Source organism: Pseudomonas sp. SM4, assembly GCF_051913165.1.
GTDB lineage: Bacteria > Pseudomonadota > Gammaproteobacteria > Pseudomonadales > Pseudomonadaceae > Aquipseudomonas.
In genome coordinates, this window is sequence record NZ_JBODOE010000002.1 from 494069 (window position 1) to 549758 (window position 55690).

Here is a 55690-nt window from a genome sequence, read left to right on the forward strand (position 1 = left end):
AAACAGTTGCACGCCCAACTCGTCTTCGAGTCGACGAATCTGATGACTGATGGCGGTTTGCGTGACGTTCAACTCTTCAGCGGCTTTGGTAAAACTCATATGGCGGGCGGCGCATTCAAAAGCTCGCAAACCATTCAAAGAAGGCAGTCCGGCGACCATGGAGAAATCCGCACTCATGAGATTTTGTCATACGCTAGCAGCATAAATGACCTTTGCGAATCCTGCGGCGGCAATAGATTCTGACGGCCTGCCCTCAACAAGGAAGCGCCATGAAACTGTATTTCGCCCCGATGACCTGCTCGTTGTCGCCGCACATTGTGCTGCGGGAACTGGGTCTGCCCTTCGAGTTGGTTCGCGTCAATAACCAAAGCAAACGCACCGCCGACGGTCGCGACTTCCGCGAGATCAACCCCAAGGGTTACGTCGCAGCCTTGCAGTTGGACAATGGCGAAGTATTGACGGAGGGCCCGGCGATTGTGCAGTTCCTCGTCGATCAAGTCCCCGGCAACACGCTGGCTCCGGCAAACGGCACCTGGGAGCGCGCACGCTTGCAGGAACATCTGAATTTCATCAGCACGGAAATTCATGGCGCCAGCGCCCCGCTGTTCAATGCGCAGATTCCGCCCACGGTCAAAACGATTTTCCAGGACAAGCTGTTCAAGCGCCTGGACTACCTCAACCGCACGCTCGCTGATCAGGATTACCTGATGGGCACCTTCGGTGTGGCTGATGCCTATCTGTTTACCGTGCTGACGTGGCTGCCGACGTTCAACATCGACATCGAACACTGGCCTGCGCTTGCTGGCTACATGCAGCGCATCGCCGCCCGGCCCAGCGTCCTTGCGGCCATGGCGGCAGAAGCGGCGACGCAGCCCGTCTGACCAATCGCTAGACCTTCTGTGCAGCCGTGGCGACTGCGTCACCCATTACGCGCAGAAACAGGATGCCGAATGGGCAAACGGGCCATGTCCGCCGGGAATCTGTAAACTGGCGCGATTCTTAGTCGCTCACACAAGGGATCACCCATGGCCAACCAAGACATCACGTTCACTCCCGATCCGGACGCGGACTCCATTTCTTCGGACGTCACCACGTTCAACGGGATCATGATGTCCACGCAGATTCCGACCCATGCCGATGGCAGCCTGGAACTGGGCGATATCACCCTGCAAAGCGAATGCACGCTGCAAGCGCTGAAGGTTGCCCTGGAGCGCGCCGGCAGTTCGATGGACCGCGTGATGCACCTGACCATCTACCTGACCGACATGGCCGACCGCGCTGCGTTCAATGAAGTGTACAAGCGCTTCTTCGCCAAACCATGGCCGGTACGCGCCGCCGTTGGCGTAGCTTCCCTGGCCGTTGAAGGCATGCGCGTAGAAGTCACCGCCATGGCCGCCAAGGCCTGACCCACCACCCCAGCCCCTGTAGGAGCTGTCGAGTGAAACGAGGCTGCGATCTCTTGATCTTGATCTGAAAAGGTCAAAAGATCGCAGCGTGCCGCAGCTCCTACAAGGGCTCGGTGCCATCGGGCAGCACGGGCGTGCCGAGCACGCGATTCGGCGCTAGAATGCGCGTCTAACCGTGACAGCCTGACTAAAAAAACTATGTCCTTGCCCAAGCATCATCTGGAATTGCTCAGCCCTGCCCGCGATGTCGCCATCGCCCGTGAGGCGATCCTGCACGGCGCCGACGCCGTGTACATCGGCGGCCCAAGCTTCGGTGCGCGCCACAACGCCTGCAACGAAGTCGGCGAAATCGCTGAACTGGTCGAATTCGCCCGCCGTTACCACGCGCGCATTTTCACCACCATCAACACCATCCTGCACGACAACGAACTGGAACCGGCCCGCAAGCTGATCCATCAGTTGTACGACGCCGGTGTCGACGCGCTGATCGTTCAGGATCTGGGCGTGATGGAGCTGGACATTCCGCCGATCGAGCTGCACGCCTCGACCCAGACCGACATCCGCACCCTTGAGCGAGCGAAGTTCCTCGATCAGGCCGGCTTCTCGCAACTGGTATTGGCCCGTGAGCTGAACCTGCAAGAAATCCGCGCAATCGCCGACGAAACCGACGCTGCCATCGAATTCTTCATCCATGGCGCCTTGTGCGTAGCCTTCTCCGGCCAGTGCAACATCTCCCATGCGCAGACCGGCCGCAGCGCCAACCGTGGCGACTGCTCGCAAGCGTGCCGCTTGCCGTACACCCTCAAAGATGAAAAGGGTGGCGTGATCGCCTACGAAAAACACCTGCTGTCGATGAAGGACAACAACCAGAGCGCCAACATCCGCGCACTGGTCGAAGCCGGCGTGCGTTCGTTCAAGATCGAAGGTCGCTACAAGGACATGGGCTATGTGAAGAACATCACCGCCTATTACCGCCAGCGCCTCGACGACGTCCTCGAAGATCGCCCGGACCTGGCCCGCGCTTCCAGCGGCCGCACCGCGCATTTCTTCCTGCCCGACCCGGAAAAGACTTTCCACCGCGGCAGCACCGATTATTTCGTTACTGATCGCAAGATCGACATCGGCGCCTTCGACTCGCCGACCTTCACCGGCCTGCCGGTGGGCACTGTCGAGAAAGTCGGCAAGCGTGACATGCAGGTCGTGACCCACGAACCGCTGTCCAACGGCGACGGCTTGAACGTGCTGGTCAAACGCGAAGTGGTCGGTTTCCGCGCCAACATCGCTGAAGCCAAAGGCGAGTTCGAAGAAGACGGCGAGAAGCGCTACCGCTATCGCGTCGAGCCGAACGAAATGCCCGAAGGCCTGTTCAAGCTGCGCCCGAATCACCCGCTCAATCGCAACCTCGACCACAACTGGCAACAGGCGCTGCAGAAGACCTCGTCCGAGCGTCGCGTCGCCCTGAGCTGGGTCGCACGTCTGCGTGAAGAACAGCTGGAAGTCACCGCCACCAGTGAAGAAGGCATCAGCGCCAGCGTCACCCTCAACGGCCCGTTCGGCGTCGCCAACAAGCCTGAGCAAGCACTGGAACAGTTGCGCGACCTGCTCGGCCAGCTCGGCACCACGCAGTACCACGCCACCGACATCAAGCTGGATGCGCCACAGGCGTTCTTCATCCCCAACTCGCAGCTCAAAGCCCTGCGCCGTGAAGTGATCGAGAACCTGACTGCAGCGCGTGTCGCCGCTCATCCGCGTGGCGGCCGTAAAGCCGAAACCAGCCCGCCGCCGGTGTACCCGGATTCGCACCTGACCTTCCTCGCCAACGTCTACAACCAGAAGGCGCGCGACTTCTACCACCGTCACGGCGTGAAGCTGATCGACGCGGCGTACGAAGCGCACGAAGAAGCGGGCGAAGTGCCGGTAATGATCACCAAGCACTGCCTGCGCTTCTCCTTCAACCTGTGCCCGAAACAGGCGAAAGGCGTGACCGGCGTGCGCACCAAAGTCGCGCCGATGCAGTTGATCCACGGCGATGAAGTGCTGACGCTGAAGTTCGATTGCAAGCCGTGCGAAATGCACATCATCGGCAAGATGAAGGGCCACATCCTCAACCTGCCGCAACCGGGCAGCGTGGTCGGCCACATCAGCCCTGAAGACCTGATGAAAACCATTCCGCGCGCACCGCACTGAGTGGATGGCGTGCGCGGTGCTTCGGCGCCGCGCACGCCCATTTCACCAAGCCTAGCCAAATCGCAGGCATAAAAAAACGCCAACTTCTTGCGAAGTTGGCGTTTTTTCGAATATGGCAGGGGCGGCTGGATTCGAACCAACGCATGGCAGGATCAAAACCTGCTGCCTTACCGCTTGGCGACGCCCCTACTGCTCTTTCCAGCTACTTCGTTAGGTTCGCTGTGAGAACGGGGCGCAATTTACCAAGGTTTATTCAGTTTGGGAAGCACGAAGTGAAATATTTTTTGTTTTAAAACAGCGACTTATTATTTTTCACTGATTCAGACGATGATCAGTGCGTTTCACCACCATGTTTCACCTTGGGTACGGGCGCCAAACGATTCATCAATCCACGCTTCGAGACAACCTGCCGCAGGCGTTCGCCAAGGCTGTGATCAACACTCACCACCTGAAGAAACAAAAAAGCAGTCAGCCGCAAAAGGCTGACTGCTTGACTATTTGAGGTGAGATTGAGGCTCGCGGGATGGTCAGAGGCGGTGTAAGAGTCTTGCAGATTTTTTGCCCGGACTGGCGTCATCGTGAGCAGGCTCACTCCTACATTTGAAATGCGTACCCTTGTAGGAGTGAGCCTGCTCGCGATGGCGCCAGTTCAGACACCCTTAAGCCCGCCGATTGCTAGAGGTGATGGCGTACTCTTGTCAAGAAACGCGCTACCAAACCCGATCACTGTTTTGCAGTGACAGGGAAACACTACAGCTCGCCTCAAGGCGCGTAAGCCGGTGGATTCTGGCGTACGCGCAGGCAACGACCGGTGTTATTTGACCAGCCGTTTTTCCTTTGAAGGGCGATAACCAAAGAACGCGCTGTAGCACTTGCTGAAATGGCTCGGCGATACGAATCCGCAAGCCACCAGCACCTCAACCTGCGACAGCTCGGTGTGCTGCAACAAACGCCGCGCCTCGGTAATCCGCAGTTCGAGGTAATAGCGCTGCGGCGTGGTGCCCAGTTGTTCCTTGAACAATCGCTCCAGTTGCCGACGCGAGCGTCCGGCGTACACCGCCAGTTGCTCCAGCTCCAACGGCTCTTCCAGATTGGCATCCATCAGCTTCACCACTTCCCGCAGCGGCGCGCTGACGCAGATGTTTTCATCCGGTTTGATCCGTCGGTAACGCGATTCTTCAAACGCCAGAATGTCTTCAATGCCCTCGACCAACGCTTTGCCGTGCAAGCTTTTGATCCAGTCCAGCGCCATGTGAAACGCCCCGGACGGACTTGATGCCGTGAGGCGGTCACGATCAATCACGTAGGGTTCGCTGCTGACGTGGGTGCTCTTGGCGATTTCAGTCAGTGCCGGGCGATGTTCCGGGTGAATGGCGCAGCGATAGCCGTCGAGCAATCCGGCGCGCCCGAGGAACCACGATCCATTCCACAACCCGGCAAGGCTGATACCGCGCTCCGCCGCCGCTTTGAGCAAATGAATGAACTCGTCACTCGCGCGCAACTCGGTGCGATAACCACCGCACACCACCAGCAGATCCAGCGCCTCAAGTGCTGACAAATCAAGCCGCGCATCGGGCCGAATCACCAGTCCCAGGTCACTGACCACTTCGCCGTCGCCCAAGCCGAACGTGCGCGAGGCAAACAACCCCGGCCGCAGCAGATTGGTCGTCACAACCGTGTCCAGCGCTTGGGTAAACGCCGGCAGCGAAAAGTGTTCAAGCAGCAGAAAACCGGTGCGGGTCAGGCGTGGGCTATCCGGGCTTTGCTCATTCAGATAGCGGAGGTTTTTCCCCTTCATGCCTCCGCTGAATTGGCGTCGTTCGATCAAGTTCGGGTCCATCGGTCATGTTGTTATGCGCCGATAGTTGGCTTGATCCGCGTCAGAGTCAATCACGCCTGTGGTTGATGGCTGGTGACGCAGTGAATCCCGCCGCCACCGGCGGCGATGGCATCGATGTTCAATTGGACGATGTCGCGGTCCGGGTACAGTTCGGACAACAGGTCGAACGCCTTTTTGTCCGCCGCTTTATCGCCAAATTCCGGGGCGATGATCGCGCCGTTGATCACGAAGTAGTTGATGTAGCCGGCAGCGAAGTCCGGGTTGTTTTTGCTGAACTTGCTTTTGCGCGGATTGAGTGGCGGCGAAATCGTGTGGATCTGCAATTTGCGCCCGTCGGCGTCGGTGGCGTTCCTGAGGATGTCCAGGTGCGCCAGCGTGACCTTGTGATCATAGGATTGAGGGTCGGTGTCGAGGTTGGCGATCACCACGCCAGGCTTGATGAAGCGTGCGTAGAAGTCGACGTGGGCGTCGGTGATGTCCTTGCCCTTGATCCCCGGCAGCCAGATGATTTTGCGCAGACCCAGGCGTTCTTTCAGTTCCGCTTCAACATCGGCCTTGCTCCAGTCGGGATTGCGGTTGCGGTTGATCCAGCTGCTCTCGGTCATGATTGCGGTGCCGTGGCCGTCGACTTCGATGCCCCCGCCCTCGCCCACCAGATCAGTGCGGATGTAAGTGGCTTGCGCGTCGTCGGCAACCAATCCGGCAATCTTCGCGTCCTTGCTGTGCTGCTGCTTGTTGCCCCAACCGTTGAAGTTGAAATCAACCGCGCCCAAACCGCCCTTGTCATCGATGACGAAATTGGCGCCGATGTCGCGCATCCAGATGTCGTCGAGTGCTGCGGTGACATAGGTGATATTGCTCGTCCCACAATAATCTTCAGCAATGCTGCGCTCGTTCTTGCGGCAGAACACCGTGACCGGCTCATACCGGGCGATGGCGCGAGCAACACGGCCGAGGGCTTGCTGAACGTCTTCGGTGAAATCTTCCCAGATCGCGTCCTGCGCGCCGAAGGCGATATAAGCGCGTTCGTGTTTGTCGCCTTCGTCAGGCATGAACCAGCGACCCTGTGCGGCCGCGAGCACCTTGCCCGGCGACAGGCCGAGGCCCATAAACGCGGCGCTCACACCGGCGGCAACCGTTACTTGTTTGATGAACTCACGACGAGTCGACATGCTGTTTATTCCTGTAAAAACATGGCCGGCGAACACGCCGGCCGTGGATCATTGGCCAGTGGCAGTCTTGAATTTGGTCCAGGTGCGCATGCGTGCGCGCATGTCGGCCTGGGGGATGTCCTTGCCCGGAATCAAACGAGCATAGGTCGCTTCGTCGAGGTAGATGTCCGGGTTGTCGCGCATGCTTACATCGACGTTCGCACGGGCCTTGACGTTGGAAGTCGGGTAACCGGTAAAGTTACTGATCGCGGCCATGTTCTGCGGACGCATGACGAAGTTGATGAACGCGTAGGCGTATTCCGGGTGTCTGGCGTCGACCGGAATGGCCATGGTGTCCATCCACACCGTGGTGCCTTCGCGAGGTACACGGTACTGAAACTTCGTGTGTTTCCCGGCGCTGTCCGAGGTGCGTTGGGCCTGGGTCATGTCGCCGCTGTAACCCAGCGACAGGCACAGGTTGCCATTGACCAGATCGGTCACCGGTTGCGACTGGAATTTGCGGATGTACGGACGCAACTTCATCAGCAACTCACTGGCCGCTGCCAGATCCTCGGCTTTGCCGCTGCGCGGATCGCGACCGAGGTAATTGAGCACCACCGCCAGTGCTTCGTCCGGCGAGTCGATCATTGAGATCCCGCAGTCGGCAAACTTCGCCGCCAGCTCGGGTTTGAACAACATGTCGAGGCTGTTCACCGGCGCATCAGCCATGCGCTTTTTGATCTGTTCTTCGTTGTAGGTCAGGCCGATGGTTCCCCAGGTGTAAGGCACCGTGGCTTTGCTGGAGTGCTCGTAGTGGCTGCGCAGTTTCTGCAAACCGGGTTCGATGTCGGCCAGTTCCGTCAGCTTCGATTGATCCAGCGGCATCAGGCTGCCGGCGCGCATCAAGCGCTCGGCAACGGTGTCACCGGGGAAGATCAGGTCGTACCCGCTGCCGCCGGAAAGCATCTTCGCTTCCAGCGTTTCGCTGCCGTCCATGACGTCGTAAATCACCTTGATCCCGGTTTCGGCGGTAAAGCGGCTCAGCGTGTCTTCGGCAAAATAATCGGCCCAGTTGTACAGCCGCAGGGTTTTGTCTTCGGCGTGCAGCGACGGCATCACGCAGATCAATGCCAGGCCCAGCGCGCCGAGCAAACACTTGTGATTGGTAGCCATATCAAACCCCTTGAGTGTTCCAGCGTGCATGAAGGTGGCGACCGTCCTGACTCAGCAGCGGCCCATACATTTCCGGACGACGGTCGCGGTAGATGCCCCAGCTCAAACGCTCTTCGCGCATGGCCGTCAGATCGACGCTTTGCAGTAAAAAGCCAGTGCTGTCGCGGTCGGCAGCGGCGAGTAACTGGCCTTTGTGATCGCTGATGAACGACGAGCCGTAGAAGCTCATTTGCAGGCTCGAATCAGTGGTCGCCGTTTCGCGACCAACGCGGTTCGACGCCACCACCGGCAGCAGATTGGCAGCGGCGTGGCCGCGCATGGTCATCTGCCAATGGTCGCGTGAATCCAGCGCCGCGCAGCCCGGTTCCGAACCGATGGCGGTCGGATACAGCAGCACCTCTGCCCCCATCAACGCCAGACAACGCGCGGTTTCCGGGAACCATTGATCCCAGCAGATGCCCACGCCGAGACGACCAAACGCGGTGTCCCAGACTTTGAAACCGGTATCGCCGGGGCTGAAATATTCCTTCTCCTGATAGCCAATGGCGTTGGGGATGTGGGTCTTGCGATACACGCCCAACAAGCGCCCGTCGGCATCGGCCACGCTCAGCGAATTGAAGTAAGCGTTGCCGGCCTTCTCGAACCAGCTCAGCGGCAACACCACGCCCAACTCGCGGGCCAGTGCAGCGAAGCGCGCCAGCACGCGGCTGTCGCGATACTCCTCGGCCAACGCCATGTGTTTATGGCTTTGTTCGATGCAGAAATATGGCGTGGCGAACAGCTCTTGCAAGAGGATCACTTGCGCGCCCTGCTGCGCCGCATCGCGGACGAGTTGCTCGGCGCGATCAAGGTTGCCGGGTAAATCCCAGGTGCACGGCATTTGGGTGGTAGCAATGGTCAGCGTTGTCATGGTTTCAACCCTTCACCGGCCAAGCTGGCTGCTGCTGGGTGATGCAATGCACACCGCCGCCGCCATGGGCCAGATGATTGATTTGCACCGGCACCACTTCGCGGCCGGGGAAGGCTTTTTCCAGCACGTTCGCCGCGACGTTGTCCGCCTTGATACCGTAAGCCGGCATGATGATCGCGCCGTTGGCGATGTAGAAATTGGTGTACGAGGCGCAGAACACTTCGGCTTCGCTGTCGACCGCGTCGGTGGCTTCGAACAGTTCGATCAGCTCGAACCGGCGTCCTTGCGCATCGGTGGCCAGCTCCAGCGCACGACGATTTTCCCGCGCCACCTCGGCGTATACCGACGACTGATCGTGCGTTGCATCCACCAGCAACACGCCGGGGCGGGCAAAGGCGCAGACACCATCGACGTGGCCGTCGGTCATGTCGCCGGTGACGTGATCCGGATCGCCCGGCAGCCAGATGGTTTTCTTCACGCCGAGCAAGCGGCTGAAAATCTCTTCCATCTCGGCTTTGTTCATGCCCGGATTACGGTTGGGATTGAGCAGCACGGATTCCGTGGTGATCAACGTGCCTTGGCCATCGACATGAATCGCCCCGCCCTCGTTGCTCAGCGGCGTACCGAAGCATTCCAGGCCGAGGTGATTGAGCGCGCGGCGCGCCAGGCTTTCGTCCAGATCGTGCGCCGACTTGCCACCCCAGGCGTTGAAGCGCCAACTCACGCCAGCCATTCCTTGCTGCGGATGGCAGACAAACGTCGGGCCAGAGTCACGGCACCAACTGTCATTTACTGCCAACGGGATCAGCTCAATGTTCGGCCCGCACAACGCTTTGGCGCTGGCAATGGCCGATGGATCGACCACCAGTTTCACTGGTTCGAAACGGGCGATGGCATTGGCGACGCGAGCGAAATCGTCCTGCACTTGCGCCAATGTCACGCGCCAACCCGATTCCCACAACGTCTTGTTGTGCGGCCAGACCATCCACGTCGCGGCATGGGTCACCCACTCTGCCGGCATCATCCAGGCGCTGTTTTTATTGTCGTTGTGCTGCATGATAAGCCTCGCTAGTTAAGCCACTGTGTTCAATACGCTTATGCTACGGGCCGTAAAATCGGCAAACAAACGATGGATTTAGCAGACAACTGATTAGCGGAGCTTATCGATATGCTTAAACACTGGCCGCCGCTCAGTTCCCTGCGCGGCTTTGAAGCAGCCGCCCGGCTGGGCAGTTTTCACAAGGCCGCGGAAGAGTTGAGCCTCACGCAATCGGCGATCAGTCAGCAGATCCGCAGCCTTGAGGCGTACCTGGAGCAGCCGCTGTTTTTTCGCAGCGGACGCAGCGTGGCGCTGACCGATGCCGGCCACGATTTGCTCAGCACCACACAAGCGATGCTGCAGCAACTGGCCGTGGGCATTCGTCGTTTGGGCCAGTATCAGAAGCCCAATCAACTGGTGCTCAACACCACACCAGCGTTTGCCCGGCATTGGTTGCTGCCGCGACTGGCGGACTTTCGCCAGCAACACCCCGAGGTTGATCTGTGGATCTACAGCACCGATGAAGTGCCGGACATGGCCACGCAGACTATCGATTTGGCGGTGCGCGACGACATCAGTTCACAGGCCGAATGCAGCTTCAAAGTGCTGCTCGCCGATCGCCTCTACCCGGCCTGTCATCCGCGTGTTATCGCACTACCGCCGTCACAGCGCACAACGTTGCATGGCGAACGGGAAATGGACTGGAGTCACTGGGCGGTCGAGGCCGGAATCGATGTCGGCCAGCAGGACCAGGGGCTGAATTTCTCCGATCCGGGGTTGCTGCTCGACGCCGCGTGTTCGGGGCTCGGCATTGCCTTGGTGAGCCAGCTGCTCAGCCGTCAGGCACGCGCTGATGGTCTGTTGCACCCCTTGGTCGAAGGCACCATTCGCGGGCCGAACTGGGCGTTGCTGACCCATCGCGACAGTGATCAGGAGCCGATGGCGCGCAGCTTCAGCGAGTGGCTGATCAATAACCTCAGCGATCAATAACCGGCGCATGCAGCGCCATCACCTCGACCACCCAGTCGATGAACACGCGCAGCTTGAGGCTGACATGGCGGTTCGGCGGATACGCGACGTACAGCGGCATCGGCTCCAGCTGCCAGTCGGCGAACAGCGGCAGCAATTCGCCCCGCGCCTCGTGCTCGCCGGACATGTACTTGGGCAACCACAGCACGCCCATGCCGGCCAGCCCCGCCGCGAGATAGGCATTGCCGTCGTCGACCGCCAACACGTGGCGGCCCTTGATGTGCAGGTTTTCGCTGGCCTTGTGCAAGGCGTACGGTAGCGGTTTGCCGGTGCGCGCCCAGAGGAAACCGACCACACGATGATGGGAATCTTCCAGTTCGCGCGGATGCTCTGGCGTGCCTGATCGAGCCAGATAAGCCGGCGCGGCGAACACGCCCAACGGCAGATCGGCGACCTTGCGCGCCCTCAACGACTGATCGAGTAATTCGCCGCCACGCACCACGCAATCGACGTTTTCATCGATGATGTCGACGATGCGGTCACTGACGCCCATGTCGATCTGGATATCCGGGTAGCGTGCGTGAAACTCGGGCAGCGCGGGGATCAGGATCAAGCGCGCCAACGGGCTCGGCACGTCCACGCGCAATCGGCCTCTGGGCAATGCCGCCGCGCCGGGCAGGCTGGTTTCGGCATCATCGAGGTCGGCCAGCAGCTTGATCACCCGCTCGTAATAAGCGGCGCCATCGGCGGTGACATTGACCTTGCGCGTGGTGCGGTTGAGCAACTTCACCCGCAACCGCGCCTCCAGTTGCTGCACCAGTTGAGTGACGGTGGTCTTGCTCATGTGCAGGGTTTCGGCAGCCTTGGTGAAACTCCCCGCCTCGACTACCCGGGCAAACGCCTGCATTGCGTCAAATCGATCCAAGGTGCGCGCCTCGATTGTTCGGGATTTACAAACAGTGAACGCCAAGCTTGCGCGTTTATCGCCCGCCTGCAAATACCTAAAGTGGCTTCATCAACTCACTGATGGAGACACTCCCATGACTCAGCGCGATGTGGTTTTCCCGCCCGCCCGGCGCACACTTTATGAGCGCAATCGCTACTCGCCAGCGATTCGCTCCAACGGTTTTCTGTTTGTCTCCGGCCAGGTCGGCAGCACCGAGGACGGCACACCAGAGCCCGATCTGCAGGATCAGGTGCGGCAGGCTTTCCACAACCTCAATGCAATCCTTGATGAGGCCGGTTGCAGCTTCGACGATGTGGTCGATGTCACCGTGTTCATCGTTGATCCGCAGTCAAAGTTCGAGACGATCTGGAATGTCGTGCTGACGGAGTTCTGGGGCGATGCGCCGCATCCGACCGTAACCGCGGTTGGCGTGACCTGGCTGTATGGTTTTGATTTCGAGATCAAGGTGATTGCCAGGCTGCCCGACGCGGCCTGATCGTCAGGTGGATTTGCAACGCAGGCCGGCGGTCTTCAGACTGTCGGCCCTTCAATCTGTCCCGACACCCGTCATGTCTGATTCATTGCTCAAACCCGCCCTGCCCGGCATCGCCCTGCGTCGCTGGCGTTTGTTGCATCGCGTCAAACAAAGCCACGCGGCGCAACTGTTCAATGTCACCCAATCGACGATTTCCCGCTGGGAGAGTGGCGTGCAGTCGATGGAGCCGGCGGCGCATTTACAGCTTGAGCAACTGCTCGCCGCTCGTCTCGACACCGCCGCCGACCAAGCCCTCGCCCGGCTGGTGTGCGACAGCGCGCGACCGGTGCATCTGGTCTGCGACCTGACTCACCGTTTGCTCGCTTGCTCCCCGGCCCGTGCCGCGCAATTTGCCAGCCCGTTGAGCCAATTGCTCGGGCAATCACTGTGGCGTTTCGTCACTGCAGAAATCGCCAGCAACGAACAGGCGCTCGACACGCTGGGTTGGCGCGAACTTCAGGCACCGCCGGCGCTGGAATTCATCACCGGCAGCAACGACTCCGACCTCGTGCCGATCCGTCAAAGCCTGTGCCGCTGGACGCGTATCCCCTTGTCTGACGGCACTGCTGCGCGGCTGGTCGAGACGCTCTGAACGCATATTTTATGCGTGGACGCTCAATCGCATCGGCTCTAGGCTTGCTGCTCGGTTCCACCACCGGGCAAATTTATGGACCTCGAAAAAATCAGCGGACGCCTTGAATTCCTGCGTGAAGCAGAAAAGCTCAAGGACGTTCTCCGAAGCGCACACACCTCAAGCGGCCGCACCGAAAGCACCGCCGAACACAGTTGGCGCCTGTGCCTGATGGCGATTGTCTTCGCCGATGAACTGGCCGGGCTCGACCTGCTAAAAGTGCTGAAGATGTGTGTGATTCACGACTTGGGCGAAGCGATCAACGGTGACATCCCCGCAGTCAACCAGGCAGCCTTTCCCGACAAGAGCGAACACGAGCGCAACGACCTCCTGCTGCTCACCCGCGCGCTCGATGACGTTCTGAGAAACGAAATTCTCGCGTTGTGGGACGACTACGAACACGCCCAGTCAGCCGAGGCCAAAGCGGTCAAGGCGCTGGACAAGCTGGAGACCCTGCTGCAACACACTCAGGGCCAGAACCCGGCGGATTTCGACTACCGCTTCAATCTGACCTACGGGCAAAAACACACCAGCGCCGAACCGATCTTCGCCGCGCTGCGAGCGCTTATCGACCACGACACCCGGGAAAAAATCAGCATGAACCTGACTGTTCGCAACGAACACAGCGACGACCTCGACACCATCAGCCAACTCACCGAGGCCGCATTCCGTAACGAAGAGCACTCAAGCCATACCGAGCAGTTCATCGTCACTGCACTGCGCAACGCAGGCCAACTGAGCGTGTCGCTGGTCGCCGTGGAAGACGGCAAGATCATCGGCCACGTGGCGATTTCACCTGTGACGATTTCCTCTGGCGCTACCGGTTGGTACGGCCTTGGCCCGATTTCGGTCTGGCCTGAGCGTCAGCACCAGGGCATCGGCTCGGCATTGATGAAAGCTGCACTGGCGCAACTGCAAAGCCTGGGCGGCGTCGGTTGTGTGGTATTGGGCAATCCCGACTATTACGGGCGCTTCGGCTTCAAGCATCAGCCTGAACTGACATTGCCAGGCGTTCCGCAGGAGTACTTCCAAACGCTGTCATTCGGGGCTGACTTTCCGACGGGTGAAGTCAAATATCACGCTGCGTTTGAAGCGACCGAATAACCTTTAGCCCGCGCTGAGCGCTGGTAAATATCCGGACACACCCATTCGTTTGCCATTTCAGAGGTCGTCTGTTTGCATGCTCACCCACATCAGTCAGCAGATCAGGGAGAGGATCGATGAACATTTTGGTGGTGGGTGCCAGTAAAGGATTGGGCAGGGCTTTGATTGAAGGCTTGGGAAACGGGGGAGACACGTTGATCGGTGTTTCCCGCACCCGCCCCGAGGGTTTGCTCAGCGATGCCGGGCGCCAGCTGCGCTGGGTGGAAGCCAACCTGATGGACCCGGTCAAAGCCGCGCACGATATCGCGCAGGCTGTTGCCGACGACGGGCTGGATACGCTGATTTACAACCTGGGGATCTGGGAGGAGTTTGCCTTCGACCCGGCGTATGAGTTTCTCGAAACCGCAGACGACGAACTGCAAGCCATCATCGGTTGCAACATCACTTCAACGATCCTGTTGATCAAACGCCTGCTCCCGCTTCTGCTGAAAAGCCCTCAACCTAGAATCATCCTCACAGGCTCAACCTCTGGGTTGCCGCAAAGCGGTCGCCCGGAAGTCGCCTTCGGCGCCTCGAAATTCGCCCTGCGCGGAATCGCTGATTCATTGCGCGAAGGCTACCGGCAACAGCGGTTGGCGGTGACTTGCCTCAATCTTGGGTATCTGAACACCGAAGACGCGCTGAGCACCCCACGAGACCTGGCACAGCAGCGTGGCGAGGGACATCTGGTTCCCGTGCACGATGTCGTCGAGGCGGTGCGCATGATCCTCAGCTTGTCGTCGGCCAGTTACGTCAAAGAACTCACCCTGCCGGCGATCCTCGATGAACGTTTTTGACGGCGCCAGGCCCATGGCGCTGGCCTTTGCGCGTGTGAGTACGTATAACCTCGCCGATTCGTCTACCCTCACGTAGCGCCCTTTTTCAGCTGTTCACCCCTTTTGATGCCTATGAAACGGAGATTTCCATGTTCAAGCGAACCCTGGCACTGACCGCCGGCCTGGCCCTGTCCTTTTCTGCGCTGGTGACTCACGCCGCCGACGTTCTGCGCGTCAGCGCGATTCCCGATGAAGCCCCGACCGAATTGCTGCGCAAGTTCGAGCCGCTGGGTGCCTATCTGGAACAGCAATTGGGCATGAAGGTGCAGTTCGTGCCCGTGGCCGATTACCCGGCCGTGGTTGAAGCGCTGGCCACCGACCGCCTGGACATGGCCTGGCTGGGCGGTTTCACCTTTGTTCAGGCGCGTCTGAAGACTGATGCCACCACCCCGGTGATCCCACTGGTGCAGCGTGAACAGGATGCGCAGTTCACCAGTAAATTCATTACCGCTGACCCGAACGTGAAAAGCCTCGCTGACCTGAAAGGCAAGACCTTCGCCTTCGGTTCGGTGTCGTCGACCTCGGGCAGCCTGATGCCGCGTTATTTCATGCTGAAAAACGACGGCATCAAGCCGGAAGCGTATTTCAGCCGCGTCGCCTACTCCGGCGCGCACGATGCGACCGTGGCCTGGGTGCAGGCCGGCAAGGTCGACGCCGGCGTACTCAACGCCAGCGTCTGGCAGAAACTGGTGGATGCCGGCAAGGTCGACACCAACAAGGTGAAAGTCTTCGCCACCACGCCGACCTACTTCGATTACAACTGGACCGTGCGTGGCACCCTTGATCCGGCGCTCGCAGCGAAGATCAAAAAAGCCTTCCTTGACCTGGACCCGGCCAACCCTGAGCAGAAGAAGATTCTGGACTTGCAGGCCGCCAGCCGTTTCATCGACACCAAGCCTGAAAACTACAAGGGCATCGAGGAAGCCGCCCGCGCCGCCGAACTGCTGAAATGACCCTGAGCCTCAAACAGGGCAGCCTGCGCCACGCCAATGGCGTCGATGCCCTGCGCGGTGTCGACGTACAGATTGGCGCCGGCGAACAGGTCGCCATCATCGGCCCGTCCGGGGCTGGCAAATCGAGTCTGCTCAACCTGCTGGCCACCGCATTGCGGCCCAGCAGCGGCGAAATCGAAGTGCTCGGCGAACGCGCCTGGCACTTGTCCGCCCGCCTACGCCAACGCCTGCGTGCGCGCATCGGTCTGGTGCATCAGGCGCCGCCGCTGCCGCCACGTCAGCGCGTGGTCACGGCGGTGCTGGCCGGCAAGCTCGGTCAGTGGAGTCTGGGTAAAAGCCTGTTGAACCTGTTGCATCCATTGGACGTGGCAGGTGCGCGCGCGGCGTTGGCGCGACTGGATCTGGGCGACAAGCTGTTTGCCCATTGCCAGCAACTGTCGGGCGGCCAGCTGCAACGCGTGGGCATTGCGCGGGTGTTGTATCAGGCGCCGGAAGTTCTGCTGGCGGACGAGCCGGTGTCGGCGATGGACCCGGTGATGGCCGGGCACACGCTGTCGATCCTTTCGCGCCACGCCCGTGAGCACAACGTCACCCTGGTGGCGAGCCTGCACGCGGTGGACCTGGCGTTGTCGCACTTCCCGCGCATCATCGGCCTGCGCGATGGGCAGATCCTCTTCGACAGCCCTTCCGCGCAAGTCAGCCATGAGATGCTCGATGCGCTGTACGCCAACGAAAAACTGCAATCGCCGACCGCAGCACCTACGCCTTTGACTGTGCAGATTCCCCGATGCTGAAAGCCGATTCACGGGACCCGGCCGCGTGGCCAAGACTGATCCTCACGTTGCTGGCGATTGCCTTGCTGTGGCCGGGCATTCAGCTCAGCGAGTTGAACCTCGGCGTCCTGCTGCCGGACAGCCAAAATGAAATGGGCCGTTTTGTTGCGCAATTCTGGCCACCGGCGCACGACGAAGCGTTTCTGCAGATACTGCTCAAAGCCACTTTGCAAACCCTGGCCATCGCCACCGCTGGCATGGCATTGGCGCTGTTGCTGGCGATACCGGCGGGCCTGCTTGCCAGTCGCGCGCTGTCGCTGTCCGCCGCGTCAAGAGGTGGCGTGCCCAGTCGGTTGGGGCGCTTGTTGCGCTGGCCGGTTCGCGGCTTGCTGATCTTTTTGCGCAGCGTGCCGGAAATCGTCTGGGCGCTGTTGTTTGTGCGCGCCGTAGGGCTGGGACCGGCGGCCGGTGTGCTGGCCATTGCCATCACTTATAGCGGCATGCTCGGCAAGGTCTACGCGGAGATTTTCGAATCCACCGACCAACGTCCGGCCCACGCGTTGTTGCAGGCTGGCAGCGGTCGGCTGGCGGCGTTTGCTTACGGCACGTTGCCCAATGTCGCGGCGGAATTGCTGTCGTACACGGTTTATCGCTGGGAATGTGCGATCCGCGCTTCGGTGGTGATGGGCTTTGTCGGCGCAGGGGGATTGGGGCAGCAGATCGACCTGTCGATCCGCATGTTCGCCGGCGGTGAAGTCGCCAGTATTCTGCTGTCGTTCCTGATTCTGGTATTAGGCGCTGACCAGCTCAGCCGTTTGCTGCGCTGGAGGCTGACATGAATCGTCTGATCAACTTGCTGCTGATCGCCACGATTGGTGCGGCGGTCATCGCTTCGTTCACCTATCTTGGGCTGGACCTCGGTGAACTCGGCAGCGCCACCAGCCTCAAGCAGATGGGCGCGTATGTGCAGCGCTTTCTCAGCCCGGACTTGAGCGCGGATTACCTCAAAGCGATCCTGCACGGTTCGATGGAAACCCTGGCCATGTCGGCCCTCGGCACATTGCTCGCGGCGGTGTTCGGCATCGTCCTTGCGCTGCCGGCTGCCGGGCGTTTTGGCTGGCCGCTGCAAAGCGCTTCGCGTCTGTTGCTCAATGGCCTGCGGGCAATTCCGGAACTGGTCTGGGCGGCGTTGATGGTGCTCGCGGCCGGCCTCGGCCCCAACGCTGGCACCCTCGCCCTCGCCCTGCACACCACCGGGGTACTTGGCCGGTTGTTCGCCGAAGCACTGGAAAACACCCCGCCGCAACCGGCTGAAGCCATTCGCTTGCAGGGCGGCAATCCGATTCTGGCTTTCTGCTACGGCACCCTGCCGAATCTCGCGCCGCAATTGCTCGCCTACATTTTGTACCGCTGGGAAAACAACATCCGCATGGCCAGCGTGCTCGGTTTTGTCGGCGCCGGTGGACTGGGACAAATGCTCTACGTGAGCCTGAGCCTGTTTCAGGAGGCGCAAGCCAGCACGGTGATTCTGGCCATGCTGGTGCTGGTGTTCGTGGTGGACTGGTTGAGTGCGTGGAGCCGCCAACGCTGGGTCAAGGCTTAGGCCGGCTCACCCACTCAGTTCAACGCAAGGTTGTGTTGCGTGACCGTGTCGACGTTGAGATGACTCAAGCGGCCCTGATCATCGAACAGCAAGTAATCGGCGCCGACACCACGTACCCGCACACCCTGCCGAGGCCATTGCAGCGTGGCAGATAGCCGCTGGCTGCCCTTGGTAATGAAGTGCCAGCGCATGGCGTGCTCGTTGAGCGGGTAACCGACCATCATCCAGTGCTCATGCAACTGAACGTCCACCCGTTCATCCAGATCGGCCCGGGCGTCACAATCAGGCAAGGGATATTCGTTACGCTCCTGCGGTCCTTCCAGCACCAGTACGGCAGCTTCGCCGTCCTGGTGCCGCACCCGCATAAACTTCACGGCCCCGGTGGCGCTGAGTACATAGCGGTCATCAAAACCCAGCGGAGGCACCGGCGAGCGGCTCGCCAGTCGCCGTTCAGGCAGTTGGTAATGCCACAACTCCACGCCCTTTTGCGGATCAGTCAGCCAGAGAAATTCTCGCGATGCGTCATCTTTCAAGTCGCTGATCTGACCAGGCAGGTCACTCACATGCCAAAGGGTTTCAAACCCGCGATCGACATCCACCACCCGCAGTTGTCGCCCGCGACCGAGGGTCCAGTTCGAGCCGTTGAATGAGCGGCCGAACACATCAAACACCTGTACGCCCAGATCCGTTGCAATGCGCGTGACCAGATCCAGCTTGCTGATGCGCCAGACCTCGTCGCGCCGGGCAACAACCAATGCCACCTGCCGCCCATGGGCCAGAACGATGTGTTGTGCAGGCATCGCGAATTGGTACAGCGTCTTGCCGTGCGCATCCACCACCACTGCCCCAGCCTCCCCCAACGCGAGCAAGTAGCGCTGATCATCCAACAGCACCGCATCGAGGATCGCCCGACTGCCCATGCTCGGCGCAGTCCATTGCAGGGGCTCGCTGCCTTTGACTTGCGTGTAGGGCGCAGGTCGCGCAGGCAAATGCTGCGGCAGATCGGCCTGCAAGAGTTTGTCCTTGCTCATGCTGACCAGTGCCTGCAATTGCACCAATGACAGGCGCCCCCGCCCGTCCATCTGGTCGGCAATGATCGCGTGGACGGTGGCACCCGCCAGCCAGGCCAGCTCGCTGGCGTGCGCCTTGTGCTGCAACAAGCTATCGGCCAGCGCCGCGCGCTCGGCGAAGCGTTGCGGGTCATCGCGCAATTGTTCGACCTGATCGGCGTAAGCCAGCAAGGTGTCGGGTAGCAGAATCGCCCGTTTCACTAGCGCGCCAACGGCGAGGCTGCCGCCGGCTTTTTCAGCATTCAACAGCCATTGCGTGGCCTGCCCGCGCTCGGCCGTCAGCGGCCAGACGGCCTCGACGGCTTGCAGCCAGAGACCCTTGCGCGCCAATGATTCGGCCCACTCCAGGCGCAGACGCGCGGCGTGCTGCGGCCATTTATCCTGGAGCATCGTCACGGTGTCGGCAAACGCGTCGTCGCGCCGCGCTACCAGCAAGGCGCGCTGCCAGTTCCCGGCCAGGCACAGCAACCGCACGATGGTCGCGGCGGGCATGTCCCAGGCCAGAGCGAGGTCAGCGGCCTGTTGCTGGCGCCCGTGTTTTTCCAGGCAGTCGAGCGCTTCCTGCTGCGCCTTGAGCAATTCGGCGAGGACAAACACCGCCTCTTCGATGCGGCCTGCACGTTCCAGCCGTTCGAAGGTCTGTCGGTAGATCTGCCGCAGGTGCGCCTCGATGTCCTGTTCGAAGACCATTGAGCGCGCCAAGCCCTGGTGTTGGCTGATCGACAGATCCTGGCGTCGCTGTGGCGTGCCGAACGACTGCTCACCGCTGTGCGGCCCACCACGCAACGGAATCGCATGGCGCAGCGCTTCTTCCAGATCACCGTTCTCGAACATCTCGAACATGCGCTGCATGTACGCGGCCTGGCGTCTGCCGTAAAGCGCAGACAGACGTGAATGTTGAGTCATGCGCGTCACCCAGCGCCGCCACAACGCTGGTTTGTGTTTCCCCGGTTGAGCACGCGCTGCGATGCCTGCGGGCGCTCGAGCACGCGTCTCGACGCCTGCGGGCGATCGGCTCGGCACGCTTTGCAGCGGCAGTGACGCCACGCGCCGCAACAGATGCCGCAGGCCCATCAGCAACAGGGTCAACGCCACCCCGCCGATCAGCGTGCCAAGCACCACGCCACTGATTTGCACGGACAGCGGCGTCTCTCGCGCAGGTGTCAAAGCATTCACAGTGCTGTGCTGGCCCTGCGTACCCATCCAGAACACGGCCACCAGCAACACCAACGTCACACTGAGCTTCAACCACGGCAAGGGCCTGGTATCCGGCGGCGTCCAGCCAGCGCTCGCGGGTGACATCCCAGCATCGGGCGAGGCCGTCGACGCCTGCTGCTGACGCGCCAGCAGTGCCTGCAACGTCTTTTGCTGCTCGGGGCTGACCGGTTTCAGGTTTTTGCCGAGTATCTCGCGCACATCGGTGGTGACCTCCATCGGTTCGAGCACCGGTGGCGGCAGCGCCTGGCGACAGTCATAGGTGTCGAGCAACGTGAGGTGACTGACATCCAGCCACTCCTCCGGCGCCAACGCCACCGCATCGCGCAGATGCAAGGCACTGACCTGGCTGCCGCGTACCAGCCACAGATCGGCGCTCGGCAGGTCGCGTATTTCCTGCGGGTCGAACAACGCTGAACTCAGCGTGTGACCCTGACGAATCAACGGCCAGCCGCGCAAGGCTTCGCAGTGCACCGCCATGGGCTGACGTAGACGCAATAGGTCTCCGTCTGCAAAACGATAGGCACTGGCGCCGGTCTGCCAGTGTTCGAGAATCAACTGTGCGCGCTCGTCCGGCGCAAAGCGCTCAGCAGAAAACCACAGCCCTTCAATGTGCTGGTGACCGGTCAAGGCCGGGCGACGGATCAATCCTGCTGCTTGTTCAAGCATCGCTGCCGTCCCTGTTTCCCGCTTGTTCATTACAAAAGACCTGCAACTGCAGCAGGCGCTGGGGCACTGCATACACCAGTAACTCGCGGCTGCTGGTCAGCGCCGCGACCAAACCGCTCAACGGGCAGAAGCTGACCTTGGCAATCACATCGCTGGTGGTGAACAGGGTTTCCTGATCGCCACCGCGGTGCAGGACGATGGCCTGTTGATTGGGGCTGAGCATCAGCAGCGCAAAGCGCTCGTCGCCCTCATACAACAAACCGATGCCTTTCCAGCCCGGGGCCAGTTCAATGCGTTGTACCTCTAGCGGTGACTCCTTGAGCAACATCACGCGCCAGCTCTCACATTGGTTTTTCAGCGTGAGCAACGCGCAGCCGCCGCAACCGTGGTGCCAGTGGTAACTGGCGGCAAACAACACTTGGCTGACGCCATCGGCAATTCCCGCCAGATGAGCAGACGAAACCTGGCCCTGCGAATTGACCGAATGGGCATACAGCCGATTATCTTCACGGCGCACGTAACCCATCGCATCGCGCCCCACCCTGGCCATGCCAATCACCCCCTCCGCCAGACGATGCGTCTGCCCGGTGCCCGGCGTGGCCGTGTCTTTCGCGTTTTTCACCACCCAAAACGCCAGATGCCCTTGGGTATCGAGCAGATACAAACGGCTGCAGCCATGTCCTTGCAGACCAATGGCCGGGAGAAAGTTGGCCGTGCCCGGCGGCAGCTTCAACTGTTCCAGGCTCGGTTTATCGACCGGTTTCAGACCGGGCATACTCCAGAACGTCAGCTGAAACTGATCGCTCAACACCGCGCCGATTGCGCGCCCGAAGAACAGCGCCGTCAGCGGTGTAGTCCCGACACGCCAGAGTTTGCAGCGCACTTCCAAGGGTTTTTTCTGGTGCTTCGCCGGCAACTTGATGACGACCAGACCAGGCTCATCAAGCATCTTCAACGCGACATGGCTGCCGGCACTCGAAATCACCGGCTGCAACGTCAGCGAAACCCGCGGCACACTGCCCTTGGCGGCCGGCGCGGCGTTGACGACTTCGCCTGCGAACTGGCCTTTAAGCAGTTGCACTGCCGGGCGTTCATCGGGCATCGGCAGCACGACTCGACGGGTGTGCGTCGACTGCAAATGCACCGACAGACTCTGGCCATCGAGGCTGCGCGCGATCTGCACGCGATGGCTGCACGTCTGGCGATCGGTGGCCGGCAAGCGTTGCCCGACCAGCCAGCACTCGCCGACCGGCATGGCCGCACTGCGCAGCCAGTCGCGCCAGGCTTGCCAGTGCTCGTCGCCGGCCGTGTGAAACGTGCGTGCGTTGAGCAGGTGTTTGAGCTGCGCCGCCGAATCGACGCCATGCAACTGCGGCGCCTGCTGCAAAATGCCCCAGCGCAGTTCGGCGCCCGCCTCGTTGGCGCGACGGGCCAGCAGGATCAGCAGCGCCAGATGCACCAGGCGTGGCGCGCCCAGCTGTAATGGCCCGGCGTCGAACAGCACGACCATCTGGCGACTGGCTTGCTGCGCGCGGTATTGCGGCGCAAGAAACAGATGTTCGCCGACCACCGCGCGGCGCAGAAACTCTTCGGGCACTTCATCGGCCAACAGCCATTCACTGCCCAGCAGCCGCTCATACGGCCCGCGCCGCTGCAAATCGCCCAGGCCATCCGGCTCAGGCACGCCGCCCTGTTGCAGACCGCGCAACGGCCCCAGCACCGGGTTGAGCCGCCCAAGCAGATCGGCGAACAGCGGCAGTTGCTCCGGGGCAAACCATTGCAGCCATTCGCGCCACGGTTGCAGGGTTTCAGGTAACTGCATCAGCGTCCCGCCCAAAAATCGTCAATGCGTTGCAAGTGCTCGGCCGTCACCGGCAATTGCCGGTCGAGGGGCACCACGGCGGGAGGGTCACGCCACAGCAACAGCGGCGCCCGCGAGAACTTCTTCGACAACGCCAGCGCCAGCAGGTCTGTCGGCACTTCGGGTTGCCAATGGGTCGGCAACCAGAGCCCCGGCGCACGTTCGTCCATCGCCGCATAGGCGACGCCATCGACCCACGGCAGATCCGCCGCCGCACCGCTCACCAGCAACACATCGCGATTGGCCGTGGCGTTCAGGCGCGACGCCTGTTCAGCGGGCATCGATAACAATCGCGCATGCAGGCGCCGCGCGACTTCACCCCAGGCCACGGCGGCCTGCGGTTCGACCGGCACCGGGCGCGGGCGCCATTGATTGGCGTTGACGCTCATGCAGCCGTCGTCAGCAAACGTGCGAGCTGGCCGCGCACGTCCTGCAACGTTGCCGGAATGGTCAGGTCGTCGAAGTTGGCGTCAATCTCACGCAGCAGGCCTTCGAGCAAGGCGCTGGCCGGTGGTTCGCTGCGCGCCAGATAATCCTCGGCAGTTTCCACCAGGCGGCTGACCCGCGACATCGGTTGCAGGGTCGCCTCCTCCACCGCACTGAACAAATGCCGGTTGCTCGACTGCGTGAACATCTCGCGCAGCACTTCGCGGCCATGCTGCTGGGCTTCCTTGGTCGGCAGCACATACAGCAGCGGCCACAGATCGGCGGCGCTGGCAGCGAGACGGCCACCGAGCAACGCGGCGGCGGCGATCAGGCGCTGGGACTTGACGATGCGGCGGTCGGACAACTGAATGCCGGCTTCGCGCAATCGGCGGATGGCCTGGGCCAGCGCTGGGCGAACCATGCTCAGATCGACGCTTTTCAGGGCCTGGCCCAAGGTGTCCAGTTGGCTCAGGCCGAGCAACTGCTGAACCGGACGCTGCTCCGATTGCCAGCCGCCGGCGAGCATCGCTTCGAGCTGATTGTCCGGCACCGATTCAACAAACAGGTGCAGCAGGAAGCGGTCACCAAATGCCGCCAGCGCTTCGTCGTCCGGCAAGCCATTGGAGGCGCCGACGCACACGCGCAGCGGACACTGAATCTGCGTGTGCCCACGACGGAAGCGCCGTTCGTTGAGCACGCCGAGCAAGGTATTGAGAATCGCCGTCGAGCCGAGGAACACTTCATCGAGGAAGACGATGTCGGCTTCTGGCAGCATGCCGCTGACGTCGGTTTCCACCGTGCCTTCGCGAAGCTTTTTCAGGTCGACCGCACCGAACAGTTCCGACGGTTCGGTAAAACGCCCCAGCAGGTATTCGAAATAGCGCCCGCCCATGGACTGCGCCACGCGCCGCACGACTGCACTTTTGGCCGTGCCTGGCGGGCCGATGACCAGAATATGCTCCTGCGCCACAGCGGCCAGAACAATCAGTTCGGCCAACTGTTCGCGCCCCACCAGACCTTCGGTGGCGACTCGGACGGCCTGACGGATTTGCGCGGCAGCGCTCTGCAATGAAGCATTCATGGGCATCTTCCCTGAAAGGTGAATTCTGATTTAGGCGGGTCGGCAGTTATCGACCGCAAGCCGGTGATCTTTAATTGCCACTACGGGCAAGTACACGAGTGGATATCTGCCAGAAGCTGATTATGCTTCAGGAAACCTTGCAGCAATGCGAGGCAGCCAGACTGTGCAAGTTTCACGCAAGAGCAATTGCGGCATTAGCCCCAAGGCCAGAGTGCGATAAGCAGTATCGGGGGACTCCGGCCTTCAACAATAAGCATGACGGAGAACACCCATGGCTACAATCGACACAGCGTCCACCGGCAGTCCACCGCGCAGCGGCGGCATCACCAAGGAGGAGCGCAAGGTCATCTTCGCCTCGTCCCTCGGTACGGTTTTCGAGTGGTACGACTTTTACCTGTATGGCTCACTGGCGGCGATCATCGCCAAGCACTTCTTTGCCGGCGTCAACGAAACCACGGCGTTTATCTTTGCCCTGCTCGCCTTCGCCGCCGGGTTTGCGGTGCGGCCGTTCGGCGCGATTGTGTTCGGCCGGCTGGGCGACATGATCGGGCGCAAGCACACCTTCCTGATCACCATCGTCATCATGGGTGTCTCGACCGCGATTGTCGGCCTGTTGCCGGGCTACGCGACCATTGGCGTCGCCGCGCCAGTCATTCTGATCACCCTGCGCCTGCTGCAAGGCCTGGCGTTAGGCGGTGAGTACGGCGGCGCGGCAACCTACGTGGCCGAACACGCACCACGCAATCGACGCGGCTTTTTCACCTCATGGATTCAAACCACTGCGACCCTGGGCCTGTTCCTCTCGCTGCTGGTGATTCTTGCCTGCCGCACGGCGCTGGGCACGGAAGCGTTTGAAGCGTGGGGCTGGCGCATTCCGTTCCTGCTGTCGATCCTGTTGCTGATCGTCTCGGTGTACATCCGCCTGCAACTGAGCGAGTCGCCGGTGTTCCAGAAAATGAAGGCCGAAGGCAAGGCATCCAAGGCGCCGCTGACTGAGTCCTTTGCCCGTTGGGACAACCTCAAAGTGGTGATCATGTCGTTGCTTGGCGGCACTGCCGGGCAAGCGGTGGTCTGGTACACCGGGCAGTTCTATGCGTTGTTCTTTCTGTTGCAGACGCTGAAAATCGACCCGCAAACCGCCAATTTGCTGATCGCCGGTTCGTTGCTGATCGGTACGCCGTTTTTCGTGATTTTCGGCAGCCTCTCCGACCGCATCGGGCGCAAGCCGATCATCATGGTCGGCTGCATACTGGCGGCGCTGACGTACTTCCCGATCTTCCATGCGCTGACTCAGTACGGCAACCCCGATGTGTTCATCGCTCAGGAAAAAAACCCGGTCAAAGTCATCGCCAATCCGGATCAGTGCTCGTTCCAGTTCGACCCGGTGGGCAAGGCCAAATTCACCAGTTCCTGTGACCTGGCGAAGACCTTGCTGGCGAAACGGGCGATCCCTTATGAGAACGTGATCGCCGAGCCGGGCACCGTTGCCCAGGTGCGCATTGGTGACAAAGTCGTCGAAAGTTTCGAGGGCAGCGCTTTGCCGGCAGCGGACTTCAAAACCCGCAACGACGCCTTCACCGCGACCCTCGGCAGCGCGCTCAAGGACGCCGGTTATCCCGAAAAAGCCGATCCGGCGAAAACCAACTATCCGATGGTGCTGCTCCTGCTGACGGTGCTGGTGATCTACGTGACCATGGTGTACGGCCCGATTGCCGCATGGCTGGTCGAACTGTTCCCGACCCGCATCCGCTACACCTCGATGTCGCTGCCGTATCACATCGGCAACGGCTGGTTTGGCGGCTTCCTGCCGACGGTGGCGTTCGCCATGGTCGCGGCCACCGGGGACATCTATTACGGCTTGTGGTACCCGATCGTGATCGCCGTGATGACCGCGGTACTCGGCACGTTCTTCCTGCCGGAAACCAAAGACCGCGACATCCTCAAAGACTGACCCATCCCCTGTAGGAGCTGCCGCAGGCTGCGATCTTTTGATCTTGTTTTTTAAAGATCAAGATCAAAAGATCGCAGCCTTCGGCAGCTCCTACAGGACTGTTGTGTGGTGGCAGAAATATCGAACGTCCGGTGAACGCGCTCCTCCAATGGTTACACCCTGGAGGTCAACGACATGAACAGCAATGACGATAAAACCTCGAATGCCCCGCCTACCGATACTTCCGGCAAACCGGTGAATGTGGTCGAGCGTGATCTTGAGGACCGCGATGACGACACCAAGGCTGTGGACGAAGTCATCACGCCGACCTCAACCCGCGTCAAAGAGCAGGACGCCGAAACGTTGCAGCGCAAGATCGATGAGATTGAACGCAAAGTGGCGGACGGTAATTAACCCGGTTGTCTGTGGTGAAGGATTTATCCCCGATGAGCTGCGCAGCAGCTCCATTTTTGCGGGCGCTTCGCACCCCGTCGGGGATGAATCCCCTCACCACAGGGTTTGTGTTCACGTGTCTGTGGTGTCGCCTTGATGATGACGGGGCGGCAGCCAGCCAGTGGAAAAACTCTAAACCGCCCACCTGCTCCCCACCAATTTCTGGTGGATGCCTAACCTGTGGTGAGGGGATTTGTGCTCACTTGTCTGTGGTGTCGCCTTGATGATGACGGGGCGGCAGCAGTCAGCATTGCAAATGCTCTAGACCACCCACCTACTCCCCACCAATTTCTGGTGGATGCCTAACCTGTGGTGAGGGGATTTATCCCCGATGAGCTGCGCAGCAGCGCTGTTTTTGCGGGCGCTTCGCACCCCGTCGGGGATGAATCCCCTCACCACAGGGTTTGTGTTCACTTGTCTATGGTGTCGCCTTGATGATGACGGGGCGGCAGCCAGCCAGTGGGAAAACTCTAAACCGCCCACCTTCTCGCCGCCAATTACTGCAGTGAATGCCTAACCTGTGGTGAGGGGATTTATCCCCGATGAGCTGCGCAGAAGCGCTGTTTTGGGGACGCTTCGCACCACATCGGGGATGAATCCCCTCACCACAGGGTTTGTGTTCACTTGTCTGTGGTGTCGCCTTGATGATGACGGGGCCTCAGCAGTCAACATTGCAAAGCTCTAGACCACCCACCTGCTCCCCACCAAATACTGGTGGATGCCTCACCACAGGGGTTTGCGTGTTCAGGAGGGATTGAGGGTTTTTGACGAAATTTTCATGTGTGCCCGCCTAAAATCGCGCACCTCGTTGGGGAGTAGCCTGTTTCCGCGCCATGCGGATGCGTTCGTATCAACATTCTCGGCAACATGCCGTGGTGCGAACACCTTTTGGTTGGTGAGACCGACGACACATCCATGCCTGAAGTCGGGCGTGTGGTTGTGTCGTTGACTCATAGCCCGACTGGAAGTAACCCCCGTGAATCCTGTTTCCCTCATATTTCTCGCCCTGGCCATGTCCACGGATGCGTTCGCCGCCGCCATCGGCAAAGGCTCGAGCCTGCACAAGCCGCGCTTGAGCGAAGCCCTGCGCACCGGCTTGATCTTCGGCGTGATCGAAGCCATCACCCCCATCATCGGCTGGCTGATCGGTCAGGCCGCGAGCCGTTGGGTAGCCGAATGGGATCACTGGATCGCCTTCACCCTGCTGGTCATCCTCGGCCTGCACATGATCTACAACGGCCTGAAGCACGAAGAAGAGCAAGAAGACAAACCCGGCTCGCACTCCTTCCTGATCCTCGCGGTCACCGCAATTGCCACCAGCATCGACGCCCTCGCCGTGGGCGTTGGCCTGGCGTTTGTCGACGTGAATATCTGGGTGGCGGCAGCAGCCATTGGCCTGGCGACCATGACCATGGTGACCCTCGGCGTGATGCTCGGCCGGGTGTTGGGCGCGGTCGTCGGCAAGCGTGCCGAAATCGTCGGCGGTGTCGTGTTGATGATCGTCGGTGCGACGATTTTGTATGAGCACCTGTCGGTCTGAGACTAACCGTGCAGCAACGCCGCCAGGGCCAACGCGTTGCCTGTCGCTGCGCCATTGGCGGTGTTGTCAAATATGCACCAGGTCGCGGCGCCATGCGTATCGGCGGCCTGCAAGGCTTGGGCGAGCCTTTGCAGATAAGCGACCTCGTAGGCACTGTGATAAAGGCGCGGTGAACCGTGCAGCCGCCAATAGCGGATGCCCTGACAGCCGGACGGTGAAGTATCACTGCTGATTCGCGAAGGATCGACCGCTGCCTGAGCGATCCGATAAGCCATCAGCAATGGTTCGGCACTCACCCACGACTCGTGACGCGGTTCCAGGACAACGGCGCCGTCGAAGCGCTGACGCAACGTCTTGAAGAATGCCTCGGTACTGGCCGCATCAAACGCCAGTGACGGCGGCAGTTGCAGCAATAGACAACCCAACCGATCACCCAAACCACTGCACTGCGACAGAAACTCATCGAGCGCATCTTCGCAGTCCAGCAAACGACGCTCATGGCTGATCTGTTTGGGGATTTTTACCGAAAAGCGAAACCCTTCCGGCACCGAGTCTGCCCAGCGCTCATAAGTGGAGCGGCGATGCGGACGATAGAACGAGCTGTTGATTTCCACGCTGTTGAACCGAGCGGCGTAGCGTTGCAGGTGCGTGCCGTCAGCCGGAAATTCCGGCCAATGCTCACGCCCCAGGCTCCACCCCGCACAACCAATGAAAATCACCCAAATACCCTCAGTATCAAATACCCCTGTAGGAGCTGCCGAAGGCTGCGATCTGTTGATCTTAAAAACAACATCAAAAGATCGCAGCCTTCGGCAGCTCCTACAGGGGGGGAGTGTTGAGTTTATTTTTTGCCGGGAAGTACCGAGCCGAGCACTTGCTTGGCGGTTTGCATCAGAATTCCCGCTTCGTCCGGATCGCCCTTGAGCAGTGTCGTGGCGAATTTCTTCGCTTGCTCAAGCTTGATGTGCGGCGGCAGCGGCGGCACGTTCGGGTCGGTCTTGAATTCGATCAGCACCGGTACGTCCGAAGCCAACGCCTGCTCCCACGCGCCGGCAACATCCTCTTCGCGATCCACGAAAATGCCTTTCAGGCCAATGGAAATGGCAAAGAGGTGATAAGGCACGTCCGGAATACTTTGCGACGCTTCGAATTTCGGATCGCCCTCCATCACCCGCTGCTCCCACGTCACCTGATTAAGGTCCTCGTTATTGAACACCGCGCAGATCCATTTCGGGCTCGCCCACTGCCGCCAGTATTTGGCGACGGTGATCAGCTCGGCCATGTTGTTCATCTGCATCGCGCCGTCGCCCACCAGCGCAATCACCGAGCGCTCCGGGTAGGCGAATTTCGCGGCGATCGCATAAGGCACAGCGGCGCCCATCGACGCCAGCCCACCGGACAACGAGCACTGCATGCCACGGCGGATTTTCAGGTCGCGGGCAAACCAGTTCGCGCACGAGCCGGAGTCGCTGGTGATGATCGCTTGCTCGGGCAAACGCGGCGACAGCTCATACACCACCCTTTGCGGGTTGACCGGGTCAGCCTTGGCCATGGCGCGTTTTTCCAGGGTTTTCTCCCAGCTGCCGCGCCAGCCTTCAACCTTCTTGCGCCACTTGTTCGAGGTTTTCTGTTCCAGCAGCGGCAACAAGGCGTTGAGGGTTTCGGCGGCGTCGCCGACCAGATTGACCTCCATCGGGTAGCGCAGGCTGAGCATGTCGGGTTGCAAATCGATCTGCACGCCGCGCGCCTGCCCTTCTTTGGGCAGAAACTCGGCATACGGGAAACCCGAACCGATCATCAGCAAGGTGTCGCATTCGGTCATCAACTTGTAGCTGGGCTCAGTGCCGAGCAGGCCAATGCTGCCGGTCACCCACGGCAAATCATCCGGCAGCGCCGCTTTACCGAGTAGCGCCTTGGCGACGCCGGCGCCGAGTTTTTCCGCCACGGCGATCACTTCATCGGTTGCCTGCAACGCGCCCGCACCGACCAGAATCGCAACCTTTTCGCCCGCGTTCAAAACGTCTGCCGCACGCTGCAAATCCGCCTCGTAAGGCAGCACTTTCGGTTTGCTATAACCGACGCCGGAATGCGCGGTGCCATGCGCACGGGCCGGCGCCTGGTATTCAAGATCCTGCAAATCATTGGGCAGGATGATTGCCGTGACACGCCGTTCGCCCACTGCCGTACGCACGGCGCGGTCGAGCAGATGGCGCACCTGCGACGGTGCCGAAGCCTGTTGCACAAACGCGCCGGCGACGTCCTTGAACATCGACACCAGATCGAGTTCCTGCTGATAGTGACTGCCCAGCGCCGTGCGTGCCTGTTGGCCGACAATCGCCAGCACCGGCATGTGGTCCATGCGCGCATCGTAGAGCCCGGTGATCAGGTGCGACGCCCCCGGACCGGACGTGGCAATGCACACGCCCAGTTCGCCGGTGAACTTGGCGTGCGCCGAAGCCATGAACGCGGCCATTTCCTCATGCCGCGCCTGAACGAATTCGATCTTTCCCTTGGCCCGGCTCAACGCCCCGAACACGCCATTGATGCCGTCGCCCGGATAACCAAAAATCCGCGTGACGCCCCATTGGCTGAGCCGTTCAACCAGAAAATCTCCCACTGTCATCGTCATCTCGATCCTCGCTTTTCACCGGTGCGTGAAGCATTCCCGGCGAAGTACCCGCCGGGAGGTGTAAGGGTCTGGACAGCCGCTTCGGCGCCGAAGTTTCGATTGATTTGCACGACATCATCGACTGCCCGAAGGCACAATGGCGCCCGACCCAGTGATCGCAAAGGACGAATGACAATGAACTTACCTGATGCATGGCGGCGCACATTTGCTGATGCTGTCATCGAACAACAAACCATCGGCGAATCGCGCGCCGACGTCTGGCGCATCAGCCCTGCCGACTCAGCGGCGCTGTTCGTGAAGTGCGAGCAAGTGATGACGTGGGGCGAACTACCCGGCGAAGTACAACGCCTGCGCTGGCTTGAAACGCTTGATCTGCCGGCACCACGGGTACTGGAAACGACCACTGAAGCCGAGCACAACTGGTTATTGATGACCGCCGTGCCAGGGCGCGATCTGGCCAGCAGCGAACAGCTCTCACCGCTACAAATCGTCACGCTCACGGCGCAAGCCTTGCGCGAATTGCACGCGGTGGCGATCGACAGCTGCCCGTTCGATCACTGCCTCGACAAGAAAATCCCACTGGCCCGCGAGCACGTCCGGGCAGGCCTGATCGATGAAGAGGACTTCGACGACGCCCGCCTCGGCCGCAGCGCTGAAGACGTGTTCCAACAGTTGCTCGCCGAACGCCCGCCACACGAAGACCTGGTGGTGACGCATGGCGATGCGTGCCTGCCCAACCTGCTCGCCGAACATGGCCGTTTCAGCGGTTTTGTCGACTGTGGACGCCTGGGCGTTGCCGACCGTTATCAGGACCTTGCGCTGGCCGCTCACAGCATTACCGATAACCTTGGTGAGCAGTGGTTGCCGGCATTTTTCGAGGCGTACGGCGTGCAACCCGATCAGCGCCGGATTGCCTTTTATCAGCTGCTTGACGAGTTTTTCTGAGGCGAAGGCCTTTGTGCGCGGTCGATGTTGAATAACCGGCGGAGGACGCACGATGACTGAAGTACAGACCTTGCTGCTTGAGCGTAACGACTGGGTACCGAACAACCCGCACTTGCCGGTGCTGGTCTATCCGCAAGCGATCGCAATCGAGGGCCGCGATCCGGCGGCATTGTTCGAGCGCACCTTTGACGCCAACGGCTGGCCGGCGCAATGGCGCTATGGGATTTACGACTTCCATCACTATCACACCGAAGGCCATGAAGTGCTGGGCGTCGCCGCTGGCCACGCGCGGCTGATGCTCGGTGGCCCGCATGGGCACGTGCTGGAGGTCAGCGCCGGCGATGTGTTGCTGCTGCCTGCCGGCACCGGCCATTGCAACCTCGGCTGCAGCGCAGACTTTCTGGTGGTCGGCGCTTATCCGCCGGGGCAGCACGCCGATATCTGCCGTGAGGCGCCGAGCGAGGCGCAATTGCGCGCCATCGAGCAACTGCCGTTTCCCGCGCAGGATCCGGTGCAAGGCGCGCAAGGGGCGGTGCAGCAATACTGGGGCAAATAGCCTTCAGCGGTGCGGATGCACGGTCCATGCGACCAGTTTGATCACGATCGGCCGAACGACAAGGATGCACAGGAACGCCACCGGCATCGCCAGCTTGTAGGCGTGCAAGGCATTACTCAGGTAATCGTTATCAATGCCCGAGTTGCTGGCCGTGATCACCAGCGACATGAGGAAGGCCATGATCGTCGCCATGTACAGGGCAAACACATACGGCGTGGTCCGTGCCGACAGCTTGCGCCGACTCAGGTAAACCGCTTCGGGACTGGTTTGTTGATTCATAAGGCGCATCCATCCGTTGACAGGGAGCGGGCACCTTAGCAAAGCGGTTGCGCGTCAACTAGACGGGCAAACGCAGGTACTTTATAAAGCACAACTTACGAATCAACCCTTCTCGGCAGGCCAAGGATGAATCTGTTAGCGGCGATTGCCAGTTTTATCAAAGTGGTCGAATCCGGCTCGATTGTCGGCGCCGCGAAAAGCCTGGGTGTCAGCGCAGCGGCCGTCAGCCAGACGCTCAATCGCCTTGAAACCCACCTCGGCGTACGCCTGTTGCAACGCACCACGCGCAGCATGGCGCTCACCGAAAACGGCGCGCTGTACTACGAAAAGGTCAAGCGCATCGCCGCGGATCTGGAATCGGCACAAAGCTCGATCTGCGTCGCTGAAACCGTGCTGCAAGGCCGACTGAGCATCGCCTCGACGTCTGCGTTCGGCCGCCATGTGCTGGCGCCGCTGATCGCCGGTTTTGCAGCGCTGCACCCGCGTCTGCTGGTCGAGTTGTCGACCACGGACGGCAAGATCAGCCACATCCACGACGGCATCGACCTGAGCCTGCGGATCAAGCCGCAACTGGAAGAAGGCATCGTCGCGCGCAAGATCGTTGCCCTGCCCTTCATCCTCTGCGCCTCGCCCGCCTACCTGCAACGCGCGGGCCGGCCAAGCACGCCGGATGAGCTGCACCAGCATGCCTGCCTGGCGTTTCGTTATCCGTTGGACGGGCGTTTTCTGCGCTGGAGTTTCATTCGCGACGGCCAGCGCTACGACGCGCCTATCAACGCGACGGCGATCAGCGATGACATCGACGCCCTGGCGCAAATGGCAATCCACGGCGCGGGCATCACCCGACTGGCAGAATTTGTCGCCGCGCCCTTTCTCGCCAGCGGCCAGTTGCTGGCGTTATTCGAACCCGGCGCCAACGCGGCGCAGGCGGTTGCCGAACCGATGGAAATCTATGCCTGCGTGCAGGAGCGTGCGGCGCTGACGCCGAAGGTCAAAGCGTTCATCGATTATCTGCTTGAGCATCTGGCCGCGCGCTGGCCGATGGAAAACACCCACCCTCAACTACTCAGCCGAAGGGATTTGCCGTGACCCGATTACGCTACGCCAAAGGCTCAGGCCACCCCCCGCTGCATCTGGCATCGATTACCGCGAACGGCGCCGATGCGGGAGAGCTGCGGTTCGCGCTGGCGAATGCCAAAGAGCTTCGCATCGCCTTTGCGTCGCACGCCGAGCAAGTACGAATGCTCGAACGCCTGATCACTGAACGCGTGCCCTTTGCCGTCGGCGGCATGTGTCCGGGCCCCGCAGACGAGGTCGACATGCTCATCGCGACAGCCGAATTGGCAGGCCCCTACATCGAGCTGGCCTGGACCGCGCCACAGCAGTGGGTGGTCAGGGAAACTTCAAGCGTTGCGAGCGAGTGGCTGCAAGTCGCTGAAGCCAGCACGATCGCCAACCTTTCATTCGACCCGAACTCACTCAAGTGTTTTGACTGCCCCACGCTGCGGTAAATGGACTGCAGGTGAAATGCAAAAAAAGCCGCACGCCCCGCAGCCGTCATCGCCGCCGTCCAACATGAAATAACGCCGATCGCGCTGGCACCCGGCGAGATTTTTTCATACGGTGTTCGATCTCTTCTCCGCCAGCATTCGACGAGGTCCGTTTCATGAGCAAAGCGTCCTACGTACCGCCCAAGGTCTGGAAAAATGAAGCGCCATCCGGTGGCCAGTTCGCCAACATCAATCGCCCGACTGCCGGGCCGACGCATGACAAAGCGCTACCCGTGGGCAAACATCCGCTGCAGCTGTATTCGCTGGCTACGCCCAATGGCGTGAAGGTGACGATTCTGTTGGAAGAGTTGCTGGCACTCGGGCACACCGATGCCGAGTACGACGCGTGGCTGATCCGCATCGGCGAGGGTGATCAGTTCTCCAGCGGCTTTGTCGAGATCAATCCGAATTCGAAGATTCCGGCGCTGCTGGATCGCAGTGTCGAGCCGCCGATTCGGGTGTTCGAGTCGGGTTCGATCCTGCTGTACCTGGCCGAAAAATTCGGCGCCTTCCTGCCCAAGGATCCTGCCGGACGCACCGAAACCCTCAACTGGCTGTTCTGGCAAATGGGCGCGGCGCCGTATCTGGGCGGGGGCTTCGGGCATTTTTACGCGTATGCGCCGGAGAAGCTCGAATACCCGATCAACCGTTTCACCATGGAAACCAAACGGCAGCTGGATGTGCTGGATCGACGCCTGGCCGAGAGCCCTTATCTGGCCGGCGACCGCTACACCATTGCCGACATCGCGGTCTGGGCCTGGTACGGGCAACTGGTTCGCAACAATGTCTATTCGGCGGCGGAGTTCTTGTCCGCGCAGGAATACACCCATGTGCAACGCTGGGCACAAGTCATCGCCGATCGACCTGCAGTGATTCGCGGAATGCGCGTCAACCGCACATGGGGCGATGAAGACACGCAAGTGCCCGAGCGCCATCAGGCCCAAGACCTCGACTAACCCCGCAACCTCCCTGTAGAAGCTGCCGCAGGCTGCGATCTTTTGATCTTGCTTTCCCAAAATTAAACAGAAGATCAAAAGATCGCAGCCTGCGGCAGCTCCTACAGGGGATCGGTGGTGGTGCAAGGCTGCCATTCGGCAAATGTGAAAAATTCGTTAACTATCTGACTCGTACGGCTTTCTTCGGGCGAATCAATCTGACATGCTAATGCGAATACTTCTTACACGCGCATGCATCAGATTCGTTTTGGTATTACCTGGGGAAGCAGATTGATGTCGTTTCACACAATTCACCGTCGTTCCAACCTTTCGCCCAACCTCTTGGCCGTCGCTATTTGTATGGCCAGCATCGCACCGGTCATGGCCGATGATGCGTCGCCCGCCACGCCGGCAAACCCTGCGCCGGCCACCACGCTGGAACTCGGTGCCACTGAAATCGGCGCCACGCAGATGGGCAGCACCACTGAAGGCACGGACTCCTACACCACCGGCCCGATGCAGACGGCGACCAAGTTGTCGCTGACCATGCGCGAAACGCCGCAGGCGGTGACCGTTGTCACCCGTCAGCGCATGGACGACCAGGGTATGACCAGCATCAACGATGTGGTGAAGGCCACACCGGGTCTGTTCCTCAATCAGTCCAGCGGCCCGGGGCGACAGACTTACAGTTCGCGCGGTTTCGACATCGACACCATCATGTACGACGGCCTGCCGAGCACTTACTCGCCATTCTCGATGGCCGTGCAGCCAAACCTGGCAATGTTCGACCGCGTCGAAATCGTGCGCGGTGCGACCGGCCTCGTCACAGGCGCCGGCAACCCTTCGGCGGCGATCAACATGGTGCGCAAGCGTCCGACGGCCGATCAGCAAGTGACCCTGACCGGCGCGGCTGGCAGCTGGGATGATTACCGTGGCGAAATCGACGCCTCCAGCCCGCTCAATGAAAGCGGTACGCTGCGCGGCCGGGTGGTGAGTTCCTATCAGGGCGCGGACAGCTTCCGCGACAAAGAACAAAACGAACACGGCCTGTTCTACGCCATCGGTGAAGCCGACCTGAGCGACAGCACCACAGCCACCCTGGGCTTCTCACGCCAGAACGAACAGACCAACTATTTCTGGGGCGGCCTGCCGCTCGGCGCCGACGGCCACCACCTCGACCTGCCCCGCTCCACCTACCCGGGCACCGACTGGGAAAACAAGAAGCTGCAGATCGACACCGTGTTCGGTGAAATCGAGCACCGCTTCGACAACGACTGGAAACTGCACCTCGCCGGCTCATCCTCGACCCTCAATGGCGAGTTCTCCGGCACCTACCTGTCGCGTTACAACGGCCCGCTGGAAACCACCGCCTATCAGTCGCATAACACCGACAAACAAACCGCGTTCGACGCCTTCGCCAGCGGCCCGTTCGAAGCCTTCGGCCGCACCCACGAACTGGTCGTCGGCGCCAGCGACCGTGTCTACGATGCGACCTCCAAAGAGTACGACCCGTACACTACCGCGTGGCCCATCGGCGCGCCAAAACCGAACTTCGTGCGCGACAGCAAAACCCGCACGGTGACCACGCAAGATGCCGTCTACCTGACCACGCGCCTGAGCCTCGCCGATCCGCTGACGCTGATCCTCGGCGGTCGTCTGGACTGGTACGACTACGATGACCGCACCGGTGATGGCGACTACAAGGTCACCCGCAATCTGACGCGCTACTCCGGTCTGATCTACAAACTCGACGATCACCATTCGGTATACGCCAGCTACACCGACATCTTTACCCCGCAGACCTCCAAAGACCTCTCCGGCAAAGTGCTCGACCCGATCGTCGGCGAGAACTACGAGGTCGGCATCAAGGGCGAATACTTCAATGGCGCGCTCAACGCCAGTCTGGCCGTGTTCCAGATGGACCAGACCAACCGCGCCGCCCTCGCTGCCACCCAGCTCGGTTGCCCGGTCATGACCTGCTACCAGGCCTCCGGCAAGGTGCGCAGCCAAGGCGTGGACATGGAACTGCAAGGTGCCCTGACCGAAAACTGGCAAGTCGGCGCCGGCTACACCTTCACCCGCGCGCATTACATCAAGGATGAAAATCCCGACAACGATAACCAGCGCTTCAAAACCGACATCCCCGAGCACCTGTTCAAGGTGTCGACGATGTATCGCCTGCAAGGCCCACTGGAGAAATTCCGTATCGGTGGCAACGTCTACTGGCAGAGCCGCCTGTACAACGACGTTCCGGTCGCCAACAGCACCTATCGCCTCGAACAGGGCAGCTACGCCGTCACCGACTTGATGGCCGGTTATGAAGTCAACAAACACCTGGATCTGCAGGTCAACGCGAACAACATCTTCGACCGCGTCTACTACTCCTCCATTGGCTATAACACCACCTGGGGTTCCACCGACAACTACGGCAATCCACGCAGCTACATGCTGACGGCCAAATACAGGTTCTAAGTCCGACGCATTAGTCATGGCTGGCAATAAGGGATAGTCTCTGCCTCGATACCCACTCGAAGCGCCAGCCCATGACCAACCCTGCGTTCTCCTCCGACATTGAAGCCATCCGCAGCATTGACTCGGTGCCCGTGATCCTGAGCATGGTCAAACACCTCACGGGCATGCGCTTCGCGGCGGTGGCGCGGGTCACCGAGAAAAACTGGGTGGCCTGCGCGGTCGACGACTCGATCGATTTCGGGCTCAAGCCCGGTGGCGAGCTGGTGCTCGAATCGACCATCTGCCATGAAATCCGCCAACACCAGCAGCCGGTCATCTTCGGCCATGCCAGCACCCACCCGGTTTTTTCGCTGCACCACACGCCGAAAACCTATGGCCTGGAAAGCTACATCTCCATTCCCATCGTCAAAGCCAATGGCGACTTTTTCGGCACGCTGTGCGCCATCGACTCAGTCCCGGCGAACCTCGACGAGCCGGCCATCGCGAAAACCCTGACCCTGTTCGCCCAACTGATTGCGATGAGCCTCGACACGCAAAGTCATCTCGAAGCGACAAAAGCCGAACTGAGCAATGCCAATGAGCTGGGCCGGCTGCGCGAACAGTTCATCGCGGTCCTCGGGCATGACCTGCGTACACCGTTGAGCGCGATTCGCATGAGCGCCGACCTGCTGGAAACCAGGACCGAAGAGAAACGCTCGCTCAATCTGCTGTCGGCGATCCGCAAGAGCTCGGTGCGCATGGGCGTATTGATCGAAAACATCCTCGACTTTGCCCGTGGACGCTTGGGCGACGGGATTCCGGTCCAGCGCAAACTGGTGGATGACCTGCAACAGACGCTGCAGCAAACCCTTGAAGAGGTGCAGGTTTCGCACCCGCGGGCGACGTTCACGCACACGCTGAACGTGCCGAGCGGCGTCTATTGCGATGCGCTGCGCATCAGCCAGTTGCTGTCCAATCTGCTGGGCAACGCGGCCACCCATGGCTCGACCAGCGCGCCGATCATCCTCAACGCTTTCGCTGAGAACGATGAAATCGTGATTTCGCTGACCAATCAAGGCACACCGATTTCAGCGCAATTAATGCCACTGCTGTTCGAACCGTTTTCCCGGTCCGAAGCCGGGCAGCGTAACGAGGGATTGGGACTGGGGCTTTATATCGCCGCGCAGATTGCGGCGGCGCACAACGGCACGTTGAGCGTCACCTCAACCGCTGAATCGGGAACCTGCTTTGTCGCGCGGTTCCCGGCGCAGTTCAAGTGGGTATGAGTCGGCTTTGACGGTTACACCGTCTGCCGGCGCATGGTCAGAATCGCCGCGCCGAAACCAATGAACGTTGTGCCCACCACCCGGCTGACCCAACGCGACAGCGCCGGGCGGGTCAACACGCCCTTGGCGCGAGACGCCAATGCGGCATAGATACTCAACGACGACACCGACAACGCCATGAAGATCGAGGTCAGAATCAGGAACTGCGGCAGCAACGCGGCGCCCTGATCGATGAATTGCGGAAACAATGCAGTGAAAAACATCGTTGCCTTGGGGTTGGTCACCGCCGTCAAAAAAGCCGACTTGTAGAGTTTGCCGCGCGTTGGCCGGGCCTTGGTCGCCTCACCTTCGAGCCCCTCTGGCAGCATCGGGCCCTTTTTGAACAGCTGCTTGACCCCGAGATAAAACAGGTAGCCGGCGCCGATGATCTTCACCGCGTTGAAAAGAATCTCCGAACTGGCCAGCAGCGCGCCCAACCCCAGCATCGCCGCCGCCGACAGGCAGAACAAACCGCTGGCATTGCCCAGCGAAGACCAGATCGTGCTGCGCTGCCCGTGCGCCAGACTGTTGTTGATTGCCATCAAAGTTGCCGGCCCGGGGCTGGCAATGGCAATCGCGCCAACCAGGGTGAACGCCAGTATCGAGTGAGAATCCATTTTCGCTGCTCGTGGTCAAAGTGGTGCTGCATGTTACAGCAGCCAGGCGGTCTCTTGCTTGGGCGGCTATACCTTGTTGCGTAGCGCAGCCATCGCCCAGAGGAAATCATGACCGACCGCCAACACCTGCATCGCGAGGGTTTTGCCCTGCTCCGCCAGGCCATCCCGAGACAATGGCTGAATGAGTTGCGTGCGGTGTTCGAGGCCGGTGTGAAACCGTCGACCCAATGGCCGACACCTCGCGGGGTGGACTGGCGCCATTCACAGTTGGACCTCGACGTGCGAATTCAGGCGACGTGCCGTCTACCGCAGTTACTGGCAGTGGTCGGCGAACTGATTGGCGAGCGATTTTTTCTGGCGCAAGTGGAGGGTCGCGAGCCGCTCGGCGGTGGCGGCCATCAACTGCTGCATCGCGACCTGTCGGCGCAACGCCCCGGCGACAGGGTCAACGCCCTGGCGTATCTCGACGATTACGGCCCCGCTAACGGGGCGACACGCATTGTGCCCGGCAGCCACCGCCCCGAGCCGCAAGCAACGTCTCTGGACATCGATGACACCGGCGAGTGTGTGCAGCTATCGGGCTGTGCCGGGGACATTCTGGTTTTTGATGTCGACCTGGTGCATGCGGGCAGTTTGAACCTGAGCGGCGCACGTCGACGCACCCTGCTGATCAGTTATTGCGCGCAGACGCTCTATGCCTCAGAGGTGCAAACGGCGCCCTTGCGCGGGGTACGCATGGACACCCGCGAGCACTTTCAACCGTCGGATTTTGCCTACAGCCTGCGTCCCGTTTCAGGGGTCGACAAACCGCCCAGCCGCTACCAACATAGCGGCTTCTCTGAAAATGACAGCGAGGCAAGGTAATGAGCCAACCGACTATTCGTGCGTTGATCCTCGATGACTACGCCGACAAGGTCTTCCGTGAAGCGCACATCGACCGTCCTCAGCCGCAAGCCCATGAAGTGTTGGTGCGGGTCATCGCCAGTGGCGTCAACCCGATCGACTACAAGATCCGCTCCGGCAACGCGCCGTACGCCACGCCCGAGCTGCCGGCGATACTCGGCACGGACATGGCCGGGGTGATCGAAGCCGTGGGCAGCGACGTCACGCATTTTGCCGTCGGCGATGAAGTCTACGGCATGGTCGGTGGCGTACGCGGCTTGCCGGGCTCGCTGACCGAATACCTCGCGGTGGATGCCGATCTGGTCTCGCGCAAGCCGAAAAACCTCGGGTTTCGTGAAGCGGCAGCGATTCCGCTGGTATTCCTCACCGCCTGGGAAGGTCTGGTCGATCGCGCCCACGTCCACGCCGGTCAGAAAGTGCTGGTGCATGGCGGCGCGGGCGGTGTCGGCCACATGGCCGTGCAAATTGCCAAGGCGCTGGGCGCGGAAGTGTTCGCCACGGTGTCACCGGGCAAGCGCGCGATTGTCGAAGGTTACGGCGCCACGGCGATCGACTATCGCACCGAGTCGGTCGAGCACTACGTGAACCAGTACACCGGCGGCAAAGGTTTCGACGTGATCTACGACACCGTCGGCGGCAAGAGCCTCGACGATTCGTTTGCCGCGATTGCTCTTTATGGTCACGTCAGCAGTTGCGCCGCGTTCGGCACCCACAACCTGGCCACCGGTTCACTGCGCAGTGCGACGCTGTCGGGGATTTTCGTGCTGTTGCCGATGCTCACCGGCACAGGCCGCAAGCACCACGCCGACATTCTCGGTTATGCCACGCGGCTGATCGAAGAAGGCAAGGTCAAGCCATTGATGCATCCGCAGCGCTTCAGCCTCAGCGAAGCCCGCCAGGCCCACGATGCCGTCGAGCAAGGCACCGGCGTCGGCAAGGTCGTGATCGACATCGCCTGACTGCGCAATCCCAAGGCAAAAAAAACCCCGCGACCGAATGAAGGCGCGGGGCAAAAAATTGGTTGGTTGCGGCCAACCAAAGGAGCTCTTTCACAGATGTGTACGGGGTTTAATCAGATGCAGTCCTGAGCGGCGCGCTCAAAACTCGAAGGCAGGTAGTTCGAAGCCAGCAAGTGACGCTCATACAGGAACACCTTGCCGCCAGTGCCGGCCTTGTAGGCTTCCAGCACGTTGTCGGCGGAAATCTTGCTCGGCACGACAATCCGGTAGCTGCGCTGGGTTTGCGAGACGGTCGGATTCAGCGCGCTGCCCTGCAGCTTCGGCACCACACAATCGGCGTATTGCGCCGGGGTCTTGCTGGTCTGCAAGGTCAGGGTCGGGTTGTTCGGCGCAGAGGCACAACCGGCGAGCAACAAGGAAGCAACAGCCATGGCAGGCACAAATAAAAGACGCATCGGCGTAATCCTGAATATAAAGGTTCGGTTCAACCGGCAACGGTTCAGCCTCACGGAGCCGCCGTTGCCATTTATGTTTTAAGTGTTCAGCTCGACGCCACCAGCGCCTTGAGCGACACATCGAATTGCTTTAACGCGGCAAATTGCAGGTCACGCTGCTTGTCGATCTGTGCAGCGATCGCCGGTGCGGCCTGGTTGTGCACCCAGACCGAAGGCAACTGCTGTTCCACCGCGCCTTCGGCCTTGCCGATGTATTGCAGGTCAGCGTCGTAGAACCGCGCAGTAAATCGCGCTTCCACCAGGCTGTTGCGTTGGGTCAGCAAGCGGTTGAAAGTATCGAGCTTGACCACGATGTCCGGGTGGGCCTGGACCAGCGCATCAAGGCTGTCGTAGACGGTCACCGACAAAAACTGTTGCTGCAGCGAACTCATCAACCAGTCGATGGCCAGTTCCGGATCGGAACTGCCGACGAAGGCTTCACGGATACGCGAGTCGAGCGCATCTTTTGCACCGTTGGCGGCCATCGCGTGGTAACGCTCAAGGTATTGCAGGTTCTCCAGGGTGTTCTCGCTGTACACCACACCCACCGTTTGCGAATGACGCAAGGTTGCACTGCTGCCAGCGATGGGTTGCAAATGACACGACCGGGCATCGTCCGCGTAGGCCGGTGCAGCGGCAACCGCTCCGCCCATCAGCAGGGCGACCAGAGCCAGTCGAGTCAAAGTGTTCATCGCGCAAATTCCTTGAGCTGCGTGTTCGATGGAGGCGATTTTCCGCCCATTGCCAACAAAGCAGAACTTGCGTTTATTGATGGTCACTATTACTTCTAGCAATAGTTGCGCGACGTACAGACTGATACACACTCACTACAACTAGAAAAACATGAATGAGGGCCCCCTCTTTGAGAACGTTCGACCTGATCCGAGACGCCGTCCTGCCCGACTTTCGCGAGCGAGTGGCGGAGTACCTGGTCCAGTACGAAAACGTATTGCTGGACACCCCCCCCCAAGACCCGCAACTGATCCGCGACACCGCCCATCAGTTACGCGGTTATCTGCGCGGTCTGAACACCACCCGGGTGTTGGGCATGGCGTACTGGGAAGAGCTGGATCGTCGGGTAGTGGACACCTGGCTCACGCCGCAGCAATGACCGACTAGACTTGCCGGCGGTCGAACCGCAGGTGTCCCGCTGAGCCAGTCAGTGCGCCATCGGCGCGGCGGCGCATGCCGTTCGCGCCCGCCTCGCTGCCAGTGGTCTGCGCGGCAACACGGCCTCTGCGAAAAAACCCTGCAAACGCTTACAATCGCCCGTCTCACTGCCCCTCAGACAGGCTCGCCCAGAAATGCCGCTCGACCCGCCAACGATGCTGACCCTTTCCATCGCCCTCGCAGCCGCTGCCGCGCTGTACCTGGCGATCGAATGGCGGAGCATCCGCGAACCTTCGCTGCTGTTCTGGAGCGCCGGTTTCGCCACCATTACCGTCGGTTCCACCCTCGCCCTGCTGCGCAGCAGCGGCTTTTTGCTGATCGGCATCTGGTTCGCCAACGGCCTGCTGGTCACCGCGCACTTTCTGTTTCTGCTGGGCGTTGCGCGCTTCACCCAGATACGTCTGTCCCGCGGCTGGTACCTGATCTTCCTCATCTGGCTGGTGATGTTGTTATTGCCCGACGGGCCACTGTGGTCAAAAGTCATGCTCGCGGCCAACTCGCTGCTGGTGGCGCTGGCAACGCTCAAGGCAAGCACTTTGCTGCGCCCGCATGGCAAATCGCTGAGCGTGGGCGCGGTGCAACTGCGCTATGTGCTGCTGATTCACGGAAGCTTCTATGTCGCCAAGGCCCTGACGGTGGTCATCCCCGGCACGCTGATCGATCTGGCGGCATTTCGCGGCGAGATCATCCAGATTTCGCTGGTCGAAGGTGCCATGGCGATCATGTTGATCGCGCTGTCGATGACCGGCACCGAACGCTACCGCCGGGAAAAAGAGATCGCACGCCTCGCCGAACGTGACCCGCTGACGGCCCTCTACAATCGCCGCGCCCTGGAGAAACGCGCCGCGCGCCTGCTCGCCGACGTCTGCGCAGAACGCCCCGGCGCCCTGCTGCTGATCGACATCGACAACTTCAAACTGGTCAACGACCAATACGGCCATACCGCGGGCGATCGTCTGTTGATTGCATTGAGCGAAATGATCCGCTCGCTGCTACCGCGCAATGCATTGACCGCACGCCTGGGCGGCGACGAGTTTGTCATTCTGCTGGGCGGCGCCTCAAACGAGCGCATCGTCGAGCTGGGCAACAGCCTGCGCGAACAGTTTCTGCGCACCACCTCACAGACATTCCCCACGCCCGAAGCCGTCACGTTGAGCATCGGCGCCAGTCTGTTCGAACAACCGCCCGCCAGCCTCACGGCGTTGATCGAACAAGGCGATGTCGCGCTCTACGAGTCCAAACGCGGCGGTCGCAACCGCCTGCGCCTGACCGGGCTCCCCACACAAGGATGACCACCACCATGTCCAGCCTCGACACTTCCCTGCAAGACAGCGCCGCGCCAGAAGGCGTTTGCTACGGCTGCGGCAGCAGCAACCCCCATGGCCTGCACATCAAAAGCCACTGGCATGAAGATGGCGTGCACGTCCTCGCCGAGCACGAGCCAGACGCCAAATACTGCGGCTGGCCCGACCTGGTCTACGGCGGGCTGATCGCGATGCTGGTCGATTGCCACTCCAACTGGACGGCGATGGCCTACCACTACCGCGCCGAACAGCGCGAACCCGGCAGCCTGCCGCGCATCGACTGCGTGACCGGTAACCTCGGCATCAAATTCATAAAACCGACGCCCATGGGCGTCACCCTGACCTTGCGGGCGAAAGTCGAAGGCGACGTCGGGCGCAAGACCCGGGTGATTTGCGAGGTGTTTGCCGGTGATGTGCTGACGGCGGTGGGCGATTCGGTGTTTGTGCGGGTCGACACCGCGCAACTGGCCGATGCTGCACATGGTCGCTAAGTATTGGTAACGACACGCAGCGCAGTGTAAGCGGCCACCAACTGCTCAAGCGAAAAGGCCAGATTGCGCCCGCTCGGGTTGGGCAGCACCCACACTGTCGCGCCACCGAACGTGGTGGCCTGCAAGCCCCATTGCACCTCACGCTGACCGGACAATGCGGCAAACGCTGCTTTGCCGAGGAACGCGACAAAACGCGGCGCGCAGGTTTCTATCTTCCGCTCGAAGGCTTGGGCCGCCGCGGCAAACTCCGCACGGGAGAGCTGATCCGCCCGCGCCGTCGGGCGCTCTACCACTGCCGTTAGTCCGCAATCGTATTGAAGAATCGTCCGGTCATGCTCGGGTTTGATTTCCTCAGATGTGAAACCGGCCAAATGCAGCGTGCGCCAAAAACGATTACCGCGCCCGGCGAAGTGGTGGCCTTGCGCGGCGGCGATCAGGCCGGGATTGATGCCACAGAAAATCACTGTGAGATGATCGCGGAGGATGTCATCGAGTTGTTTGCAAGTCATCGTCGCTCTCAGTCAACAAACAAAAAGTAACGTTTTGCCGCACGCAGAATTTGGACCGCTGCAGCCGCCCGGCCAAACTGCGTGGCGTGATCCGGATTCCAACGCTCGACAACCTCATCAAGGACTTTGAATGTCACTTATCTCACAACGCGTCGAAATGGCCCGCAACGGCACCAACGACAAGGTCATCTGCCGCATGCCCTCGGGTTGGGCTGTCATGGGCGATGTGCAGTTTCTAACCGGTTACTGCCTGTTGCTGCCCGATCCCGTCGTCCCGAGTCTGAACGATCTGGATGCAGAAGCCCGCGCGGTTTACCTGCTCGACATGGTGCGTATTGGAGATGCCGTCTTGCAGGCCACCGGCGCCCAGCGCATGAACTACGAAATACTTGGCAATTCCGAGCCCGAACTGCATTGCCACCTGTTTCCCCGCTACGCCCACGAGCCAGACGACAAACGCAAGATGCCAGCCTGGTTCTATGACTGGAAGAACGCATTGCCTTACGATGAAAAAGAGCATGGCCGGTTGCGCAGTGAACTTGCCCGACTGCTCCAGACAGCAGGTGATCGTTCGTCGTAAGGCCAGAGCGCCCTACAGCGCCCGCTTTAGCACGGCAATCGACACCCGCGGCACGATCATCTTTTCGATCAGCGCGACCACCTCTTTGGCGCCATAGCAGCGAAACTTGACGCTGCCGGCATCGGTGTCCAGACGGATGATCTTGGTGAAGAAGCCGCCTTCATTGCTGACCTTGCGGATCATGCCGATCGGAATCTCGATATCCAGCGTACCGTCCTGAACCAGGCGGTTCATGGCATTGGCGTTGAGGTGAATGGCCGTCCGGGTCAGGACCATCGTCCCGCCAACCCACAAACCGCCATATGCGTGCTGGAAAGCTTCCATGACATGCGCCAGAACGCCGACATTGCCCGCACCAACGTCATCGTAAAACTCGCCGATCTCGTCGTGATTCACTTCAACGTCAGCCACAAGAAAGTTGACCAGTTTGGACTTCACTATCTTTTCCGCCATCTGCAGTTCTCCTTGATTTGAATCATTGCCCATCACCTTAGGCGCTTGGCACAGATGCTAGCACTTGGCCTCCAATTGGACGAAGCAAAGGTTGATTTGGTGCTGCCGGATTGTGGGTTCGACTGATACATCGCAGAGCCTTCATCGCTAGCAGGGCTAGTTTCCACAGAGGTTCCGCAAGTCCGACATGATGTGTCACGGCAAAAATCAGGCATAAAAAAAGCACCCGAAGGTGCTTTTTTTACAGAGCATTTAACGCGACAAAGCCGTCACATTCGCCCGCGCCGTGTGCAGTTTCTGGTAGCTCTCGATCAAGCGCAAATGCCGGTCGAGGCCTTCCAGTTTCATGCTCGTCGGGGTCAGGCCGTAGAAGCGCACGCTGCCGTTGACCGAACCGATCGCCGCGTCCATGCGCTCGTTGCCGAACATGCGGCGGAAGTTGGCTTCGTAGTCTTCCAGTTGCAGATCCTCGTCCAGTTCCATCTCCAGCACCACGTTCACCGCTTGATAGAACAAGCCGCGCTCGACGGTGTTGTCGTTGTATTGCAGGAACGCTTCGACCAGATCCTTGGCCTGATCGTACTTCTGCAGTGCGAGGCAGATCAGCAGGCGCAGTTCCAGAATGGTCAGCTTGCCCCACGGCGTGTTGTCGTCGAACTCGACGCCGATCAGCGTGGTGATTTCGGTGTAATCGTCCAGCTCGCTGTTTTCCAGGCCTTGGGCGAGGTTGCGCAGGCCGACCTTGCTGAGGTTGTGCAGGTTGAGGATGTCGGCACGGAATTGCAGGGCTTTGTTGGTGTTGTCCCAGATCAGGTCTTCGACCGGGTAGATCTCCGAGTAATCCGGCACCAGAATCCGGCAGGCCTTGGCACCGATGTGCTCGTAGACCGCCATGTAGACTTCTTTGCCCATGTCTTCGAGGATGGCGAACAGCGTCGCGGCTTCTTCGGCATTGGAGTTTTCACCCTGGCCCGAGAAGTCCCACTCGACGAATTCGAAATCAGGCTTGTCGCTGAAGAAACGCCACGACACCACACCGCTGGAATCGATGAAGTGCTCGACAAAGTTGTTCGGCTCGGTGACGGCCTGACCCGAGAACGTCGGCTGCGGCAAGTCATTCAGGCCTTCGAAACTGCGGCCCTGGAGCAATTCAGTGAGGCTGCGTTCCAGCGCCACTTCCAGGCTCGGGTGCGCGCCGAACGAGGCAAATACGCCGCCGGTGCGCGGGTTCATCAGGGTCACGCACATCACCGGGAATTCACCGCCCAGCGAGGCGTCCTTGACCAGCACCGGGAAGCCCTGCTCTTCCAGGCCTTTGATGCCGGCGAGGATGCTCGGGTATTTTTCCAGGACTTCCTGCGGCACGTCCGGCAGGGCCATTTCGCCTTCGAGGATTTCGCGTTTGACCGCGCGTTCGAAGATTTCCGAGAGGCACTGCACCTGCGCTTCGGCGAGCGTGTTGCCGGCGCTCATGCCGTTACTGAGGTAGAGGTTTTCGATCAGGTTGGACGGGAAATACACCACTTCATTGTCCGACTGGCGCACAAACGGCAGCGAGCAGATGCCGCGCTGGGTGTTGCCGGAGTTGGTGTCGAACAGGTTCGAGCCACGCAGCTCGCCGTCGCGGTTGTAAATCTTCAGGGTGTATTCATCGAGGATTTCGCTCGGCAACTCGTCTTTCGGCCCCGGTTTGAACCATTGTTCGTCCGGATAGTGGACGAACTCGGCGTTGCCGATCTCTTCGCCCCAGAACTGATCGTTATAGAAGAAGTTGCAGTTCAGGCGCTCGATGAATTCGCCCAATGCCGAAGCCAGTGCGCCTTCTTTGGTTGCACCCTTGCCGTTGGTGAAGCACATCGGCGAATGCGCATCGCGAATGTGCAGCGACCAGACGTTGGGCACGATGTTGCGCCACGAAGCGATTTCGATCTTCATCCCGAGGTCGGCAAGGATGCCCGACATGTTGGCGATGGTCTGCTCCAGCGGCAGGTCCTTGCCGGCAATGTAAGTGCCCGCGTCGGAACTTGAAGCTGGCATCAACAAGGCCTGCGCATCGGCGTCGAGGTTGTCGACTTCTTCGATGATGAACTCGGGGCCGGTCTGCACCACCTTCTTCACCGTGCAACGGTCGATGGAGCGCAGGATGCCTTGGCGATCCTTGTCGGAGATGTCTGCCGGCAACTCGACCTGGATCTTGAAGATCTGGTTGTAGCGGTTCTCCGGGTCGACGATGTTGTTCTGCGACAGACGAATGTTCTCTGTCGGAATATTGCGGGTGTCGCAGTACAACTTCACGAAGTAGGCCGCGCACAAGGCCGACGACGCCAGGAAGTAGTCGAACGGCCCCGGTGCCGAGCCATCGCCCTTGTAGCGAATGGGCTGATCGGCGATCACCGTGAAGTCGTCGAACTTGGCTTCAAGTCGAAGGTTGTCGAGAAAGTTGACCTTGATTTCCATGCGGGATTACCAGAATACGGCTAAACGAATGGCGGCATTATCCGGTTTTTCAGCGGGAAGTCTTGTGCTTTCGGGATTCACCGCTGATCGGCAACCCGGCCTTTAACGGGCAAATTGCAGCGGGTTCACTACGCTTTTCAGGGAGTCGCATAGAAGAATCTGAACATTGCGTGCGCGCCAGGGTTCTAGATTCAACAGACAGCGGATCAAGGATGAGCACATGGACATTTCCAGCTATGCGGCGCCTCTTCCACCCCGGCAAAGCGTCGTCACCCGGCGTCTGGTCATCGCTGTTGGCGCGCTGTTCGTTACGGGGGTGGTGGCAGCGACCTTCGTGCTGCTGGGTATTACCAACCGCCTCGACCGTGAGGACATCGACAAAACCCGGTTTTACTCGGCCCGCGCCCTGGAAAACCGCATCACCGCGTCAAAAAACTACATCACCAGCTACGCCTACTGGACCACGGCCTACGAGCACTTGAGCGGTGAGGTCGACACAAATTGGGCCTACACCGAACAGAACATCGGCAAAACCCTGTTCACTACCGACGGCTACGACGGCGTATTCGTGCAGGATCGCGAGCGCAGCAAATACGCCGTGGTGCGCGGGCAACTGGTCGATGCCGACCTGTCCACGTTCCTGCAACTGCCCACCGCCGAACTGGTGGATCAGGTTCAGGGGCAAAGTGACCTGAGCCAGCCCGTCAGCCGCTACTCACTGTTCGAGGGCTGGCCGGCGCTGGTCTCGGCCGCCGCGATCATTCCTAATGATGAACGGCCGCTGGGCGACCCTAGGCAAACCTCGGTGCTGGTGTTCATCGACAAACTGACGCCGACCAAACTGCGCCTGATCGGCAGCGGTTATGGCCTCAAAAACCTGACCCTGGCCCCGGATGAAACCCTCGCTCCCGACCGTCCCAGGGTGGCGCTGGACAGCACCGGATACAGCCTGATCGCCGACCTGGAGCGGCCGGGGCAAAACCTGTTGTGGTCGTTGTTGCCAACTCTGGGCGCGACGATGCTCGTGCTGATGCTGCTGACCGCGTACTTCCTGCGCCATGCCCTGCGCTCCTCGCAATACGTCGACCAGAGCTTTCAGGTGATGCAGGCCTCGAATCAAGCACTGGAAACCGCCAACCGTGGGCTTGAGGCCAGTGAAGAGCGCTTTCGCGCAGTGGCCGAAGCCGCCTCGGACTGGATCTGGGAAGTCGACCGCGACCTCTCGCTGACTTATTTGTCGGCACGTTTCAGCGAGGTCACCGGTTACCCGCAACCCCTGTGGCTGGGGCAAGACATCGGCCAACTGCTGTTCTGCGACACCACGCCGCTGGAGTTGTGGCTGCGCAAACTCGCCGAAGAAAGCAATGCCAGCGACTTGCGCTGCACCTACCGCGATGACTCCGGCCAGCCACGGCATTGTCGTCTGTCCGCCCGTCCGATCTACGATAAACACAGCGTGACAGGCTATCGCGGCACGGCCAGCGACATCACCGACGAAGTCGCCGCCCACGCGCAAATTCAGCACCTGTCGATGCACGACGCGCTGACCGGCCTGCCCAACCGCAACAAGCTCGCGCGCTATCTGGATGACGCCCTGCTGCTCAAAGAGCACGCGCCGGCGCTGGCGCTGTTGATGATCGATCTGGACAATTTCAAACCGATCAACGATTCACTCGGCCATCCGGCCGGCGACGCGGTGTTGCAGGAAGTCGCCGCGCGCCTGCGCGAATGCACCCGCGAACATGACATCGTCGCCCGGCTCGGCGGCGATGAGTTTGTCGTGGTGCTCAACGGCATGGACAGCCGCCACGAGATCGACAAATTCTGCACGCGCCTGATCGGCAGCCTGCACCAGCCGATCGTCTTCGAGCATCACCCGCTGTACGTCGGCGCCAGCATCGGCATCGCCCTCAGCCGTCGCCACGGTTACGTGCCCAGTGAACTGATCCGCTACGCCGACATCGCGCTGTACCAGGCCAAGTCCGAAGGCAAAAACACCTGGTGCTATTTCGAAGCGCACATGAGCGACCAGATCCAGACGCGCCGGCAAATGGAGGATGACTTGCGCCATGCGCTGCAGCACGACGAATTCGTCCTCCACTATCAACCGCGCTACAAGGTCGATGGCAAGCAGATTGTCTCGGTCGAAGCGCTGGTGCGCTGGCAGCATCCGAGCAAGGGCCTGCTCGGCCCGGACCTGTTCATTCCGCTGGCGGAGCAGACCGACCTGATTGTTCCGCTGGGCCGCTGGGTCTTGCGCGAAGCCTGCGAAACTGCGCTGGCGTGGCCGGAAGACATTCTGCTGTCGGTCAACCTGTCCCCCGCGCAGTTTGCCGCCAGCGACGTGGTCGAGGAAGTCCGCGAAGTGCTGATCCAGACACGCTTCCCGGCCAGTCGGCTGGAACTGGAGATCACCGAGAACGTGATGCTCAACGACACCGACGGCGCGCTGACCACCATGAATGCCCTCAAGGAACTGGGCGTGCGCCTGAACATGGATGACTTCGGCACTGGTTATTCATCCCTCGGCTACCTGCGTGCCTATCCGTTCGACGGGATCAAGATCGACAAGCGTTTCATCGCCTCGATCAGCAGCGGCACCAACGACCGCGCGGTGGTGCAAGCGATCATCGGATTGGGCAAAGCCATGGGCCTGACCGTCACCGCTGAAGGCGTCGAGACCGAAGAACAACTGGCGATTCTCGGCAAGGATCAGTGCAACGAAGTGCAGGGTTACTTCATGAGCCGGCCGATCGACAAGGCCGCTTTTGCCGATCTGCTAAATGCCTCCAGAGACTCGCATTCGGCGGGCTCGGCCACCAGCCGAAAAGGTCGCGTGACCTGAATGGCCGCTGCCCGCAAAAACGCTTTCGGCCACCTTCGCCACGGTTATTTGCAACCTCCTCCGGCCCCCTTTCATGCAGGCTGCATGACGGCCAATGGCCCCGTGCGCACGGCACTACCGACCTAGACACCTGCAACGAGCAGCCAGGGTTGGCACGGCAAATGCGCAGGTTTACAGCGTTAGCGTGTCGAAAACGACCGCCCGTGTTTATGCCATGACAGCAGAGGAATACCCCATGAATGCCATCGACCTGCTCAAAGCCGATCATGAAAAAGTCAAAGCGCTCCTCACTCAGCTCAGCGAATCGACTGAGCGGGCCCTGAAAAAACGCATGGAGCTGTTGGGCAAACTGGAGATGGAGATTTCAATTCACACGCGCCTCGAAGAAGAAATTCTCTACCCCGCCTTCAAAGCTGCCGGCACCAAGGAACAGGACATCATGTACTTCGAAGCGAAGGAAGAGCATCGCACCGTCGACTCGCTGGTGCTGCCGGATCTGAAAATCACCGATCCGGGTTCCCCTGAGTTTGCGGGACGGGTCAAGGTCGTCAAGGAGTTGCTGGAACATCACATTGAAGAGGAAGAAACCGAGATGTTCCCGCAAGCGAAAAAACTCTTGGGCAAAGCCAAACTCGATGAGCTGGGCGCTCAAATGGAAGCCATGAAAGCCAGCTGCAAGAAAGACATGGCGGCGGGCAACATGGCGGCGTAAACCTCACCCCTACGAGGCTCGGCCATTGGCCGAGCCTTTTTTATTGCCGCGCCCAGCGCTATTGCGTACCGGTGAAGACGCTGCCGGCATCGCGAACCAACTGGCGCCACTCGGCGCTGGTGATCAGCCCCTGCTCTTCCATTTCGTCGGCGGCTTTGAGCAACTCGTCGTATTGTTCTTCCGGGTCCAGGCGCATCTGCGATTGGGTTGCCAGTTTGCGCCATGCCGCCAGTGATTGTTTTTTTTGCTGATCGAACATAGGGACTCTCTCCTGAAGGCTCATTCGGTAGAGAGAGGTACGTTCGCGACGTTCAGCGCAGTCGACGGGTGGCGCCGTGGTGCCTTGCAGTCAGGCTTTTTTCAAACGTGCTCTTCCAGGCGCTCCAGTCGCTGGGACTGCCCTTGCCACTGCATCGCGTCGGCACAGCGAAAGGCGTGGCGGCCGTTGATTTCCAGTGCCGAGGTGAAGAAGAACTGCCCGACCGTGAGTTCGCCCACCGCATAGATCTGCCGCGTGCCTGCGGCCCGGCCCTCAAGGCGATAGCTGTCGGGGTCGACGCAGATGCCGCCCATGGCATGCGCCGTGGCCGTGCCGTTCTTGATCAGCGCAGCGAGCAACGCCGAGTCGAGCAATTGCGCGTCGCGCGGAAAACCTGTGGCGTGGATCAGCCGATCGTAAACGTGCGCCCAGCCTGCGCCCTGCAATGTCAGGCCTTGCGCATCTGCCGGCGCTGAAGCAAACGCGCCGGCGACGAATTCGAGCTGGCCGCTGCGCAGGTAGCTAAGAATCTTGCGCGCATTTTCGCTTGGGATCGACACGCGATAGGCCATGAAGAAGCTGAAATATTCGCTCATGAACCGCGCCTGTGCGCCGTCGTCCAGCGCTTGCCACACGTGTTCGATAAAGCCGTTGGTGGCATAGAGAATCGCCTGCCAGATGCGCGGCGCCCGGGAGACGTTGAGTTCGTCCTCGATAAAGCGCAGCACGTCCGTCGGCGGCGCCGGCATCGGGATCACCGCCGTGGTCGAAGCCGGGTCATGCGCGGCCAGTTCCTTGCGAAACAGCGCAACCAGATCACTGATCTGCAGCGGCCCGTTTTGCGCAACCAGCGCACGCACGCCCTCGCGTGTCAGGTACTTGAGTTCGACGCGCTCCTGGGTGCCGCGCACCACCGGAAAATAGCCGCTGCGCGAATGCATGCGAATCGGCCCACGGTGCCCACCTTCGATCAAGGCAATCACCGTGTCGATGGCGCTCAAGCGCGCACCGATCACCGCCACGCGCTCGTCCGGGTCAATGACCCTGAGCAGGCGCGATACCGGATAGGGCGTCGGCAAGACGCGTGCATCGTGCCGAGCCGGATCGATTTTCTTGCCCAGCGGGCCACAGAACAACAAGACCTTTTGCGTGGCAATACTCACCCCGCAGCGCGTGCGCACGGTCTCGGTGCCGTCGATCGGATCGATGGCGCAGACTTCCGCGTGCATCAACACGATCTGGCAGCCGAGTGACGCGCCACGCAGGACGATTTTCCTGATCTGATGTTGCAGGTAAACGCCAAACAATGCGCGCGGCGCAAAGCTTTCCGCCGCCGGTTGAAACGCGGGGAACGCGCTGCGCCAGGCGCTCGGGTGTTCTTCCAGCCAGCGTTGAAAATGCCCCGACTGGTCGGGAAAAGGCGTGATGAAAGCGGTTTTGGTGTTGAGAATATTGCTCTGCAGGTCGGCTTCATAAGCAGCGCCCGGGCCAAAGTCCTGGCGTTTTTCGAACAGGTAAATCACCCCGGCCGGCGCGCTGCCGGCAGCGACGCGATCGAGATGGCGTTGCAGGAATGCGACAGCCGTCGCGCCGCAGCCGACGATTGCAAAGGCACTTTTCATCAAGGTATTTCCTTATAGTGAACCGCTTCCAACGTTGGCTTCAGCCGCCCTGCCCGCACACTGTCACTCGAGGGCGCTGAGGAACGCTTTCAAACGCACGGCGCCGGCCTGGACCTGCTCCGGATCGCCCGAATAGGACAATCGCGCATGGCCCGGCGCGCCGAAAAAACTCCCCGGAATCAGCGCCACGCCGTACGCCTCAAGCAGCACCGAGCAGAACGCCTCGTCGTCTGCGATCAATTGACCGCGCAACGATTTGCCCAGCGCTTGGCGGATGTCCATGAACAGATAGAACGCTCCCTCAGGCGGGCAAAACCGCAGATGGGGCGCGTCTTCCAGTTCGTTGAGCAACGCTTGGCGCTGCGCGGCCAAACGATCTCGGGCCGCAAAAGAAAATCCCTGATCGCCATTGAACGCCGCAGCTGCGGCAGCAGCGGGAATCGGCGGGATGTTCGAGATCGAATTGGAGTTGAGCGTGGTCACCGCCGTGGCAATGCGCGCATCGGCCGCCAGCAATCCGACCCGCCAGCCCGGCATGCCATAGAGCTTGGAGACGCTGTCGATCTTGATGATGCGCGCGCTCAGGTCCGGTGCGACAGACAGCAGGTTTGGGCAACTGTCCATGTCGTAGACGAAGCGCTGATAGACATCGTCGGAGATGATCCACACGTCGTTCTTGCGCAAGACCTCGGCCAATTGCGCCAGCTCCTGCGTCGAATACACTGCACCGGTCGGGTTGCCCGGCGAGTTGAGCATGACCACGCGCACGTTGTGGGTCAGCGCCTTTTCCAGCGCCTGCGCAGTCATCTTGTAGCCGGTTTCGGCGGTGCAGACGACGTTGACCACGCCCGCCCCGACCAGGTCGGCAATGTCGAAATAGGTCGGCCAGCACGGCGTCGAGACAAGGATCTCGTCGCCCGGGCAAATGATCGCGCGCAAGACGCTGAACAACAGGTGCTTGGCGCCAAGACCAGCCACCAGATTCTGCTTGGCGTAATGGGTAAAACCCTGCGCGTGCAGGTAACCCAGATAGGCCGCGAGCAGCGCGTCGTCACCCTGGCTGGCGCCATAGCCGCCGGAATGCTCGCAGGCGGCTTTGACCGCCGCTTCGATGATGTGCGGCGCCGGCAAAAAGCCTGGCACGCCGACACCCAGGTCGATGACCGGGTGTTCGGTTTCCCTGACTTTTTGCGCAACACCGAGGATCGGGCAGAACCGCGCAAATTCAAGATTGGGCGAAAGAGCAGGCATACAAGTCTCTCCGTGAGCCGAGGTCAGGCAGCGCGTTCGGCGACGCGACCGCGC

At 60.6% G+C, this 55690-nt stretch carries 55 protein-coding genes, 1 tRNA gene, 1 pseudogene and 1 riboswitch (2 of these 58 cut by a window edge); of the genes and pseudogenes, 31 read left to right on the forward strand and 26 right to left on the reverse strand.

Annotation, left to right across the window (positions count from 1 at the left end):
• Window positions 1–159 carry the beginning of a transcriptional regulator GcvA gene (locus tag ACQ4MY_RS05185; protein WP_440094138.1) on the reverse strand. Its footprint begins 729 nt before the window's first position, so only the first 159 of its 888 coding nucleotides appear in the window; its start codon is at window positions 157–159; the stop codon falls past the left edge of the window.
• A gap of 110 nt (window positions 160–269) precedes the next feature.
• Here ACQ4MY_RS05185 and gstA point away from each other — a divergent pair, with 110 nt between their 5' ends.
• The 3 genes from gstA to ACQ4MY_RS05200 all read left to right on the forward strand — a co-directional run bounded on the left by gstA (window position 270) and on the right by ACQ4MY_RS05200 (window position 3593).
• Window positions 270–881 (forward strand): glutathione transferase GstA, encoded by a 612-nt coding sequence (gene gstA / locus ACQ4MY_RS05190; RefSeq protein WP_440094140.1) that lies wholly within the window; start codon window positions 270–272, stop codon window positions 879–881.
• A 144-nt stretch (window positions 882–1025) separates the two neighbouring features.
• Window positions 1026–1406 (forward strand): RidA family protein, encoded by a 381-nt coding sequence (locus ACQ4MY_RS05195; protein WP_158829783.1) that lies wholly within the window; start codon window positions 1026–1028, stop codon window positions 1404–1406.
• A 198-nt stretch (window positions 1407–1604) separates the two neighbouring features.
• Window positions 1605–3593 carry a peptidase U32 family protein gene (locus ACQ4MY_RS05200; RefSeq protein WP_008080686.1) on the forward strand — a complete coding sequence of 663 codons (1989 nt, stop codon included), beginning with the start codon at window positions 1605–1607 and terminating at the stop codon, window positions 3591–3593.
• Between the two features lie 113 nt (window positions 3594–3706).
• Here the strand turns inward: ACQ4MY_RS05200 and ACQ4MY_RS05205 are convergent.
• From ACQ4MY_RS05205 to ACQ4MY_RS05235, 7 genes are all read right to left on the reverse strand, one after another.
• Window positions 3707–3781: transfer RNA gene (locus tag ACQ4MY_RS05205), tRNA-Gln, on the reverse strand.
• Window positions 3782–3924: 143 nt separating this feature from the next.
• Complete coding sequence (locus tag ACQ4MY_RS05210) at window positions 3925–4185, reverse strand: hypothetical protein (RefSeq protein WP_440094142.1); 261 nt, start codon at window positions 4183–4185, stop codon at window positions 3925–3927.
• Window positions 4186–4407: 222 nt separating this feature from the next.
• Window positions 4408–5433 (reverse strand): GlxA family transcriptional regulator, encoded by a 1026-nt coding sequence (locus tag ACQ4MY_RS05215; RefSeq protein WP_440094143.1) that lies wholly within the window; start codon window positions 5431–5433, stop codon window positions 4408–4410.
• A gap of 50 nt (window positions 5434–5483) precedes the next feature.
• Complete coding sequence (locus tag ACQ4MY_RS05220) at window positions 5484–6605, reverse strand: agmatine deiminase family protein (RefSeq protein WP_440094145.1); 1122 nt, start codon at window positions 6603–6605, stop codon at window positions 5484–5486.
• A gap of 48 nt (window positions 6606–6653) precedes the next feature.
• A complete protein-coding gene (locus ACQ4MY_RS05225) occupies window positions 6654–7757 on the reverse strand; it encodes an extracellular solute-binding protein (RefSeq protein ID WP_440094147.1) in 1104 nt (367 codons plus the stop codon).
• A 1-nt stretch (window position 7758) separates the two neighbouring features.
• The gene (aguB, locus tag ACQ4MY_RS05230) at window positions 7759–8667 is read right to left on the reverse strand and encodes an N-carbamoylputrescine amidase (protein WP_440094149.1); all 909 of its coding nucleotides are present in this window, start codon (window positions 8665–8667) and stop codon (window positions 7759–7761) included.
• A 4-nt stretch (window positions 8668–8671) separates the two neighbouring features.
• Window positions 8672–9724: an agmatine deiminase family protein gene (locus tag ACQ4MY_RS05235; protein ID WP_440094151.1), complete on the reverse strand. Its 1053-nt coding sequence runs from the start codon at window positions 9722–9724 to the stop codon at window positions 8672–8674.
• Window positions 9725–9835: 111 nt separating this feature from the next.
• Here ACQ4MY_RS05235 and ACQ4MY_RS05240 point away from each other — a divergent pair, with 111 nt between their 5' ends.
• Window positions 9836–10696 carry a LysR substrate-binding domain-containing protein gene (locus ACQ4MY_RS05240; RefSeq protein ID WP_440094153.1) on the forward strand — a complete coding sequence of 287 codons (861 nt, stop codon included), beginning with the start codon at window positions 9836–9838 and terminating at the stop codon, window positions 10694–10696.
• Here ACQ4MY_RS05240 and ACQ4MY_RS05245 read toward each other — a convergent pair.
• On the reverse strand, window positions 10683–11600 hold the full coding sequence (locus ACQ4MY_RS05245) for a LysR family transcriptional regulator (RefSeq protein ID WP_008080674.1): 918 nt from the start codon (window positions 11598–11600) through the stop codon (window positions 10683–10685). The two genes, ACQ4MY_RS05240 and ACQ4MY_RS05245, sit on opposite strands and share 14 nt — an antisense overlap.
• A 115-nt stretch (window positions 11601–11715) precedes the next feature.
• On the opposite strand from ACQ4MY_RS05245, the gene ACQ4MY_RS05250 reads away from it, so the two are divergent.
• The 9 genes and pseudogenes from ACQ4MY_RS05250 to phnE all read left to right on the forward strand — a co-directional run bounded on the left by ACQ4MY_RS05250 (window position 11716) and on the right by phnE (window position 18095).
• Window positions 11716–12117: a RidA family protein gene (locus ACQ4MY_RS05250; protein WP_440094155.1), complete on the forward strand. Its 402-nt coding sequence runs from the start codon at window positions 11716–11718 to the stop codon at window positions 12115–12117.
• A gap of 73 nt (window positions 12118–12190) precedes the next feature.
• Window positions 12191–12748, forward strand: coding sequence for a helix-turn-helix domain-containing protein (locus ACQ4MY_RS05255; RefSeq protein WP_158829763.1), 558 nt, complete (start codon window positions 12191–12193; stop codon window positions 12746–12748).
• Between the two features lie 75 nt (window positions 12749–12823).
• Window positions 12824–13384, forward strand: a pseudogene (locus ACQ4MY_RS05260) (HD domain-containing protein); the annotation flags it as partial.
• Window positions 13385–13891, forward strand: coding sequence for a GNAT family N-acetyltransferase (locus tag ACQ4MY_RS05265; protein WP_440094272.1), 507 nt, complete (start codon window positions 13385–13387; stop codon window positions 13889–13891).
• A gap of 116 nt (window positions 13892–14007) precedes the next feature.
• Entirely contained in the window at window positions 14008–14727 is a 720-nt protein-coding gene (locus ACQ4MY_RS05270) for an SDR family oxidoreductase (RefSeq protein ID WP_440094157.1), read from the forward strand.
• Between the two features lie 128 nt (window positions 14728–14855).
• Complete coding sequence (locus tag ACQ4MY_RS05275) at window positions 14856–15719, forward strand: putative selenate ABC transporter substrate-binding protein (RefSeq protein WP_008080671.1); 864 nt, start codon at window positions 14856–14858, stop codon at window positions 15717–15719.
• Window positions 15716–16513: a phosphonate ABC transporter ATP-binding protein gene (locus ACQ4MY_RS05280; protein WP_158829757.1), complete on the forward strand. Its 798-nt coding sequence runs from the start codon at window positions 15716–15718 to the stop codon at window positions 16511–16513. The genes ACQ4MY_RS05275 and ACQ4MY_RS05280 overlap by 4 nt, the downstream gene beginning before the upstream one ends.
• Complete coding sequence (locus ACQ4MY_RS05285) at window positions 16507–17331, forward strand: PhnE/PtxC family ABC transporter permease (RefSeq protein ID WP_008080661.1); 825 nt, start codon at window positions 16507–16509, stop codon at window positions 17329–17331. Before ACQ4MY_RS05280 ends, ACQ4MY_RS05285 begins: the two co-directional genes overlap by 7 nt.
• Complete coding sequence (gene phnE, locus ACQ4MY_RS05290) at window positions 17328–18095, forward strand: phosphonate ABC transporter, permease protein PhnE (protein WP_440094159.1); 768 nt, start codon at window positions 17328–17330, stop codon at window positions 18093–18095. The genes ACQ4MY_RS05285 and phnE overlap by 4 nt, the downstream gene beginning before the upstream one ends.
• Before the next feature lie 14 nt (window positions 18096–18109).
• Here the strand turns inward: phnE and ACQ4MY_RS05295 are convergent, their stop codons facing one another.
• Genes ACQ4MY_RS05295 through ACQ4MY_RS05310 form a run of 4 tightly spaced genes read right to left on the reverse strand, consistent with a single transcriptional unit; the run spans window position 18110 to window position 24417 of the window.
• Window positions 18110–21049, reverse strand: coding sequence for a bpX6 domain-containing protein (locus ACQ4MY_RS05295; protein WP_440094160.1), 2940 nt, complete (start codon window positions 21047–21049; stop codon window positions 18110–18112).
• The gene (locus ACQ4MY_RS05300) at window positions 21042–22871 is read right to left on the reverse strand and encodes a hypothetical protein (protein ID WP_440094161.1); all 1830 of its coding nucleotides are present in this window, start codon (window positions 22869–22871) and stop codon (window positions 21042–21044) included. The genes ACQ4MY_RS05295 and ACQ4MY_RS05300 overlap by 8 nt, the downstream gene beginning before the upstream one ends.
• On the reverse strand, window positions 22871–23299 hold the full coding sequence (locus tag ACQ4MY_RS05305; RefSeq protein WP_008080657.1) for a bpX5 domain-containing protein: 429 nt from the start codon (window positions 23297–23299) through the stop codon (window positions 22871–22873). Before ACQ4MY_RS05305 ends, ACQ4MY_RS05300 begins: the two co-directional genes overlap by 1 nt.
• Window positions 23296–24417, reverse strand: coding sequence for an AAA family ATPase (locus ACQ4MY_RS05310; RefSeq protein ID WP_158829747.1), 1122 nt, complete (start codon window positions 24415–24417; stop codon window positions 23296–23298). The genes ACQ4MY_RS05305 and ACQ4MY_RS05310 overlap by 4 nt, the downstream gene beginning before the upstream one ends.
• A gap of 271 nt (window positions 24418–24688) precedes the next feature.
• Here ACQ4MY_RS05310 and ACQ4MY_RS05315 point away from each other — a divergent pair, with 271 nt between their 5' ends.
• The 3 genes from ACQ4MY_RS05315 (at window position 24689) to mntP (ending at window position 28340) form a co-directional block, all read left to right on the forward strand.
• Window positions 24689–26368: an MFS transporter gene (locus ACQ4MY_RS05315; protein ID WP_440094163.1), complete on the forward strand. Its 1680-nt coding sequence runs from the start codon at window positions 24689–24691 to the stop codon at window positions 26366–26368.
• Between the two features lie 174 nt (window positions 26369–26542).
• Window positions 26543–26761 carry a hypothetical protein gene (locus tag ACQ4MY_RS05320; RefSeq protein WP_440094165.1) on the forward strand — a complete coding sequence of 73 codons (219 nt, stop codon included), beginning with the start codon at window positions 26543–26545 and terminating at the stop codon, window positions 26759–26761.
• Window positions 26762–27598: 837 nt separating this feature from the next.
• Window positions 27599–27769: riboswitch (yybP-ykoY riboswitch) on the forward strand.
• 7 nt (window positions 27770–27776) lie between these two features.
• Entirely contained in the window at window positions 27777–28340 is a 564-nt protein-coding gene (gene mntP, locus ACQ4MY_RS05325; RefSeq protein ID WP_440094167.1) for a manganese efflux pump MntP, read from the forward strand.
• Window positions 28341–28342: 2 nt separating this feature from the next.
• Here mntP and ACQ4MY_RS05330 read toward each other — a convergent pair whose 3' ends face one another.
• Together ACQ4MY_RS05330 and ACQ4MY_RS05335 are read right to left on the reverse strand one after the other, a co-directional pair.
• Entirely contained in the window at window positions 28343–29059 is a 717-nt protein-coding gene (locus tag ACQ4MY_RS05330) for a DUF72 domain-containing protein (protein ID WP_440094169.1), read from the reverse strand.
• A 122-nt stretch (window positions 29060–29181) separates the two neighbouring features.
• Window positions 29182–30969 carry a thiamine pyrophosphate-requiring protein gene (locus ACQ4MY_RS05335; RefSeq protein WP_008083771.1) on the reverse strand — a complete coding sequence of 596 codons (1788 nt, stop codon included), beginning with the start codon at window positions 30967–30969 and terminating at the stop codon, window positions 29182–29184.
• Window positions 30970–31143: 174 nt separating this feature from the next.
• Between ACQ4MY_RS05335 and ACQ4MY_RS05340 the strand changes: the two genes are divergently transcribed.
• Both ACQ4MY_RS05340 and ACQ4MY_RS05345 read left to right on the forward strand, forming a co-directional pair.
• Window positions 31144–31914 (forward strand): APH(3')-II family aminoglycoside O-phosphotransferase, encoded by a 771-nt coding sequence (locus tag ACQ4MY_RS05340; RefSeq protein WP_440094170.1) that lies wholly within the window; start codon window positions 31144–31146, stop codon window positions 31912–31914.
• Window positions 31915–31966: 52 nt separating this feature from the next.
• A complete protein-coding gene (locus tag ACQ4MY_RS05345) occupies window positions 31967–32470 on the forward strand; it encodes a hypothetical protein (RefSeq protein WP_008083766.1) in 504 nt (167 codons plus the stop codon).
• 3 nt (window positions 32471–32473) lie between these two features.
• On the opposite strand, the gene ACQ4MY_RS05350 is transcribed toward ACQ4MY_RS05345, so the two are convergent.
• A complete protein-coding gene (locus ACQ4MY_RS05350; RefSeq protein ID WP_008083765.1) occupies window positions 32474–32749 on the reverse strand; it encodes a DUF2798 domain-containing protein in 276 nt (91 codons plus the stop codon).
• A 126-nt stretch (window positions 32750–32875) separates the two neighbouring features.
• Here ACQ4MY_RS05350 and ACQ4MY_RS05355 point away from each other — a divergent pair, with 126 nt between their 5' ends.
• The 5 genes from ACQ4MY_RS05355 (at window position 32876) to ACQ4MY_RS05375 (ending at window position 38971) form a co-directional block, all read left to right on the forward strand.
• On the forward strand, window positions 32876–33838 hold the full coding sequence (locus ACQ4MY_RS05355) for a LysR family transcriptional regulator (protein ID WP_440094172.1): 963 nt from the start codon (window positions 32876–32878) through the stop codon (window positions 33836–33838).
• Window positions 33835–34260 (forward strand): hypothetical protein, encoded by a 426-nt coding sequence (locus ACQ4MY_RS05360; protein WP_440094174.1) that lies wholly within the window; start codon window positions 33835–33837, stop codon window positions 34258–34260. The genes ACQ4MY_RS05355 and ACQ4MY_RS05360 overlap by 4 nt, the downstream gene beginning before the upstream one ends.
• A gap of 155 nt (window positions 34261–34415) precedes the next feature.
• Complete coding sequence (yghU, locus tag ACQ4MY_RS05365; protein ID WP_440094175.1) at window positions 34416–35255, forward strand: glutathione-dependent disulfide-bond oxidoreductase; 840 nt, start codon at window positions 34416–34418, stop codon at window positions 35253–35255.
• Between the two features lie 273 nt (window positions 35256–35528).
• Window positions 35529–37706 carry a TonB-dependent siderophore receptor gene (locus ACQ4MY_RS05370; RefSeq protein WP_440094176.1) on the forward strand — a complete coding sequence of 726 codons (2178 nt, stop codon included), beginning with the start codon at window positions 35529–35531 and terminating at the stop codon, window positions 37704–37706.
• 71 nt (window positions 37707–37777) lie between these two features.
• Window positions 37778–38971: a GAF domain-containing sensor histidine kinase gene (locus ACQ4MY_RS05375; protein ID WP_440094178.1), complete on the forward strand. Its 1194-nt coding sequence runs from the start codon at window positions 37778–37780 to the stop codon at window positions 38969–38971.
• 14 nt (window positions 38972–38985) lie between these two features.
• Here ACQ4MY_RS05375 and ACQ4MY_RS05380 read toward each other — a convergent pair whose 3' ends face one another.
• On the reverse strand, window positions 38986–39627 hold the full coding sequence (locus tag ACQ4MY_RS05380) for a LysE family translocator (RefSeq protein ID WP_008083749.1): 642 nt from the start codon (window positions 39625–39627) through the stop codon (window positions 38986–38988).
• Between the two features lie 108 nt (window positions 39628–39735).
• Between ACQ4MY_RS05380 and ACQ4MY_RS05385 the strand changes: the two genes are divergently transcribed.
• Window positions 39736–40491: a phytanoyl-CoA dioxygenase family protein gene (locus tag ACQ4MY_RS05385; RefSeq protein WP_440094179.1), complete on the forward strand. Its 756-nt coding sequence runs from the start codon at window positions 39736–39738 to the stop codon at window positions 40489–40491.
• The gene (locus tag ACQ4MY_RS05390) at window positions 40491–41489 is read left to right on the forward strand and encodes a zinc-dependent alcohol dehydrogenase family protein (RefSeq protein WP_440094181.1); all 999 of its coding nucleotides are present in this window, start codon (window positions 40491–40493) and stop codon (window positions 41487–41489) included. The genes ACQ4MY_RS05385 and ACQ4MY_RS05390 overlap by 1 nt, the downstream gene beginning before the upstream one ends.
• 113 nt (window positions 41490–41602) lie before the next feature.
• Here ACQ4MY_RS05390 and ACQ4MY_RS05395 read toward each other — a convergent pair whose 3' ends face one another.
• Together ACQ4MY_RS05395 and ACQ4MY_RS05400 are read right to left on the reverse strand one after the other, a co-directional pair.
• Window positions 41603–41944 (reverse strand): hypothetical protein, encoded by a 342-nt coding sequence (locus tag ACQ4MY_RS05395; protein ID WP_008086364.1) that lies wholly within the window; start codon window positions 41942–41944, stop codon window positions 41603–41605.
• An 86-nt stretch (window positions 41945–42030) separates the two neighbouring features.
• The gene (locus ACQ4MY_RS05400) at window positions 42031–42675 is read right to left on the reverse strand and encodes a class II glutamine amidotransferase (RefSeq protein ID WP_440094183.1); all 645 of its coding nucleotides are present in this window, start codon (window positions 42673–42675) and stop codon (window positions 42031–42033) included.
• 170 nt (window positions 42676–42845) lie between these two features.
• Between ACQ4MY_RS05400 and ACQ4MY_RS05405 the strand changes: the two genes are divergently transcribed.
• The 3 genes from ACQ4MY_RS05405 (at window position 42846) to ACQ4MY_RS05415 (ending at window position 44948) form a co-directional block, all read left to right on the forward strand.
• Window positions 42846–43094 carry a hypothetical protein gene (locus ACQ4MY_RS05405; RefSeq protein ID WP_440094184.1) on the forward strand — a complete coding sequence of 83 codons (249 nt, stop codon included), beginning with the start codon at window positions 42846–42848 and terminating at the stop codon, window positions 43092–43094.
• 193 nt (window positions 43095–43287) lie between these two features.
• Window positions 43288–44445: a GGDEF domain-containing protein gene (locus ACQ4MY_RS05410; RefSeq protein ID WP_440094186.1), complete on the forward strand. Its 1158-nt coding sequence runs from the start codon at window positions 43288–43290 to the stop codon at window positions 44443–44445.
• Window positions 44446–44453: 8 nt separating this feature from the next.
• Window positions 44454–44948, forward strand: a complete 495-nt coding sequence (locus ACQ4MY_RS05415; protein ID WP_440094188.1) for a PaaI family thioesterase — start codon at window positions 44454–44456, stop codon at window positions 44946–44948.
• Here ACQ4MY_RS05415 and mug read toward each other — a convergent pair.
• Complete coding sequence (gene mug, locus ACQ4MY_RS05420) at window positions 44945–45457, reverse strand: G/U mismatch-specific DNA glycosylase (protein ID WP_440094190.1); 513 nt, start codon at window positions 45455–45457, stop codon at window positions 44945–44947. The two genes, ACQ4MY_RS05415 and mug, sit on opposite strands and share 4 nt — an antisense overlap.
• Window positions 45458–45587: 130 nt before the next feature.
• Between mug and ACQ4MY_RS05425 the strand changes: the two genes are divergently transcribed.
• The gene (locus tag ACQ4MY_RS05425; RefSeq protein ID WP_008086376.1) at window positions 45588–46037 is read left to right on the forward strand and encodes an HIT family protein; all 450 of its coding nucleotides are present in this window, start codon (window positions 45588–45590) and stop codon (window positions 46035–46037) included.
• A 12-nt stretch (window positions 46038–46049) separates the two neighbouring features.
• On the opposite strand, the gene ACQ4MY_RS05430 is transcribed toward ACQ4MY_RS05425, so the two are convergent.
• Together ACQ4MY_RS05430 and ACQ4MY_RS05435 are read right to left on the reverse strand one after the other, a co-directional pair.
• Window positions 46050–46490, reverse strand: a complete 441-nt coding sequence (locus ACQ4MY_RS05430; RefSeq protein WP_440094274.1) for a hypothetical protein — start codon at window positions 46488–46490, stop codon at window positions 46050–46052.
• A 252-nt stretch (window positions 46491–46742) separates the two neighbouring features.
• Window positions 46743–48947, reverse strand: coding sequence for an OsmC domain/YcaO domain-containing protein (locus ACQ4MY_RS05435; protein ID WP_440094192.1), 2205 nt, complete (start codon window positions 48945–48947; stop codon window positions 46743–46745).
• Window positions 48948–49167: 220 nt separating this feature from the next.
• Between ACQ4MY_RS05435 and ACQ4MY_RS05440 the strand changes: the two genes are divergently transcribed.
• Both ACQ4MY_RS05440 and ACQ4MY_RS05445 read left to right on the forward strand, forming a co-directional pair.
• Window positions 49168–51792, forward strand: a complete 2625-nt coding sequence (locus ACQ4MY_RS05440; RefSeq protein WP_440094195.1) for a bifunctional diguanylate cyclase/phosphodiesterase — start codon at window positions 49168–49170, stop codon at window positions 51790–51792.
• 235 nt (window positions 51793–52027) lie between these two features.
• On the forward strand, window positions 52028–52504 hold the full coding sequence (locus ACQ4MY_RS05445; protein WP_440094196.1) for a hemerythrin domain-containing protein: 477 nt from the start codon (window positions 52028–52030) through the stop codon (window positions 52502–52504).
• 58 nt (window positions 52505–52562) lie between these two features.
• Here the strand turns inward: ACQ4MY_RS05445 and ACQ4MY_RS05450 are convergent, their stop codons facing one another.
• From ACQ4MY_RS05450 to ACQ4MY_RS05465, 4 genes are all read right to left on the reverse strand, one after another.
• Window positions 52563–52763 carry a hypothetical protein gene (locus ACQ4MY_RS05450; RefSeq protein WP_008086386.1) on the reverse strand — a complete coding sequence of 67 codons (201 nt, stop codon included), beginning with the start codon at window positions 52761–52763 and terminating at the stop codon, window positions 52563–52565.
• 101 nt (window positions 52764–52864) lie between these two features.
• Window positions 52865–54385 (reverse strand): FAD/NAD(P)-binding protein, encoded by a 1521-nt coding sequence (locus ACQ4MY_RS05455; RefSeq protein WP_440094199.1) that lies wholly within the window; start codon window positions 54383–54385, stop codon window positions 52865–52867.
• 63 nt (window positions 54386–54448) lie between these two features.
• Window positions 54449–55636, reverse strand: a complete 1188-nt coding sequence (locus tag ACQ4MY_RS05460; protein WP_440094201.1) for a pyridoxal phosphate-dependent aminotransferase — start codon at window positions 55634–55636, stop codon at window positions 54449–54451.
• Window positions 55637–55659: 23 nt separating this feature from the next.
• Window positions 55660–55690, reverse strand: the end of a protein-coding gene (locus ACQ4MY_RS05465) for an acetaldehyde dehydrogenase (acetylating) (protein ID WP_008086392.1). The gene runs 848 nt beyond the window's last position; only the last 31 of its 879 coding nucleotides appear in the window; its start codon lies beyond the right edge, outside the window; the stop codon is at window positions 55660–55662.

Bases quoted from the DNA above. Each gene is read 5' to 3' on its own strand.
- gstA (WP_440094140.1), top strand. From the start codon at position 270: ATGAAACTGTATTTCGCCCCGATGACCTGCTCGTTGTCGCCGCACATT.
- ACQ4MY_RS05195 (WP_158829783.1), top strand. From the start codon at position 1,026: ATGGCCAACCAAGACATCACGTTCACTCCCGATCCGGACGCGGACTCC.
- ACQ4MY_RS05200 (WP_008080686.1), top strand. From the start codon at position 1,605: ATGTCCTTGCCCAAGCATCATCTGGAATTGCTCAGCCCTGCCCGCGAT.
- ACQ4MY_RS05215 (WP_440094143.1), bottom strand. From the start codon at position 5,433: ATGGACCCGAACTTGATCGAACGACGCCAATTCAGCGGAGGCATGAAG.
- ACQ4MY_RS05220 (WP_440094145.1), bottom strand. From the start codon at position 6,605: ATGTCGACTCGTCGTGAGTTCATCAAACAAGTAACGGTTGCCGCCGGT.
- ACQ4MY_RS05225 (WP_440094147.1), bottom strand. From the start codon at position 7,757: ATGGCTACCAATCACAAGTGTTTGCTCGGCGCGCTGGGCCTGGCATTG.
- aguB (WP_440094149.1), bottom strand. From the start codon at position 8,667: ATGACAACGCTGACCATTGCTACCACCCAAATGCCGTGCACCTGGGAT.
- ACQ4MY_RS05235 (WP_440094151.1), bottom strand. From the start codon at position 9,724: ATGCAGCACAACGACAATAAAAACAGCGCCTGGATGATGCCGGCAGAG.
- ACQ4MY_RS05240 (WP_440094153.1), top strand. From the start codon at position 9,836: ATGCTTAAACACTGGCCGCCGCTCAGTTCCCTGCGCGGCTTTGAAGCA.
- ACQ4MY_RS05250 (WP_440094155.1), top strand. From the start codon at position 11,716: ATGACTCAGCGCGATGTGGTTTTCCCGCCCGCCCGGCGCACACTTTAT.
- ACQ4MY_RS05255 (WP_158829763.1), top strand. From the start codon at position 12,191: ATGTCTGATTCATTGCTCAAACCCGCCCTGCCCGGCATCGCCCTGCGT.
- ACQ4MY_RS05265 (WP_440094272.1), top strand. From the start codon at position 13,385: ATGAACCTGACTGTTCGCAACGAACACAGCGACGACCTCGACACCATC.
- ACQ4MY_RS05270 (WP_440094157.1), top strand. From the start codon at position 14,008: ATGAACATTTTGGTGGTGGGTGCCAGTAAAGGATTGGGCAGGGCTTTG.
- ACQ4MY_RS05275 (WP_008080671.1), top strand. From the start codon at position 14,856: ATGTTCAAGCGAACCCTGGCACTGACCGCCGGCCTGGCCCTGTCCTTT.
- ACQ4MY_RS05280 (WP_158829757.1), top strand. From the start codon at position 15,716: ATGACCCTGAGCCTCAAACAGGGCAGCCTGCGCCACGCCAATGGCGTC.
- ACQ4MY_RS05285 (WP_008080661.1), top strand. From the start codon at position 16,507: ATGCTGAAAGCCGATTCACGGGACCCGGCCGCGTGGCCAAGACTGATC.
- phnE (WP_440094159.1), top strand. From the start codon at position 17,328: ATGAATCGTCTGATCAACTTGCTGCTGATCGCCACGATTGGTGCGGCG.
- ACQ4MY_RS05295 (WP_440094160.1), bottom strand. From the start codon at position 21,049: ATGCTTGAACAAGCAGCAGGATTGATCCGTCGCCCGGCCTTGACCGGT.
- ACQ4MY_RS05300 (WP_440094161.1), bottom strand. From the start codon at position 22,871: ATGCAGTTACCTGAAACCCTGCAACCGTGGCGCGAATGGCTGCAATGG.
- ACQ4MY_RS05305 (WP_008080657.1), bottom strand. From the start codon at position 23,299: ATGAGCGTCAACGCCAATCAATGGCGCCCGCGCCCGGTGCCGGTCGAA.
- ACQ4MY_RS05310 (WP_158829747.1), bottom strand. From the start codon at position 24,417: ATGAATGCTTCATTGCAGAGCGCTGCCGCGCAAATCCGTCAGGCCGTC.
- ACQ4MY_RS05315 (WP_440094163.1), top strand. From the start codon at position 24,689: ATGGCTACAATCGACACAGCGTCCACCGGCAGTCCACCGCGCAGCGGC.
- ACQ4MY_RS05320 (WP_440094165.1), top strand. From the start codon at position 26,543: ATGAACAGCAATGACGATAAAACCTCGAATGCCCCGCCTACCGATACT.
- ACQ4MY_RS05335 (WP_008083771.1), bottom strand. From the start codon at position 30,969: ATGACGATGACAGTGGGAGATTTTCTGGTTGAACGGCTCAGCCAATGG.
- ACQ4MY_RS05340 (WP_440094170.1), top strand. From the start codon at position 31,144: ATGAACTTACCTGATGCATGGCGGCGCACATTTGCTGATGCTGTCATC.
- ACQ4MY_RS05345 (WP_008083766.1), top strand. From the start codon at position 31,967: ATGACTGAAGTACAGACCTTGCTGCTTGAGCGTAACGACTGGGTACCG.
- ACQ4MY_RS05350 (WP_008083765.1), bottom strand. From the start codon at position 32,749: ATGAATCAACAAACCAGTCCCGAAGCGGTTTACCTGAGTCGGCGCAAG.
- ACQ4MY_RS05355 (WP_440094172.1), top strand. From the start codon at position 32,876: ATGAATCTGTTAGCGGCGATTGCCAGTTTTATCAAAGTGGTCGAATCC.
- yghU (WP_440094175.1), top strand. From the start codon at position 34,416: ATGAGCAAAGCGTCCTACGTACCGCCCAAGGTCTGGAAAAATGAAGCG.
- ACQ4MY_RS05370 (WP_440094176.1), top strand. From the start codon at position 35,529: ATGTCGTTTCACACAATTCACCGTCGTTCCAACCTTTCGCCCAACCTC.
- ACQ4MY_RS05375 (WP_440094178.1), top strand. From the start codon at position 37,778: ATGACCAACCCTGCGTTCTCCTCCGACATTGAAGCCATCCGCAGCATT.
- ACQ4MY_RS05380 (WP_008083749.1), bottom strand. From the start codon at position 39,627: ATGGATTCTCACTCGATACTGGCGTTCACCCTGGTTGGCGCGATTGCC.
- ACQ4MY_RS05385 (WP_440094179.1), top strand. From the start codon at position 39,736: ATGACCGACCGCCAACACCTGCATCGCGAGGGTTTTGCCCTGCTCCGC.
- ACQ4MY_RS05390 (WP_440094181.1), top strand. From the start codon at position 40,491: ATGAGCCAACCGACTATTCGTGCGTTGATCCTCGATGACTACGCCGAC.
- ACQ4MY_RS05395 (WP_008086364.1), bottom strand. From the start codon at position 41,944: ATGCGTCTTTTATTTGTGCCTGCCATGGCTGTTGCTTCCTTGTTGCTC.
- ACQ4MY_RS05400 (WP_440094183.1), bottom strand. From the start codon at position 42,675: ATGAACACTTTGACTCGACTGGCTCTGGTCGCCCTGCTGATGGGCGGA.
- ACQ4MY_RS05410 (WP_440094186.1), top strand. From the start codon at position 43,288: ATGCCGCTCGACCCGCCAACGATGCTGACCCTTTCCATCGCCCTCGCA.
- ACQ4MY_RS05415 (WP_440094188.1), top strand. From the start codon at position 44,454: ATGTCCAGCCTCGACACTTCCCTGCAAGACAGCGCCGCGCCAGAAGGC.
- mug (WP_440094190.1), bottom strand. From the start codon at position 45,457: ATGACTTGCAAACAACTCGATGACATCCTCCGCGATCATCTCACAGTG.
- ACQ4MY_RS05425 (WP_008086376.1), top strand. From the start codon at position 45,588: ATGTCACTTATCTCACAACGCGTCGAAATGGCCCGCAACGGCACCAAC.
- ACQ4MY_RS05430 (WP_440094274.1), bottom strand. From the start codon at position 46,490: ATGGCGGAAAAGATAGTGAAGTCCAAACTGGTCAACTTTCTTGTGGCT.
- ACQ4MY_RS05435 (WP_440094192.1), bottom strand. From the start codon at position 48,947: ATGGAAATCAAGGTCAACTTTCTCGACAACCTTCGACTTGAAGCCAAG.
- ACQ4MY_RS05440 (WP_440094195.1), top strand. From the start codon at position 49,168: ATGGACATTTCCAGCTATGCGGCGCCTCTTCCACCCCGGCAAAGCGTC.
- ACQ4MY_RS05445 (WP_440094196.1), top strand. From the start codon at position 52,028: ATGAATGCCATCGACCTGCTCAAAGCCGATCATGAAAAAGTCAAAGCG.
- ACQ4MY_RS05450 (WP_008086386.1), bottom strand. From the start codon at position 52,763: ATGTTCGATCAGCAAAAAAAACAATCACTGGCGGCATGGCGCAAACTG.
- ACQ4MY_RS05455 (WP_440094199.1), bottom strand. From the start codon at position 54,385: ATGAAAAGTGCCTTTGCAATCGTCGGCTGCGGCGCGACGGCTGTCGCA.
- ACQ4MY_RS05460 (WP_440094201.1), bottom strand. From the start codon at position 55,636: ATGCCTGCTCTTTCGCCCAATCTTGAATTTGCGCGGTTCTGCCCGATC.